The organism is Vibrio mexicanus (genome assembly GCF_001012815.1).
Classification (GTDB): domain Bacteria; phylum Pseudomonadota; class Gammaproteobacteria; order Enterobacterales; family Vibrionaceae; genus Vibrio; species Vibrio mexicanus.
Map to the genome: position 1 here is coordinate 1 of NZ_JYJP01000051.1, position 57,671 is coordinate 57,671.

46 protein-coding genes and 6 pseudogenes (1 of these 52 running past the window's edge) are annotated in these 57,671 nt (G+C 43.6%); 32 read left to right on the forward strand and 20 right to left on the reverse strand.

The features are described from left to right. Positions 1–84 precede the first annotated feature (84 nt). Together UA76_RS07370 and UA76_RS07375 are read right to left on the reverse strand one after the other, a co-directional pair. A complete protein-coding gene (locus UA76_RS07370) occupies positions 85–264 on the reverse strand; it encodes a hypothetical protein (RefSeq protein WP_047044479.1) in 180 nt (59 codons plus the stop codon). Positions 265–322: 58 nt separating this feature from the next. Further along, positions 323–2,680 carry a fatty acid cis/trans isomerase gene (locus UA76_RS07375; protein WP_047044481.1) on the reverse strand — a complete coding sequence of 786 codons (2,358 nt, stop codon included), beginning with the start codon at positions 2,678–2,680 and terminating at the stop codon, positions 323–325. 293 nt (positions 2,681–2,973) lie between these two features. On the opposite strand from UA76_RS07375, the gene UA76_RS07380 reads away from it, so the two are divergent. Continuing rightward, the gene (locus UA76_RS07380) at positions 2,974–3,630 is read left to right on the forward strand and encodes a M23 family metallopeptidase (protein WP_238322211.1); all 657 of its coding nucleotides are present in this window, start codon (positions 2,974–2,976) and stop codon (positions 3,628–3,630) included. Positions 3,631–3,659: 29 nt separating this feature from the next. On the opposite strand, the gene UA76_RS07385 is transcribed toward UA76_RS07380, so the two are convergent. Continuing rightward, entirely contained in the window at positions 3,660–5,282 is a 1,623-nt protein-coding gene (locus tag UA76_RS07385) for a VRR-NUC domain-containing protein (protein ID WP_047044487.1), read from the reverse strand. 80 nt (positions 5,283–5,362) lie between these two features. Beyond that, positions 5,363–6,595, reverse strand: a complete 1,233-nt coding sequence (locus UA76_RS07390) for an L-lactate MFS transporter (RefSeq protein ID WP_047044489.1) — start codon at positions 6,593–6,595, stop codon at positions 5,363–5,365. 489 nt (positions 6,596–7,084) lie between these two features. Here UA76_RS07390 and UA76_RS07395 point away from each other — a divergent pair, with 489 nt between their 5' ends. From UA76_RS07395 to UA76_RS07405, 4 genes are all read left to right on the forward strand, one after another. After that, positions 7,085–7,627, forward strand: coding sequence for a DUF3332 domain-containing protein (locus UA76_RS07395; protein WP_047044492.1), 543 nt, complete (start codon positions 7,085–7,087; stop codon positions 7,625–7,627). 190 nt (positions 7,628–7,817) lie between these two features. Continuing rightward, complete coding sequence (locus UA76_RS24515; RefSeq protein WP_157617596.1) at positions 7,818–8,471, forward strand: transporter substrate-binding domain-containing protein; 654 nt, start codon at positions 7,818–7,820, stop codon at positions 8,469–8,471. Positions 8,472–8,656: 185 nt separating this feature from the next. After that, positions 8,657–9,208: a GGDEF domain-containing protein gene (locus UA76_RS24520; RefSeq protein ID WP_238322216.1), complete on the forward strand. Its 552-nt coding sequence runs from the start codon at positions 8,657–8,659 to the stop codon at positions 9,206–9,208. A gap of 5 nt (positions 9,209–9,213) precedes the next feature. Then, positions 9,214–9,558 (forward strand): hypothetical protein, encoded by a 345-nt coding sequence (locus tag UA76_RS07405; RefSeq protein WP_162198943.1) that lies wholly within the window; start codon positions 9,214–9,216, stop codon positions 9,556–9,558. Between the two features lie 227 nt (positions 9,559–9,785). On the opposite strand, the gene UA76_RS07410 is transcribed toward UA76_RS07405, so the two are convergent. Then, positions 9,786–11,252 carry a peptide MFS transporter gene (locus UA76_RS07410; RefSeq protein ID WP_047044497.1) on the reverse strand — a complete coding sequence of 489 codons (1,467 nt, stop codon included), beginning with the start codon at positions 11,250–11,252 and terminating at the stop codon, positions 9,786–9,788. 523 nt (positions 11,253–11,775) lie between these two features. Between UA76_RS07410 and UA76_RS07415 the strand changes: the two genes are divergently transcribed. Beyond that, positions 11,776–13,107 (forward strand): DUF4397 domain-containing protein, encoded by a 1,332-nt coding sequence (locus UA76_RS07415; protein ID WP_047044500.1) that lies wholly within the window; start codon positions 11,776–11,778, stop codon positions 13,105–13,107. 622 nt (positions 13,108–13,729) lie between these two features. Then, positions 13,730–14,551, forward strand: a complete 822-nt coding sequence (locus UA76_RS07420; protein ID WP_047044503.1) for a hypothetical protein — start codon at positions 13,730–13,732, stop codon at positions 14,549–14,551. A 154-nt stretch (positions 14,552–14,705) separates the two neighbouring features. On the opposite strand, the pseudogene UA76_RS07425 reads toward UA76_RS07420, so the two are convergent. The 4 genes and pseudogenes from UA76_RS07425 to UA76_RS07440 form a co-directional block, all read right to left on the reverse strand. After that, positions 14,706–16,468: pseudogene (locus tag UA76_RS07425) on the reverse strand (methyl-accepting chemotaxis protein). Positions 16,469–16,823: 355 nt separating this feature from the next. Next, positions 16,824–17,233: pseudogene (gene arfB / locus UA76_RS07430) on the reverse strand (alternative ribosome rescue aminoacyl-tRNA hydrolase ArfB). A 149-nt stretch (positions 17,234–17,382) separates the two neighbouring features. Then, positions 17,383–17,859, reverse strand: coding sequence for a BamJ family beta-barrel-assembly machinery protein (locus UA76_RS07435; protein ID WP_047044506.1), 477 nt, complete (start codon positions 17,857–17,859; stop codon positions 17,383–17,385). Between the two features lie 15 nt (positions 17,860–17,874). Further along, positions 17,875–18,501, reverse strand: coding sequence for a thioredoxin domain-containing protein (locus UA76_RS07440; protein WP_047044509.1), 627 nt, complete (start codon positions 18,499–18,501; stop codon positions 17,875–17,877). Between the two features lie 234 nt (positions 18,502–18,735). On the opposite strand from UA76_RS07440, the gene UA76_RS07445 reads away from it, so the two are divergent. The 5 genes and pseudogenes from UA76_RS07445 to UA76_RS25165 all read left to right on the forward strand — a co-directional run bounded on the left by UA76_RS07445 (position 18,736) and on the right by UA76_RS25165 (position 25,233). Further along, positions 18,736–19,353 carry an OmpA family protein gene (locus UA76_RS07445; protein WP_047044512.1) on the forward strand — a complete coding sequence of 206 codons (618 nt, stop codon included), beginning with the start codon at positions 18,736–18,738 and terminating at the stop codon, positions 19,351–19,353. A 255-nt stretch (positions 19,354–19,608) separates the two neighbouring features. Continuing rightward, positions 19,609–21,429 (forward strand): extracellular solute-binding protein, encoded by a 1,821-nt coding sequence (locus UA76_RS07450; RefSeq protein WP_047044514.1) that lies wholly within the window; start codon positions 19,609–19,611, stop codon positions 21,427–21,429. Between the two features lie 12 nt (positions 21,430–21,441). After that, positions 21,442–22,530: a microcin C ABC transporter permease YejB gene (locus UA76_RS07455; protein ID WP_047044516.1), complete on the forward strand. Its 1,089-nt coding sequence runs from the start codon at positions 21,442–21,444 to the stop codon at positions 22,528–22,530. Between the two features lie 74 nt (positions 22,531–22,604). Continuing rightward, positions 22,605–23,636 (forward strand): ABC transporter permease, encoded by a 1,032-nt coding sequence (locus tag UA76_RS07460; RefSeq protein ID WP_047044742.1) that lies wholly within the window; start codon positions 22,605–22,607, stop codon positions 23,634–23,636. Positions 23,637–23,641: 5 nt separating this feature from the next. Next, positions 23,642–25,233: pseudogene (locus tag UA76_RS25165) on the forward strand (ABC transporter ATP-binding protein). A gap of 150 nt (positions 25,234–25,383) precedes the next feature. Here the strand turns inward: UA76_RS25165 and UA76_RS07470 are convergent. The 3 genes from UA76_RS07470 to UA76_RS07475 all read right to left on the reverse strand — a co-directional run bounded on the left by UA76_RS07470 (position 25,384) and on the right by UA76_RS07475 (position 27,693). Next, the gene (locus UA76_RS07470; protein ID WP_238322212.1) at positions 25,384–26,835 is read right to left on the reverse strand and encodes an EAL domain-containing protein; all 1,452 of its coding nucleotides are present in this window, start codon (positions 26,833–26,835) and stop codon (positions 25,384–25,386) included. Next, complete coding sequence (locus UA76_RS24535; RefSeq protein ID WP_238322213.1) at positions 26,832–27,053, reverse strand: hypothetical protein; 222 nt, start codon at positions 27,051–27,053, stop codon at positions 26,832–26,834. The genes UA76_RS07470 and UA76_RS24535 overlap by 4 nt, the downstream gene beginning before the upstream one ends. Before the next feature lie 229 nt (positions 27,054–27,282). Continuing rightward, entirely contained in the window at positions 27,283–27,693 is a 411-nt protein-coding gene (locus UA76_RS07475; RefSeq protein WP_047044519.1) for a PPC domain-containing DNA-binding protein, read from the reverse strand. A 252-nt stretch (positions 27,694–27,945) separates the two neighbouring features. Here UA76_RS07475 and UA76_RS07480 point away from each other — a divergent pair, with 252 nt between their 5' ends. The 3 genes from UA76_RS07480 (at position 27,946) to UA76_RS07490 (ending at position 30,945) form a co-directional block, all read left to right on the forward strand. Next, positions 27,946–29,586, forward strand: coding sequence for a response regulator (locus UA76_RS07480; RefSeq protein ID WP_047044522.1), 1,641 nt, complete (start codon positions 27,946–27,948; stop codon positions 29,584–29,586). Positions 29,587–29,667: 81 nt separating this feature from the next. Then, positions 29,668–30,153 carry an RNA-binding S4 domain-containing protein gene (locus UA76_RS07485; protein ID WP_202906918.1) on the forward strand — a complete coding sequence of 162 codons (486 nt, stop codon included), beginning with the start codon at positions 29,668–29,670 and terminating at the stop codon, positions 30,151–30,153. A gap of 96 nt (positions 30,154–30,249) precedes the next feature. Next, positions 30,250–30,945 carry an aspartate/glutamate racemase family protein gene (locus UA76_RS07490; RefSeq protein WP_047044524.1) on the forward strand — a complete coding sequence of 232 codons (696 nt, stop codon included), beginning with the start codon at positions 30,250–30,252 and terminating at the stop codon, positions 30,943–30,945. 97 nt (positions 30,946–31,042) lie between these two features. On the opposite strand, the gene UA76_RS25600 is transcribed toward UA76_RS07490, so the two are convergent. Beyond that, positions 31,043–31,759 (reverse strand): rhodanese-like domain-containing protein, encoded by a 717-nt coding sequence (locus tag UA76_RS25600; RefSeq protein WP_420340903.1) that lies wholly within the window; start codon positions 31,757–31,759, stop codon positions 31,043–31,045. A gap of 113 nt (positions 31,760–31,872) precedes the next feature. Then, a pseudogene (locus tag UA76_RS25605) lies at positions 31,873–32,694 on the reverse strand (NAD(P)/FAD-dependent oxidoreductase); the annotation flags it as partial. Positions 32,695–32,986: 292 nt separating this feature from the next. On the opposite strand from UA76_RS25605, the gene UA76_RS07500 reads away from it, so the two are divergent. The 3 genes from UA76_RS07500 to UA76_RS07510 are packed head-to-tail and all read left to right on the forward strand — an operon-like array spanning position 32,987 to position 34,241. Continuing rightward, entirely contained in the window at positions 32,987–33,304 is a 318-nt protein-coding gene (locus UA76_RS07500; protein WP_047044527.1) for an ArsR/SmtB family transcription factor, read from the forward strand. Between the two features lie 44 nt (positions 33,305–33,348). Continuing rightward, positions 33,349–33,783, forward strand: coding sequence for a YeeE/YedE family protein (locus tag UA76_RS07505; RefSeq protein WP_047044529.1), 435 nt, complete (start codon positions 33,349–33,351; stop codon positions 33,781–33,783). Then, complete coding sequence (locus UA76_RS07510) at positions 33,783–34,241, forward strand: YeeE/YedE family protein (protein ID WP_047044532.1); 459 nt, start codon at positions 33,783–33,785, stop codon at positions 34,239–34,241. The genes UA76_RS07505 and UA76_RS07510 overlap by 1 nt, the downstream gene beginning before the upstream one ends. A 116-nt stretch (positions 34,242–34,357) precedes the next feature. On the opposite strand, the gene UA76_RS07515 is transcribed toward UA76_RS07510, so the two are convergent. Beyond that, the gene (locus tag UA76_RS07515) at positions 34,358–35,248 is read right to left on the reverse strand and encodes an endonuclease/exonuclease/phosphatase family protein (protein WP_047044536.1); all 891 of its coding nucleotides are present in this window, start codon (positions 35,246–35,248) and stop codon (positions 34,358–34,360) included. Between the two features lie 294 nt (positions 35,249–35,542). Between UA76_RS07515 and nrdD the strand changes: the two genes are divergently transcribed. From nrdD to UA76_RS07535, 4 genes are all read left to right on the forward strand, one after another. Next, on the forward strand, positions 35,543–37,663 hold the full coding sequence (gene nrdD, locus UA76_RS07520; protein ID WP_047044540.1) for an anaerobic ribonucleoside-triphosphate reductase: 2,121 nt from the start codon (positions 35,543–35,545) through the stop codon (positions 37,661–37,663). A gap of 43 nt (positions 37,664–37,706) precedes the next feature. Then, on the forward strand, positions 37,707–38,183 hold the full coding sequence (gene nrdG / locus UA76_RS07525; RefSeq protein ID WP_047044543.1) for an anaerobic ribonucleoside-triphosphate reductase-activating protein: 477 nt from the start codon (positions 37,707–37,709) through the stop codon (positions 38,181–38,183). Between the two features lie 134 nt (positions 38,184–38,317). Further along, positions 38,318–39,499 carry an amino acid aminotransferase gene (locus UA76_RS07530; RefSeq protein WP_047044548.1) on the forward strand — a complete coding sequence of 394 codons (1,182 nt, stop codon included), beginning with the start codon at positions 38,318–38,320 and terminating at the stop codon, positions 39,497–39,499. A gap of 33 nt (positions 39,500–39,532) precedes the next feature. After that, the gene (locus UA76_RS07535; protein ID WP_047044549.1) at positions 39,533–40,204 is read left to right on the forward strand and encodes an ATP-dependent zinc protease family protein; all 672 of its coding nucleotides are present in this window, start codon (positions 39,533–39,535) and stop codon (positions 40,202–40,204) included. Positions 40,205–40,295: 91 nt separating this feature from the next. Here UA76_RS07535 and UA76_RS07540 read toward each other — a convergent pair whose 3' ends face one another. The 3 genes from UA76_RS07540 to UA76_RS07550 all read right to left on the reverse strand — a co-directional run bounded on the left by UA76_RS07540 (position 40,296) and on the right by UA76_RS07550 (position 45,688). After that, positions 40,296–41,600, reverse strand: coding sequence for an inosine/guanosine kinase (locus UA76_RS07540; RefSeq protein WP_047044551.1), 1,305 nt, complete (start codon positions 41,598–41,600; stop codon positions 40,296–40,298). 275 nt (positions 41,601–41,875) lie between these two features. Next, entirely contained in the window at positions 41,876–45,172 is a 3,297-nt protein-coding gene (locus UA76_RS07545; protein ID WP_047044554.1) for a response regulator, read from the reverse strand. 207 nt (positions 45,173–45,379) lie between these two features. Then, positions 45,380–45,688 carry a cysteine-rich CWC family protein gene (locus tag UA76_RS07550; protein WP_047044555.1) on the reverse strand — a complete coding sequence of 103 codons (309 nt, stop codon included), beginning with the start codon at positions 45,686–45,688 and terminating at the stop codon, positions 45,380–45,382. Positions 45,689–45,956: 268 nt separating this feature from the next. Between UA76_RS07550 and UA76_RS07555 the strand changes: the two genes are divergently transcribed. From UA76_RS07555 to UA76_RS07570, 4 genes are all read left to right on the forward strand, one after another. Further along, positions 45,957–46,439 (forward strand): phosphatase PAP2 family protein, encoded by a 483-nt coding sequence (locus tag UA76_RS07555; protein WP_047044558.1) that lies wholly within the window; start codon positions 45,957–45,959, stop codon positions 46,437–46,439. Between the two features lie 192 nt (positions 46,440–46,631). Beyond that, positions 46,632–48,224 carry a metallophosphoesterase gene (locus UA76_RS07560; protein WP_047044561.1) on the forward strand — a complete coding sequence of 531 codons (1,593 nt, stop codon included), beginning with the start codon at positions 46,632–46,634 and terminating at the stop codon, positions 48,222–48,224. Positions 48,225–48,299: 75 nt separating this feature from the next. Further along, a complete protein-coding gene (locus UA76_RS07565) occupies positions 48,300–48,665 on the forward strand; it encodes a RidA family protein (RefSeq protein ID WP_047044563.1) in 366 nt (121 codons plus the stop codon). A gap of 64 nt (positions 48,666–48,729) precedes the next feature. After that, entirely contained in the window at positions 48,730–49,356 is a 627-nt protein-coding gene (locus tag UA76_RS07570; RefSeq protein ID WP_047044567.1) for a hypothetical protein, read from the forward strand. Between the two features lie 154 nt (positions 49,357–49,510). Here UA76_RS07570 and UA76_RS07575 read toward each other — a convergent pair whose 3' ends face one another. Further along, the gene (locus UA76_RS07575) at positions 49,511–50,737 is read right to left on the reverse strand and encodes an aromatic amino acid transport family protein (RefSeq protein WP_047044569.1); all 1,227 of its coding nucleotides are present in this window, start codon (positions 50,735–50,737) and stop codon (positions 49,511–49,513) included. Between the two features lie 197 nt (positions 50,738–50,934). On the opposite strand from UA76_RS07575, the gene UA76_RS07580 reads away from it, so the two are divergent. The 6 genes and pseudogenes from UA76_RS07580 (at position 50,935) to phaC (ending at position 57,601) form a co-directional block, all read left to right on the forward strand. Next, positions 50,935–51,516 carry an acyl carrier protein phosphodiesterase gene (locus UA76_RS07580; RefSeq protein WP_047044572.1) on the forward strand — a complete coding sequence of 194 codons (582 nt, stop codon included), beginning with the start codon at positions 50,935–50,937 and terminating at the stop codon, positions 51,514–51,516. A gap of 36 nt (positions 51,517–51,552) precedes the next feature. Further along, complete coding sequence (locus tag UA76_RS07585; RefSeq protein ID WP_047044574.1) at positions 51,553–52,818, forward strand: DEAD/DEAH box helicase; 1,266 nt, start codon at positions 51,553–51,555, stop codon at positions 52,816–52,818. A 575-nt stretch (positions 52,819–53,393) separates the two neighbouring features. Beyond that, positions 53,394–54,134, forward strand: coding sequence for an SDR family oxidoreductase (locus tag UA76_RS07590; protein ID WP_047044577.1), 741 nt, complete (start codon positions 53,394–53,396; stop codon positions 54,132–54,134). 11 nt (positions 54,135–54,145) lie between these two features. After that, positions 54,146–55,353, forward strand: a pseudogene (locus UA76_RS07595) (acetyl-CoA C-acetyltransferase). Between the two features lie 41 nt (positions 55,354–55,394). Then, positions 55,395–55,742, forward strand: a complete 348-nt coding sequence (locus tag UA76_RS07600) for a phasin family protein (RefSeq protein ID WP_047044579.1) — start codon at positions 55,395–55,397, stop codon at positions 55,740–55,742. Between the two features lie 57 nt (positions 55,743–55,799). Next, a pseudogene (phaC, locus tag UA76_RS07605) lies at positions 55,800–57,601 on the forward strand (class I poly(R)-hydroxyalkanoic acid synthase). A 41-nt stretch (positions 57,602–57,642) separates the two neighbouring features. On the opposite strand, the gene cueR reads toward phaC, so the two are convergent. Further along, positions 57,643–57,671, reverse strand: partial view of a Cu(I)-responsive transcriptional regulator gene (gene cueR / locus UA76_RS07610; protein ID WP_047044581.1) — the final stretch only. It continues 361 nt past the right edge of the window; the window shows 29 of its 390 coding nt (coding positions 362–390); its start codon lies off the right edge, out of view; it ends in the stop codon at positions 57,643–57,645.

A 57,671-nucleotide genomic window follows, 5' to 3' on the forward strand; every position in this document is an offset into this window, starting at 1 on the left:
CATGGACTGTGCTGATAAAACTGAATCCAAAAAAATGGCATTCACTAAGTTGTGAAATGCCACTTAAGGTTGGGTTCTGTTCAGTTAAGGTTCCGTTTTACTGGTGGCTGGCAGATCATTTTGGTCTTCTTCAAAAGGGTGGTCGACCTTGTAGCGTAAACTCTCAAGTTGATGTTCCAACATATACACGGTGTCGTAGTCGCCCTCTGAACTTGCGATATAGATCTGTTGCTCTAGCGCCTCAATGCTATCTTTGATTGCCATATCCGCCTCCTTTAATTGATGTCACTTCATGCTTCTACGGGAAGCGACATCATTTGGTTCACCTATTCTCAAATCGATTATAGTCAAGTAAACCATATTCGATGGGATAATTTACTTGATACCAGTGGTGAATTTTGTCGCTAAATTCCCAGAATTTCGGAGAACTGCGACGGATAGCAAAGCGATCCAACAACTTAACGTAATCCTCTTCAGTTTCTATGCTTTCGAAAAGTCGCACGAAGTCTTCTATTTGCGACTCTTGCAAAGCGTAGAACGTGGCTGGGTAGCTACCGAGCGTTCCTTTCACTAGTGTTAACGTGTCGTTGGCGATATCTCGATTGCTTTCTTCGTCAAACAAGCTGGATATATTGGTGTGTGCATTGTTGCGCAATAGCGTAAACAGCTCTTGTTGGCCAGAATCCGCCTCAATCATAATCATCGAGATTTGTGGGAACGGTATGAGGGACTCACCACGAATCTGATTGATGCGTTTAAGCTTATTCTCGCTATCACGACTAAGATGAGTTTGCTCAATCTCGTAGCGTGACCCGAGCACAGGTGCTAATTGAGTTTTTAAAATGTCGAACAGTTCGGCTTTTGGGTCATCCGTTTGGTACGGCACCTTACTTGGCTGATCGAATGGCTCGATATTACGCTGCAAAAACTCGCTGAGTTGCGGGCTTTGGTCTTTGTACCAGCTAGCGTGCTCTTCGTGGCGCATGTCTTGGGGAAGTAACGAGATAAAGTTGGTTTCACCTTCAAGCCTTAAGAAGTCCATGAACATACGCGTCATCAATTGGTGGCCAAAGTTACCGTATACATCGAACCCGGCCACAAGTAGGTAATGGATACGCTCAAGTAGGGCGTAATCGATAATCCATGCCGTTTTCGGTTGTTGACCAACCAAACCTTGAACTACTGAAGCACTGTCGAAGTGTCTAAATACCGTTAGAGCAGCATTCGGGTTGGTGCCATCACCGGTCCATACGATATCAGTCGTGACATGTTCACCACTTTTGAACCACTCATTAGAGAACTCCGATTTTGCTTCTAGATAACGCGCTTGCTGGCGAGAAAAGCGAACCCAATTTGAAACAGGAAGTGTGTTACTTTCTAACTCGCCTGGAAGCCTTAAGTTGTCCGCTTGCGAGCGATAGAACTCATTAATTTCTGGCAAATCTGATTTTTCTGGGTCGACAAAGAACACCCAGAAATGGTCGTTAATGACATTCAAAGCCAATTGGCCGCGACAAACAGGCCCTTTGATAAAGGCGTTGATTGTGTTCTGTGCGTTACTAAGTAAGAAACGGAAGCGGGCTTTAACAGGCAAATCAATGAAGGCTGTCATAGGGTTTGCTGCGACTTCAACGTCGTAACTTGGTAGTTGACTTACGGTGTACTCTTTATCGATGAACCATGCTTGCCAATTAGCTAACACTTCTCCGTTAAGTGCGTACGGCATGTGCGTCTTATCCACCGTCACATTCTGGTTTGGGATAATACGGTAATAAACCCGTTCAACCATTGGATTGTCATAAGGCCTACGCGTAGTAATGCGTTCTACAGGCTCACCCGGCGGTGTTTTAGAGCGTACCATTTGGAAGAAGCGCGGGCGCTCTTCGCCTAAGTCAGAGAAATACAAGTTGAACAAGTACAGATGTTCATACAGGTAGCGAGCCGTGAGTTGGTGCTTTCGAGAAGCGCGGTTCAGCATCTTCTCAAATACTCCTACTTGGGACTGTTGGCCTTCGGTTAACGGCAGTGGGGCGTTCATCGCTGCGCCATCTTGCAGCCACTTCATTAAGGTCGTGTATTCTGCAGAGCTCAGGTTTGGCATACCGTAAGGCATTCCCCATGTTGGGTAATCTTGCTCGTAAGCGTCCAGTTCTTCTATGGTTGGACAAACTTGGGTTCTGTCTATGGAGAAATCGAACCCTTCTAGCTGATCTTGCTGTGGCAATGGGTGACGCTCTTTTTGGGTAATCATGCGCGCAATTAAACCAGCATCGACGTTACCAGAGAAAGTTTGATCCCGTTCATTAAGCACGGGGTGAAAGCCAAGATCACGCCATTCCTGTGTGGTTTGCGCATCTTCGAACAGTCGGGTAGGGGTCACAGCGGTTAAACGAGCACCTTGGTAGACGAGATCTTTACTTGCCCCTCGGTCGATACCTTCGACCGAACTCATTTTGAGCTGGCATGGCGCATCGTAACAAGCGTGGCAAACAACACAGCGATTATTGATGATAGGCTTAACTTGAGTAAGAAAGTACTCGGCTTCGTAACTGTCAATTGGGTTTGTGCGCTCCCGAACCTGTGCTTGCCCAAAGAGTTCATCGTAGTTCAAGCCCGCGTAGGTTGCACAACCGGCGAACACGGTGACCACTGCTAATACAAATATCCTGTGTAACTTCATTGCTGCCTTGGCTCTATTTCTTGTTTAGTGTTGATTGCAGCAGAAAGCGTCTGATTAAGCAAATGCAACTCGCCTTATTATTCAAATAATTTATAGGTTTATCAGCAGCGGGATTGTTCTTTGCGGCATGGTGTTGTGTGGCATGGTGTTCTGGTGAGAATAGCAAAAGTGAGAAAACTGATGTTCAAATAAGACTCTGCCGCAAAATCCTTTCTATTTCATTGACCTAACCTGAAAGGCTGTGAAAACTGGACTGGTTGTTGGTGTTCGAAGGTAATGAGTGGGTGCGAAGAGTGGCAAATCGGAAGTTCGCGATAGGGTTTACATTGATGTTAATTGTCACCATGGCGGGCGTAAAGTGGCATCAAAACGAGCAGCAGAATAGAATTGCTGAGCACGAAAGTGAGCAGAGCGTCTATGTTGAAGCGGCGATCGCGAATACCAATCAGGCGTTCGGACTGCCCATGAAGAAAGCAGGCTCAATTCAAGACTATGCAAAGTTTGGCAAAGTCGCCCGATTTGCCAACTTGTTTCATTCGGCGGTTGACTACTTCGCTAAGCCCGGGACAGAAGTGTTTGCAGTGGCTGATGGTGAAGTCTATTTTTCTGGCGCGGAAAGTGGGTACGGTGCGTTAGTTGTCATTACTCATGATCGTCCGGGTATTTACTCACTGTATGGGCATGTATCGGCAAAACGTTGGTTGGTTGCGAAAGGCGTACAGGTGAAAAAAGGCCAGCTGATAGGGTACATCGCCGATACTAATGAAGGCTACGGTATCGGCGCGGTTCCTCATCTTCACTTCTCGATTCGTTTAGGTAATCCAGAAGACTACCCTAACAGTGGACGAGACAACTGGATGACGGGATACACGCAAAAACATCCTACCTTTTACAACTTTGTTGATCCTGAACAATTTATCCAACAAACGAAAATGGCTAACCGAGAGTAATTGTTTTGGTTAGTCAGATAGCTTGCTAGTTAATGAGAGAACTGGGCCACGTAACACACCGAAAATGGCACATCGAGTTCGTTGAAACGTTTGATCCAACGCCATTGATTGTCCTGCAGTTTGTCGCCAGGGCCTTTCACCTCTATCCATCGATACTCGCCGTCTTTAAACGCAATTAAATCTGGCATGCCATTGCGATACAGCTTTAAATCGCGCAGTTGAACTTCAAAGAGTTCAATCAGCGTGTCTGGACTGACGTGTTTTAAAGCGAGTTTTATCAACTCTTCATTTAATCCACCCCAAAACACAAAAGGATTGTTGATCCCATTTTTTTGGTGGAGGCGATCAATGATGACATCGTGGCGCTGGCTACGAATGATCGAAAACCCCTCTTCTAGCAATACTGAACGTTTATCCTTGAAGTCATGGTGGTACAGGTCTAACGGCTTGTACTGGTATTGATTGATAAAAGCGCCTTCAATAGGTGCGAAGATCGCTTCCCAAAAAGTTAGCCCGAATAGGGCGTTCAGTAACACATTCTCGCTGTAATACACTTCCCAGCCTAAAGACTCGAAATAGTCCTTAGTAGCAAGCTCAACTCGCTGCTGCGATAGATCCAATTCGATATGGTATTCGTGACAACGAGGTTTGGCGGAACGTGGTACTTTTTGCCCCTGTTTTCGCCTTAAACGCTGCTCTAGCTTTACCGCGACTTCGTATTCTGACTCATCCAGCGGGTTCCCAAGCATTTCTGCAACCAGACGTTCAAAGTCTTCAATGCGATCGAGCTTGTCAAAGATGCGGGCTTGGCGCTCTCTTGATGGTGCAAGCGCAGACTGCTGGAACCATTTCAATGCCACATCAAATGCTGCAAGTCGTTCGAAATCACGAGCAAGATCGTTGATAAGGTGCTGTCGCCTTCGCTCAACATACGGATGACTAATAGGTGAGGGAAAGCTTTGAGCAACGGAGTCGAGGTGCTCAATACTCTTACGGTCACCCTGTTGATACGCTTTCGCTACCGCGCTTAAAGATAACAACGTATCGACTTGTTCACGTGAGTGAAAAAAACGACGCTCTTTGCTGAGCTGGTATTTCTCGTATTGATGGAGCCCCAGATCATCTAGCACGAACTGAGTTAAGTCTTGATGAGTGTTGGCAAAAAAGAGAGCGAGCAACAAATCAATCATTTCGCCTGCGTTGAGGTAGACGACATCAAAATTCAATGACGAGTATTTTTGAAATCCGTCATCGGATAGCGAAGCGATAAGCTCTAGCTTAGACAAGCGCTTATTCAGATCTGGGAATAGCGCTAGCGTTTCAGGCTTAGTCAGTAGGTTGTGCGCAAGGGATTGGTTAGATACCTCTGGGTTGATTGAGATAAAGCCCAGCTTGTCGAGTTCAAATAGTGTTGCAGGGATATCTTTGATCTCTTCATAGTCAAGCTTATCGCTGCGAAACCACAGACCTTTTCGGCTAAACAGCCTGACCAGTAAACACTGTTGCCCACGTGTCAGGTCGTTAAAGCGTGAAACCCATTCGCTTTCTTCTGCGTTGAGTAAATCTTGATACCATTTCAACGCATGGTTAATTAGTCGTTGAAAGTTGTCGAGATAGTAATCGGGTGCAAGTTCGGGCGTTGGTGTTGTCATTAATATTTACTGGATACAAAAAAGGCTTACCCCTTAGGGTAAGCCTTTCTCATAGGAATTTAAATCAAGGATTCAAATGATTAAGCGTGCTTAAGTTCTGCCACTTTTGCTTCTGTGATTGGTTTCGTCACGAATGCAAGAACCACACACACTGCCATCATTGCTGCTGAGATTGTGTAAGCAAGGCCGTAACCGCCGCCGTTACCCATAGAGTAACCAACAACCGCAACACCGATTGCACCGCCGATACCCCATGCTGTGTATAGAACGCCGTAGTTCGTACCGTAGTTCTTCAGTCCGTAGTATTCAGCTGTGATAGATGGGAATACTGCCAGAAGTGTACCGTAACCAACTGCCGCAACTGCTGTACCGATGATTAGAGTGAACTCAGATTGGAACGTTGCGAACAGAACCATGTTTACGCCTTGCAGAATGAACGCAAGAAGAAGAGTACGTACACAGCCAATCTTGTCAGATAGGATACCCGCTGCAATACGGCCGCCTGAGTTAAACACAGCAAGGATAGACGCTAGGTAAACTGCGTTTGGCAGGTTTGCTTGAACACTTGCGATGTTAGTGATGTTACCAATGATCATTAGGCCCACAGATGCAGCAAACGCGTACATTACCCAAAGAGAGTAGAACTGAGGCGTTTTTAGCATCGCTTTCCAGCTGATGTCATTCGCTTGTTTAACCGCTTTAGGTGCTTGACCTGCTTTTACTTTAGGCTCTGCAGGAACATAATCAGCCGGTGGGTTGTTGATTGTGCACGCAAGTGGAACTGCAATGATCATTACGCCAACACCAAGAATCATGAACGCAGTGTTGATGCCAAGTTGAGAGATCAGCATAGACGTTAATGGCGCTAGGTAGATTGCAGCCAAACCAAAGCCCGCAGCGATGAGGCCGTTAACCAGGCCTTTCTTGCTTGGGTGGAACCATTTCATCGCCGATGGAGAAAGACACGCGTAACCGAAACCGATACCTGCACCTGTAATTACGCCGAAAGTGATGTTCAGCATTAGTACAGAAGATGCGAAGCCAGATGCAATCATGCCTGCACCTGTTAGGAAAGTACCTAGGATAAGGATCTTACGTGGGCCCATGCGGTCTTGCAGGATACCTGCAACCAGTAGACACACAGAGAAAGTGATAGTAGCGATAGCGTAAGGTGATGAAGCGTCAGCTGCGCTCCAGCCAAAGTCAGTCACAAGTGCTTTGTTGAATACACTCCAGGCATACAGAATGCCCAGACACAGGTTGATACAAAATCCTGCTAAAAGAATGCGCATCGCTTTGTCTAACTTGCTCATTGTTGTTCTCGGTTTGGCTCTTTACCTAGGCAAAGAGGAGTGGATGAAAAGGGTTATCAAATTTTGTTTGCGTTTATCAAAATAAGCCGCAATGGGCGCGAATTATAAACAAAAGAACTGTGATTGGAATCTCTTTTTTGCTTTATTAGGAAATTAATTTTGCGTTGTTAAATAAATGTTTTTTTTAGCATATCTTGTGTGTCTAGTGGCATATTGTTCACCATATTGGGTGAGTCGACGATTATGTTTGAGCGGTAGTCTGATTTTGAGTTTTGCAGGATATTTTATGCTTAATTTCGATGTTTTGAGATTAAACACTGCACTCATCAGTAATAGTGAATTCGAAATTACCAATGGTGAGTTTTCGTGATATTCGAATGTGTTGGAATTTTGACACAGTCATTTTTGTGCAAATCAAAGCAAAAACATGTTTCAAAGTGTATTTTTGATCATTACAATCTCGCCGTTTTTTTAATAGCGGTGAAAATCATGAAACTTAAATCACTAAAAGTTGCTGTTGTAGTTGCTCTTGGTGCAAGTGCATTAACAGGTTGTATGGGGCAAATGGCAACGACAGGTATGGTAAGCAAGTTCAACTTAGAAGCAGTCGATAACCGAAATGCTCGTGCTGGACTGTTTATGCTTCTATCGCCTGTTTACGGTATTGCGGGTGCGGCAGACTTATTCATTGTGAATGCGATTGAATTCTGGACTGGTGAAAACCCAATCAGCAAAGGCCCTGCAGTGGTTGATACACCCACTAAGAACTACATCAAAGTGAATGACAGCTTAGATCCAGCTCTTAAAGATGTTCCTCTAAACCTTTCGAACAACTCAGACATTGAACAAGCGACAATGACTCAGCTAGACGAAAATACACTTCAGATGGAAATCTCATACATTGATGGAACAGAGCAGATCCTTCGCGGTGAGAAAGGTAAAGATAGCGTTGCATTTTACGTGGATGACCAGTTTGTCACATCGGTATCAAACGATGAGTTAAACGAGTATGTCGCCACGACTCATATCTAATTGGTATTGAGCTTGAAGCCTTCTCAAATGAGAAGGCTTTTTTGTGAATGTAATAATAATCCAAGTGCTTATCAAAAAGGGGTAAATAGATCGGATTGAGAGCCCTGTTTTTGCAATCTCCTAAATCTGGGCGACACTTCTAAAGTAGTACTAAAGTGTGATGCTGATTCAATTTCATTGAAATGGGGGAGTGAATGGCGTTAATGCGAAGGCTAGCCTATTAATCCTACCTTTGATTCCTCTCATGGCAGCACACGCCACGAATGACGATACCCTTTCGAACACCCGAATTTTGACTGTGACCAACTCTAAAGCATGGAAGCCATTCTCCTACATTTCTGAAACAGGCGAACCCAGTGGGATTTTGGTTGATTTCTGGAATGCTTACAGCCGAAATAACAACGTACAAATAGAGTTCTTGCTATTAGATTGGAATGAATCGATCAATGCAGTGAAAGATGGGCGGGCGGATGTCCATGGTGGTTTACTGTTTTCATCCCCTAGGGACGAGTTCTTAGATTTCGGTAATGACATCATAGTTATCGATACGCAGCTCTATATAAGCCAGCGCCTGATTGGTACCGATGTAAATTTCTTCTTAACCGGCGTGGGCAATCGTGGTGTTGGTGTCGTGACGGGGGGTATGAACAATATTTTGCACAAAACAATTTCCCCCAGTTGCCGCTGGTTGAGTTTAGTAATAACGAGGAACTTATGCAGGCGGCTGCACAAGAAACGATTGATGGTTTCATTTCAGATCTCCAAGTTGCAAACTTCTATATGTCAGTATTTGAAGCAAGCGCTGAGTATGTCCCAATACTTCACTTGTATTCAGGTGCATTAAAACCCGCTGTCAGTGAAAACAATGTCTCTTTACTGACGACCATTGATCAAGGCTTTAATCGAGTACCTCGAATAGAGAAAGAGCAGATTCTCAATCGGTGGTTTCACGTCGAAACTGTGTATCCCAAGCATTTCATCACAAGCGTTATCTTGATCGTTTTCCTAATGGCGTCTGGCTACATTTACATGTTGAAGCGAACCGTCAAAGAACGTACGAGAGAGCTTGAAGCGCTAAACGCTAAGTTGCTTGTGCAGTCTCAGGAAGATGCATTAACGGGGATTAGCAATCGCCGCCATTTCGTCGAACAGTGGAAAAATTTTGAATTAGGGACGCCTGACGTTGTGATAGTGCTTTTTGATATTGATGATTTCAAATCGATCAACGATACGTATGGCCATGGCGTGGGCGATGAAGTGATTCATAGTGTTGCGACTACGGTAAAACCTCTTATCCCAGCTAACGCTTTGTTTGCTCGGGTAGGGGGAGAAGAATTTTCAATTATTGCCAGTGACATGGAGTTGGACAACGCAGAGTTTCTAACCAGTAAAATCTGCCAATCTGTTGCTGAAATTACAATCGAATCTGCACCACGAGCCTCAGTCAGTGTGAGCGTTGGCGCTGTTCACTATAGCCAGTTGCTTAATCCAATTACTATGACCGAAGCAGATAAACTCATGTATAAAGCCAAATCAAAAGGTAAAAATCGCGTAGAGCTTGTTACCCATATACACAATTGACAGTATTGTCCTATGGATTATTGGATTACTTGTCCCTTCCTTATGTGTTTCCTTCGTGTCAAAAAGGTGGAAATTTTCCTTTTTGTTCGCCAAGTATATGGCAAGAACTAAAACAAACTCAGGCTGGCGTTGGCGGTGAAATCCAGTTAACCGATGCCATTGAAAGCTTGATGACAACCGAAGTGGTGAACGCGTTCCACATGGTTGGAGTCTCATACGACTGTGGAGACAAACTAGGATACATGAAAGCATGTGTTGAGTTTGGCCTAAGACATGCAGAGCTTAAAGCGGCGTTTAATGAGTATCTGGCACTAAGAACGCTGCAAGATACAAGCTCCATCGCGGCTTGATTGGTATGACGTTAACAACGCGAACTGAAAACTATTCGGACTAGTGTGTTTGCCCTTGCACCAATAAGTTCATCGAACGTATAAATACTAAAATGCCCGGTGGCTACTTGAGTTGAGATAAGTTAAGTAGTAACCGGGCATTAGTTAATAGCTAGATAAAAGCTTTGTTGTAAGAGAACTCTTTCACAAAGTTAAACCAAAACCTCAGGAGTAGTTCAGCAAGAACATTAAACGTTTATCTCTTGTACTTCGTGCTGCTCTGCGGCGTTAAGCATCATTTGAATCACTTTCGAGCAGACCAGAGCCACACCCACCATAACCACGGCGAGAATCGTAAGTAGCTGGAAGTAGTCCCCGTATACGTTTTGGACAATCTCTTGTGTGATAGCTTGGCCTTTCTCTAGTGCGATAGACGTAGAGAACACTGCTCCTATGATGCCCGACAATGCGAGTGCAACTGAAAACAGGCTAACAGAGAAGTTCTCGATATGCTTCGGTGCTACAGACAAGATAAATGCAACGACCATTGAGCCAACAATCACTTCTGCAATCGCTTGGAAGAAGTGGATTGCTAGGAAGATTTCAGGGCGAATTATCGCATCTTCACCAACAGTGGTAACTGCAAACGTCAAGATACCGAATGCAATTGCCGTTAGTACAAATGAGAAAGCAACTTTAGTCGCCGTTGAAAGAAAGATCTTTCTTTTCTCTAGCATGCTAAATGTTGCTGCGACGATTGGGCCACCCACCATACACCACAGAGGGTTCATCGCCATTGCCGCTTCTGGCTCAAGCGGAATAAAGCCAAACAAAGAACCTTTCAGCGTGTTCATCGCTACCATGTTCATCGATGTCATCATTTGGCCATAGTAAACAAAGAAGCAGGTGGTTAAGAAAGTAATGATTAGGATAGTACCCATTTTCAGCGCTTCGGGTTTGCTTACTTTGAACATAAGCGAAACGAAGTACAAAATCGCAGCTAGGCCGATGGCATAAACAATGTTTTGGCCAACATCCATGTTTGAGAACATGAAGAAAACAAGGCCAATCATCGCAGCAGAAAGCGTAAAGAATAGGATCCAGTTTTTAGTTGAAACAGATTGTTTGTCGATTTCAGCGGAAACACCCACAAGCCCCTTACGGAAAATTACCATCATGGTAAACGCAGCGGCTGCGAGTACAGCTGAGATAGTAAAGCCACCGTGGAAACCAATGATAAGAACTAACATTGGGAACAGGTATTGGCCCAAGAACGCACCAACGTTATTAACTGAGTAGTTAATTGGATAGCCCTTCTCAAAATCTTCTTGGGACGTGAACGTGCGCTTGTAAAGGCTTGGGTAAGAAGGGGACATTAAGCCGCGACCATAACTGGCCAAAGCAATACCAGACATAGATAGTGGTACGTTAGTCATAGAGGCGCCAATGACAAGCAAAACATAGCCAGAGGCGAAAGCAAAGAAACTGAAGGTCAGTGAGCGATAAGCGCCCAAGAATTTGTCGGCTATAAAGCCACCAGCAATAGCAAACAGCGGTCCAATCGCCGAGAATGCGCCGACGATCATCATGGTATCGGCTTCGTTGTAGTTGAGATCTTCTAAAAAGAAACGAGTAAGACTCACTAGAACGCCATAGAAAGATAAGCCAAACATCATTTGGCAGAACATCATGGACTTGTTCAGTCTATTCCACATTGTAATTACTCACTTAGTGATGAATCAGCAGCTAGGCCATGCTGGGCTTAGTCCGAAACACTTTGAAACATAGATTTAATCAGGGAGTAGAAGTTACACCAATACAAGGTTGGGATGGAAGTTGTTTGTGGTGTTATTGTCTTAAATCAAAGAGTAAATTGGCATAAGATTTTTTAAGCAAGCGATTGCGTGAAATATAGTGTCAATTAGGGGATCGTAAATGGCGTAGAAAAGTGGAGTAACTGACTAATTAATAGAGAGTTATAAGGGAAAGAGGGCGAAATTGGTTTTGATAATCATTTTTGTTAAATATTTGATCTGTTTATTTTTGAAATTCGTAAGCATTGTTGGAAGTATGGTAACCAGTATCGGTGATACAAAGCGTGGTATCTGTAGGGGCAGAGTTTGTAAGACTACCGGCGGGCTATTTCATACTAACTTTCACTGGACGAACCCGACTCTCTTATAGCGCGTTTATAAGTGCGGCCTCGTTTTGTCTGAAAAACAGGTAAGGAACAACGCAATGTTTAGTAAGAATATAATCCCTGCAACTCTCATCGCTGTCGCGCTTGTCGGTTGCAACAGTAGTGACGACAACGGAACCAGCTCATTACAAGCTGCGCACGCTTCGAAAGATGCTCCCTTAGCCAATGTTTGGTTAAATGGTAGCCCTCAATGGACGAATGTTGATTTCGGCGCGGCGTCAGGTTTTAGTAGCGTTACAGCGGGCAGCAACACCGTTCGTGTTGATGTTCAGCTTCCAGGCGGAGCTACGACAACAGTAATTTCCGACACTACCCTAAATTTAAGTGAACTCAACAAATACACAGTCGTGGTGGTGGGTGAAGCTGACGCAGCCAGCAGCAACGCCGTTGATGCTTTAGTACTTTCCCGTCCGGTAGCGGGTAACCAAAGTAGTACCACATTAGATGTCCAAGTGGCGCATGCTGCTGCTGGTGTGCCTGACGTTGATTTATACGTTACTGCTCCAGGTGCTGATTTGTCTACATCGACAGCACAAGCGACGCTCTCATACCAAAACGATACAGGTGTACTTAATATCCCTGGTGGTGACTATCAAATACGTTTAGCGCTTGCAGGCACACAAACTGTTGCTTTTGATTCGGGCACAGTGGCTTTAGCCAACAATACTGAGCTAACGATCGCTGCAGTTCCAAACCAAGATAGTGATGGATCATCGCCAGTTAAGCTTTTAGTGATGGATGGTTCCTCATCTTCAATTATTTACAATGCGACAGAAAGTGCAGAGATTCAAGTGGGTCACTTGGTCGATGATGCGCCAAGAGTGGATGTGTCACTGAACGGCACTGAAGCTGTGTCTGACCTAGACTTCGAACAGGTTCGCGACTACACCGCTGTAACAGCTGGCAGTTATGATATCGATGTTTATGTTGATGATACACCTGCAACCGTTGTTATTGATGTTAACGGTCAAACCCTTGATAAAGGTATGGATTATGGAATCTTCGCTGTCAACGAGCTGGCTTCGATAGAGGGTTTGATTGTTAAAACTGACCGCAGACCCGTGGCAACAAGTGCAAAATTAAACGTTATCCATGCAGCGCCCAGCGCATCAACCGTAGACGTTTATCTAACTGAAACAAGCGATATTACCTCTGCTAGCCCTGCAATTTCCGGCTTTGATTTTAAAGAAGATGAACAAGGTATTTATGTAGCAGCAGGGACGTACTTCGTAACTGTAACGCCTACGGGTACCAAAACAGCGGCGATAGGCCCAGCTTCAGTGACAGTCGAAAATGATAAGGTTTATCAAGCCATTGCAATCGATGATACGGCTACCTTTGACCTGATAGTGAGTGACATTACGGACTAAAGAAGTCATTGTAACTAACGCCCGAATATGGCTCACGGTCCATTTCATTTGAAGTAAGGGCGATAACTCTTATGTCGAAAGACAATCGGAAACCTGTTATTGGTTTCCGATTTTTTATGTTTTTTAAAACTACTTTGCCGAATTCTTGAGAATAGTCTTCGAGGTAGACCAACTCTCCCTTTTCTTAGTGCATACCTCGTGATGAGTGAAGCGACAATACTTTATGATCAAACCATTATCTGTTGAGGTCGCGTGAAGATGTATATATAAATGGCTAAAGCCCAAACACTGATCTGATCAGGGCAGCAAAGGTACCAAACGTCACACATCCTATTAACTGCAAAGTAGCTTTGGATTAGTAGCCATGTTTCTAAGTAATGGATGTGTGTTTATAGAAACAAAATGAAACAAACACTTTGCATCTCTTTACATACTTACTTTGAATGCAATGGGGCGTTAACTGACTGTTTTAATTGATTAATAACCACTATTTAAGTCGGACATTCCACATTGGGCATTTAGTTACTAATGGGTGCTCTTTATATTTTTCGTGTCAGATGGATTTTTGACTAATTAATTGCCTAAAAGGATTTCCTAAATTTCATTTGCTTGGGAAATTTCCATGAAAAAAACAATTTTATCGGCTTCATTAGTAGCTGCATTTCCTCTTGTTGCTTCAGCACATCAAAACATCTATGTTGAGCATAACTTCGACTCTCACATTTCAGAAGTCGGCGGTACTTTTTCAGTTAATGAAAAAGGAACATCTGTCTATCTTGGTGGTGATGATGCAGGCTGGTACGCTGCAGGCGTGTGCCAAACACTGGACCTGACTGATAAGTTTTCACTAACAGGTTACTATGAATATGGCCGTTGGTCTGACCGTAACCACCATCACTTTGCTGATTACGACCGCAAGCTAGGTTTACCATTTAATCGTATAAGTGATGAATTAACGCATGATAGCGTTGCAGGATATGAGAACCTCTTTGAAATAACGTTAGCATATAGCGCAGATTGGTATGGTGTGTTTACTGGTATTGGATACATTGATGGGTCTCAAAAGAGCGCAACTAGTGCAATCCGTTATGGGCATATGGCACCGAGCTCAGATACATCATTTAATTCTCAAAGTGATTTAGACTTTACGGCGAACAAGTTTTTTCTTGGTGGTCATGTCGAATATTCTGGTTTTAACTTTGCCTACACTTGGACACATGAAAACTATGATTTTGATGGGAACTATATTGAAGTAATGAACACCGGATCGGGTTCAAGTTACGCCATATTCCATATTGACGACGATTTTCGAACGAACGAGCATGAGTTCATTGTGTCTTACGCGATAGATGACTTCACCCCGTATGTGAAGTACACGCACTTTGTTGTGGATCGAGATTTAACTACTGATGAAATCACTATAGGCATGTCGTACAGCTTCTAAGATAAATCTCGAAGTGTTTTCATACCGCTGTGAACGGTAGTTTTAATCACTAAGCGAATGGTGTTGAATTACTCCCTAAATAACTCCGATCATCGACGTCGTGACCGGAGTTAATGAGGGTAAGCTTGCGAAGCTTCACAGCCAAATCCACTATTTACTTACTGGTACGAAACTCGGCAACAGCAGCGTCCATTTGTTTTGCTTGTGAAGAAACCATATCGACTTCTGATAAACATTGTTGAGCAGATTGCATGTTGTTATCTGAGATTGAGTTAAGCTCGGTGATGGATTCACTGACTTGATTCATCACGATGCCTTGTTCTTCAATGGCAGATGCAATGCGTTCTGAGTTGGCCTGAATCGTATCCATATCCGTAATGATTTGGCTTAGGCTTGCATCCAATGTTTGAGAGGCACCAAGTGTTTCTTGGCCTTGTTCGTTACATTGATCAATGTTTGAAACAACCGTAGACATTTGACTTTGAATCGCAGAAACCACTTTGGTGATCTCTTCTGTTGATTGATGAGTGCGACTCGCCAAAGCACGAACTTCGTCTGCAACCACGGCAAAGCCACGGCCTTGTTCACCAGCACGAGCAGCTCGATGGCGGCATTGAGTGCAAGCAGGTTAGTCTGTTCTGCAATACCTTGGATGATGGTTACTGCGCCACCAATTTGATCGACATGCTCGTTTAACGATGAAATCGATTGTTGACTGTCATGCAGGGTAGAGGAGAGCTGGCTAATGTTACTCACCGTAGACTCAACCACTTTACGTCCATCTTGAGCATTGTTTGCCGCTTGTTGAACACCTTCAACTGCAACCGCCGTGCTTTCTGAAATCTCGTTGATGGTCGCAACCATTTCTTGAACCGACGTTGCCATAGTAGTGGTGTGATCAGCCTGAACATGGAATTGCTCAATAACATCTTGTAGCGCATTGTGCATGTTGCCTGTACTTGCCGCTAAGCTTGAGGATTTTGCTTGCGACCCAGAAATAAGAGCTTCCAATTTGTCTAGAAGACGGTTGAAGTATTCGCCTATGGAAACCAGTTCATTCTTACCTTTCAGCTCAGAGCGACGACCCACATCATTCGTTTCAGAAATCTCTTGGATGACCTTCAATAGCTGAGCAACTTGAAGATTGATTGAGCGAGAAATTTGATAAACCAAAGCAATGATGACAATGATGATGAGCAGAGTCACCAGCTGTTTTATCAAGTCTAAACGTTCTTCAGAGGAAAGCAGCTCTTCGTCTAAGGCTGCTGAGAAGCTTTTGAATTGCTCTTCAACGGTATGTGATAAGCCACGAGTATTACCCAATAGCCCTTCATTGTATTTAAGACCAATCACGACCTTCTGCTCTACCAATGCTTTAGCTGCTGTGACCAAATCATTGGAGAAGTTCGAGCCTAAACTCGCATCAAGTTCGCCTTCCATAACTTTTGAATTAAAGGAATAGAGCTTGATAAGTTTCTCACTAGAGGAATTTGTTTGTGTCTCCTTCATCTTTGAGTAATACGAACCGAGCAGACCCACCTCTTTGTTCAGGCCGTGCGTTTCGAAAGCCCGTACAAGTTGTGTAAATCCATCTTTGTAATGATTGATATCGGTTCTCAGTTGAGCACTAGACGGGAGGTTGTTGTCGGCAAGTATTGTGGACAGTTGGGATTCATAAGATAAGAACGTTTCCATGTTTTTGTTAAATTTATCTAAGTACTTCATGTCCTTACGAAGTAAAAAGTCTTTTTCGTTTCTCCTTAGGTTAAGGAGTCTGATTTCTAGTTGGGCGACAAGATAGCTTGCTTTGTTTAACTCTTCCGTAGTGTTGGCGAATTTCGTAGAGGTAGCTAAAAGGGTCACAACGCCAAGAATGGCAATAAAGCCCAATGAATACAGTTTCTGCTTGATATTCATGAGATTACCTAATTAATAGTTGAATCAATTGTACTTGTTATTTTTAAAGAGTAGTTATAACTATGTATGATATCAATAGTAGATAGCGAAACATTTGGCAGGGATAAACAATAGACCTTTAGGTTGAGATGTGGGTCGAATGCTTAGGGCAAAACTCACAATAAGAACCCCGTTGCGTATCTTATGTCTCGAACATACTTCTTTCTTCGCATTGAAAATCAAATATTCACCTGAATATGACAGTTTTGTTACGGGATATAAAATCCTAACTCTCTGAATGATAGTCGGTTATTAGATTGGGTTAAGAGTGAATAGTTTTAGCGGTCGATTTATGATAAAAGGAACCAAAAGAGGTTTATCTGATCTTGCCTCTTAATGACTTGGTTTGACTTTTACGCTTTTTGGCATCGACTCGTCTAACTTGAGAAGCTTTGGTGGGTTTTGTGGGCCTGCGTATCTTTTGGATAACAATGGCGGCAAGAATGATTTCTTTAAGCTTAGTAGGGCATCTTCACGATTTTGTTCTTGAGTTCGATATTGCTGGGCCTTAATAATGATGACACCGTCTTTCGTAATACGGGAGTCGGTAACCGCTAAAAGCCTCTCTTTGTAGAATTGGGGAAGCGTAGAACGTTTGATATCGAAGCGTAAATGTATGGCGCTACTGGTTTTGTTAACTTTCTGGCCACCAGATCCCATTGCTCTAATCGCCGTCAGCTCAATTTCCCATTCAGCCAACTCAACCGTGTTAGAAATCTTCAACATTAAACGTTTTCCTTTGTTTCTAAAGTGGCCGATGAATTGTCGCTTGTAGTCAAGCGATAAGCCCCCTATGGTACTAAAAATGCCGGGTGAATATAAACAAAAGCCCCAAACCATCCGGCATGGGGCATTATACTCACAACGTTTTCTTGTTAGTCTTGAATTTCAAGCAGTTCAACATCGAAAATTAGCACTGAACCTGCTGGAATAGAGCCAACTCCACGGTTACCGTAAGCTAAATCACTTGGTATAAACAGACGAACTTTTTGCCCAACAACCATGGTTTGTAGGCCTTCGGTCCAACCTTTAATCACTTGATTTAGGCCGAATACGATTGGCTCACCACGGTCAACAGAGCTGTCGAATACCGTGCCATCCGTCAAAGTGCCATGATAATGTACTTTCACTTTGCTTTTCGCTGTTGGATTTACTGTACCTGTGCCTTCCTGAAGTGAAAGAATTTGCAGGCCAGACGGGCGTGTTACGATGCCTTCTGTTTTCGCATTTTCTGCTAAAAATGCTTGACCCAACTCGGCGTTCGCATCTGCGGCTTTGTTATTGCTCCAACTGCGGTACATCAGGAAAAGTGAGACCGCAAGGATGATAATAGCGATGGTCATTTTACTCATTGCAATGTTCCTGTCTTAAATGTTTTTAATTAGGTAGTTAATGGTGCGGGCGATGTCTTCAACGCTTTCATGAGCCGAAGTATTGATTAAGTATCTGCCGTCAATGATGAAACTAGGGACAGCGTTGATGCGGCCATCGACAGAAACGCCTTCTGCAACAACCATATGTTCGAATAGCGTTGATTGGTGAGATTCATTCAGCTCGTACGGTGTGTAGAGGTCACGTGAAATGAAAGCCTGTTCAATGGCTTTTTGTCTGTCTTGAAGGCTAGCACCGTCACCAAGCTGAACTGCCGCGAAAAGCTCATCCATCATCTCACCGTCTGGCACACCATCAAGCTGCATTACCGCTGTGTAGTAAATCATCGCACCAATCTTAGCGCCTTCATTGAAAGTCACATGAACCTTACCAAAGCTTTGACCTGTCTGCTTTTCTAGTTCAGGAATTACATGCTCCATTTGGCGACAGTGGCCACATTGAAGTGAGAAGACCTCAGTCACAGGATCTAATTTGTACTTGGACAAATCAGAGGGAAGAACAGAAAAATGCTTGCCTTCTTGCGGTAGAAGGTTTTCCCCACATCCCACGAGTAGAAACACACTGGCCACAAGTGCAAACAGTGTAGAAGTGAACTTTTTCATAAAATAATCACATAATTAAGTATTAAGGTTCAATTTTAGCGGGAAGTACGGACTAGGAAAACATAAATAGCGCTAATTGAACAAATCTTTACGATTTGTTTGAGGTCGCGGAATTGTACTTCTAACTTTGGTCACATTTTCATTGTTGGGATGAATTTATGTTGATTTTCACTTAAAGATTTTTACGCGGCGCCGATATAGAGTTTGTCATTAGGAAATATCAGCGGTGTTTACATGAAGTACATACTTTTAGCGTTAGCCTCTCTACTCGTTGGCTGTGGCACATTGCCACCAGATAGCATGCTTCTCGGTGGAGACATGTTAGATACGGCACCAAAAAGTAGCCAAGAACTGCGTCACCCTGAGTGGGGCAATGCGACCACGCCTGCCAGAGCAAGTGTGAAAGGTTCGATGGGCCAAAGTCGTACCAATAGTTACCATTCATTACAGAGTTTTTTGGTTAAAAATGGTGTGGACTATGAGGTACTGCCAGGTAATCATGTGATGGTGAAACTGAAAGACACGATTAAGTTCAATACTGGCTCGGCAAATGTCGCTCCTGAATCGAGCTACTGGTTAGATATGATGGGTCGCTACCTTGCTAGCGAACCGGGAATCGACATCGTTATTGATGGGCATACCGATAACACGGGCGGCCAAAAACTGAATGACAATTTATCAATCAAACGAGCGCAGGCCGTAAAACAAACGCTCGTAAGTAACAACGTCTCAATGAATGCCATTTTTACCAGAGGATATGGCGAGTATGTCCCTGCATGTACCAATAAAACGACAGCGGGTAAGGCATGCAATCGCAGAGTCGAAGTGCTATTTATTGTATCGAACAACTAATAGTTATCGCTGCACAACTGATACATTCCTAGATCTATGATCCAAGAGGCGCAACCAGCGCCTCTTTTTGTTTCTGGCTGAAACACAAAGAAGCACAATATTGACAAACTTAGCATTGCACCTTTTAAAACTTTTTTCCTATACTTATCCAAGTGTCTGAATTATTAATATTTATTATTTGTTATTTATCTAACTAAAATCAGAATAAGAACGGCATGGACGTTGATTCCGAACGTTTCTAAAGGGAGATCATAAATGAGGAAGATTCGCTGGGCAGCCTTAGGTGCTAGCCTATGTATGCTAGGCTCCGCTGCATCCTACGCGGCTGTTATAGAGACTCAATCACTGGTGGGGTTCGGAACTGCGAAATACCCTGAAAATTTTACTCATTTTGATTATGTAAACCCAGACGCACCAAAGTACGGCAAAGTCACTTATGGCCAGATGGGTACCTTTGATAACTTTAACCGCTATGCATCTCGTGGTGTGGCCGCTGCAGCTACTGGGCAGCTTTACGATACTTTGATGTACTCACCAAGCGATGAAATCGACAGTTACTATCCACTTATTGCAAGTAACGTTCGCTACTCAGATGACTACATGTGGTTAGAGTTAGATATTAACCCCAATGCCCGTTTCCATGATGGCAAGCCGATTACCGCCCATGACGTTGAGTTTACGTTCGATAAGTTTATGACAGAGGGTGTACCTCAATACCGTTCTTACTACAAATCCATTAAGTCTGTGAAAGCCAAGTCAGATTTGGTTGTACGCATTGAAATGGCAGAGCCGGATCGCGAGAAACTGTTTAGCTTTGCTCAATCTACACGCGTACTGCCTAAACACTTTTGGAAGGATCGCGTATTCAGTGAGCCACTCAATGAGCCACCAGTAGGCAGCAGCGCCTACAAAATTGTCGATTATAAGGCGGGCCAAAGCGTTACTTACGGCTTAGTCAAAGATTATTGGGCAAAAGATCTCCCTGTTAATATTGGTAGGAACAACTTTACGACGGTTCAGTATGACTATTATCGCGATGACACAGTCATGTTAGAAGCCTTCAAAGCGGGGGAGTTTGATATTCGTATCGAGAGTGAGCCGAAGTTTTGGGAAAACTCTTACACGGGTACTAACTTTGATAAGGGATTTATTAAAAAAGAAGAAATCCCGCATCAGCAGCCACAAGCTGCTAATGGATTTGTGTTCAATATCCAACGCCCTGTATTTAACGATCCTAAGGTGCGTGAGGCAATCGCCTATGCGATGGATTTTGAATGGATGAATGCTAACCTTTTCTACAATCAAAATGCTCGAACTCGAAGCTACTTCCAAAATACCGAATATGCAGCTTTCGGGTTACCCTCGGATGCAGAAAAGGCAGTATTAGAACCGATAAAAGACAAAATTCCACCGCGCGTATTCACAGAAGAGTATCAACCGCCTAAAACGGATGGTTCAGGCCGTATTCGTAGCCAGATGCGCACTGCTTTCCAGTTATTTAAAGAAGCGGGTTGGGAGCTTAAAAATAAAGCGATGACCAATGTGGAAACAGGCGAAGTGATGAGCTTTGAACTGTTGATTTACAATCCAAACGTTGAGACGTATGCGATCCCATTCCAACGAAACCTAAAGCGTATGGGGATTGATATGAAGCTTCGTTCAGTTGACCGAACTCAATATATCAAACGGTTGAGAGATCGCGATTTTGATATGGTTTCGTCTCGCTATTTTGCAAACTCATACCCTAACTCAAGTTTGATGATTGTTTGGAATTCTAACTTCATCGATTCAACCTACAATACCGCCGGTGTTATGGACCCTGCCGTTGATTACCTGACTCAAGCGATTGCCGATAACCAAGAGAATCCTGAGCAATTGCTTGCGCTAGGTCGCGCACTTGACCGCGTATTGCAGTGGAACTTCTATATGGTTCCGCAATGGCATTACAGTAAATATCGAGTGGCGACTTGGGACAAGTTTGAGCGACCAGAGATTCGCCCTGATTACGATCTCGGTGTCGATACTTGGTGGGTTTCTAAAGAGAAAGCTGCCAAGTTACCAGAGAAAAGACGCTAGTAGGGGAGTCAGATGGCGGCGTATCTTTTTCGACGATTATTGCTCGTAATACCTACGTTATGGGCAATCATCACTATTAATTTTTTTATCATTCAAGTTGCTCCGGGTGGTCCTGTAGAGCAAGCCATTGCTCAAATGGAAGGGTTAGAAGCGGGTCTTTTAAATCGCATCACTGGTGGCGGTAATGCCGCTGAAACCGCGGTAATAGAAGAAGCCTCGAATACGGGCTATAAAGGCTCTAGAGGTTTAGACCCAGAAGTGGTTGAAGAGATAAAGAAGCAGTTTGGTTTTGATAAGCCGATTCATGTTCGTTATTTCGAAATGCTTAAGAACTACGTCACTTTTAACTTTGGTGAAAGCTTGTTTAAAGGTGGTAATGTGATTGATCTTATCGTCGAGCGTTTGCCTGTCTCCATATCCTTAGGGTTATGGAGCACTCTAATCATCTATCTTATTTCTATACCTTTGGGAATCATGAAGGCCATTCATCACGGCTCGCGTTTTGATGTCTGGTCTAGTGCGGTGGTGATCATCGGGTATGCCATTCCGGGCTTCTTGTTCGCCATTATTCTGATCATTCTGTTCGCCAGCGGAAACTATTTTAGCTGGTTCCCACTTCGAGGATTAGTGTCGAGCAACTTCGACCAACTGCCTTGGTATGAACAAATCATCGATTATTTCTGGCACCTAGCTCTGCCTATTTTTGCCATGGTGATTGGTGGGTTTGCCACACTTAGTATGCTGACTAAAAACTCCTTCTTGGATGAAATCAATAAGCAGTATGTCGTAACTGCGAGAGCGAAAGGTCTCGATGAAGGCAGCATTCTCTACAAACATGTGTTTCGAAACGCGATGTTAATTATTATTGCGGGATTCCCAGCTGCGTTTATCAGTATTTTCTTTACAGGGTCCATGCTGATTGAGGTGATGTTTTCTCTAGAAGGCATCGGTTTATTGGGTTTTGAATCTACGATCCAACGTGACTATCCCGTTGTATTCAGTTCGCTCTACATCATGACACTGCTTGGCTTACTGTTAAGTATCGTCTCGGATCTAACCTATATGTGGGTCGATCCACGTATTGATTTTGAGGCGCGCTAAACATGAAAGGTAGAGAGCAAGCTATTGAAAAACCACAAAATCAAAACAGTACAAGTCGCCATAAAGCAGTGAAAATGAAAAAACAGATGAATCCAGTGAATCAAGCTCGTTGGTTACGTTTTAAAGCCAACAAACGCGGCTTGTGGTCGCTTTGGTTTTTCTCAATCTTATTTCTTTTTAGTCTGTTTGCTGAACTGATTGCCAATGATAAACCTTTGCTGGTGGAGTACGATCAGCAATGGTACTACCCAGTATTCAACCAGTACGCTGAAACTCAATTTGGCGGTGAGTTTGAATCAGAAGCAGACTATACCGATCCATATGTCGTTGAGCTAATAGAAGAAAAGGGCTTTATAATTTGGCCGATTATCCGATTTAGCTACGATACGATTAATTACGATATTGTTGGATCTGTGCCTTCAGCGCCAGATTCTGTCAACTGGTTGGGGACAGATGACAAAGGCCGAGATGTTTTAGCTCGGATTATTTATGGCTTTAGAATATCGGTGCTATTTGGTTTTGTACTCACCATTGTATCCAGCATCATCGGCGTGTTCGTTGGCGCAACTCAGGGTTACTACGGCGGCTGGCTTGATCTGTTTGGTCAGCGCTTTATTGAGATATGGTCTGGCATGCCGACACTGTTCTTACTAATTATTTTGTCGAGTTTTGTTGAGCCCAACTTTTGGTGGCTGCTTGGTATTATGGTGCTCTTTAGTTGGATGGGGCTTGTTGGCGTTGTGAGAGCCGAGTTCTTACGTTGCCGTAACTTCGATTATGTTCGGGCAGCCCAAGCCATGGGTGTGAGCGATAAACGTATTATGTTGCGCCACATGCTACCCAATGCGATGGTAGCATCGTTAACAATGATGCCGTTTATTCTGTCAGGTTCTGTTACCACTTTGACCTCTCTCGATTTCCTAGGCTTTGGTTTACCAGCAGGATCGCCATCGCTTGGTGAGCTTCTCGCGCAAGGTAAAGCGAACTTGCAAGCGCCTTGGCTCGGTATTTCTGCTTTCGTCGTCTTATCCATGATGCTGACACTGTTAGTGTTTATCGGAGAAGCCGTGCGTGACGCTTTCGACCCACATCAGCAAGGCAGGTAATCACTATGACGAATCGAGTATTAACCATAGAAAATCTGTCTATCGGCTTTGGTCGCCGCGACGAAGTGGAAGCGGTGACTGAAAATGTATCTTTATCGATCGACAAAGGCGAAACACTGGCATTAGTGGGCGAAAGTGGTTCTGGCAAATCGGTGACGGCTAACGCGATATTAAAGCTTCTTCCCCAAGGCTCAGCCCATTACCTGAATGGCTCGATTGTGTTTGATGACACCGATATGTTGAGCTGTAGCGAACGAAAGTTACGCGGTATTCGTGGCGGTAGAATTGGAATGATATTCCAAGAGCTATGGTATCGCTCAATCCTCTTCATAAGATAGGTAAGCAGTTAGTTGAAACGTTAGCGGTGCATCGTGGTATGCGCCAAAGCAAAGCGGAGCAATACGCGGTTAGTTGGCTTGAGAAAGTGGGCATTCGTAACCCAGAGCAAAAAATCTCGGCGTACCCACATGAACTTTCAGGAGGCGAGCGCCAACGTGTGATGATAGCAATGGCGTTAATCAATGAACCTGAACTGTTGATTGCGGATGAACCAACCACGGCGCTTGATGTGTCAGTCCAAGCGCAAATATTGGACTTGTTAAAAGATCTCCAAAAAGAGCTAGGTATGGCAATGCTGTTTATCACACATGATTTGAGTATTGTGAGAAGAATTGCTGACCGTGTCGCGGTGATGCAAAACGGACAGTTGGTTGAAGTGGGTGAATGTTTACGAGTATTTAACTCTCCGGAACATGCTTACACTAAAAAACTTATCGAATCCGATCCGCGTGGCTTACCAGTCGATGTCGATGAATCAGCGCCTGCACTTTTGACGGTAGATAAACTCAAAGTATGGTTCCCAATAACTGGCGGTATTTTCAAACGAGTTGTATCCCACGTAAAAGCGGTGACGGACATGAGTTTTTCACTTAAGCAAGGGCATTCTATAGGTCTTGTGGGTGAGAGTGGCTCAGGTAAGTCCACCACTGGTATGGCTATCTTGAAGTTGGTTTCTTCTGAGGGCGATATTCGTTATCGGGAACACGCAATTGACGCTTTGGATCGGAAAGCGATGTTGCCATTTCGCAGCAAGATGCAAGTGGTGTTTCAAGACCCGTTCTCGGCACTCAATCCAAGAATGTCAGTGGCGCAGGTTATCGGAGAAGGATTACGAGTTCATACCGATCATGACGAAGTTACATTAGATCAGATGATTTGTGATGTAATGCGGGAAGTGGATTTAGACCCTGAGTCTCGCCATCGTTACCCCAATGAGTTTTCTGGTGGTCAAAGGCAGCGTATAGCGATTGCGCGAGCGTTGATTCTTCAGCCAGAATTTATACTGCTTGATGAGCCGACCTCTTCATTAGACCGGACCGTCCAGGCGCAAGTTCTTGACCTTCTCAAGTCGTTACAAGAGAAGCATGGATTAACCTACTTGTTTATCAGTCATGATTTGAACGTTGTGAAATCACTTTGCCATTACACCATAGTGATGAAATCTGGCGAGATTATTGAACAGGGGGAAACCCAGCAAATGTTTGCTACACCTAAGCAGCCATACACGCAGGAACTGGTCGCACTTTCTAGTTTCTGAATTGAATCAATTTGCTAATTAAGTAAAGCTTTCTGATTAGCGGAAATGAACAAAGGCGAGCCTATTGGGTCGCCTTTGTTATTTAAGGGATAGAAGCAATAGCTTAATTGAGCGTGAAGTGACTGGCACTCGCCAATGACAGTGGCTTGGCTACCCAATAGCCTTGAAGGTACGAGGCGCCCATTTCAGCAAATTTGTGTTGCATGAAGCATTCTCAACGCCCTCTATAACAATATCTACGTTGTTTGCCCGGCATAATTGAATCACAAATTGAAGGTACTCTCCTGATGCGTGGTTTTCTAATGAACGCCACGCCATCGACTTATCAATCTTGATCTGATCAAGCGGTAGGTCGAAGAAACTGTTTAAAGAGCTATAGCCCGCGCCGAAATCATCCAGAGATAACTTGAAGCCATAATTACTAAGACGCTCTAACTGCTTTTTGGCGTTGTGGTTACCATCGAGTATGAAGGTTTCGGTCAGTTCTAAAACAATGTGGTGTGTAGGCACCCCGTATTGTTGGGCTACCTGATAAACCGTGTCTGGAAACTCAACGTTAAGTAACTGAAGAACCGATACATTAACGTTTACACGTATCTTATTGTGGTTGTGAAAGTGGCGATATTTCTGTATAAAACGACACGCTTTTTCAAACACTAGATTGCCGAGCTCTACAATAAACCCTTTTTGTTCCGCGACAGGAATAAACTCGTCAGGGTAAATCTCGCCGTGATTCTTGGTACGCCAACGAACCAAAGTTTCAAAACTCGCGACTTCTTGTGTTTTAGCACAAACAATCGGCTGGAATTTCACAGAGAGCGTATCGCTGAGAATCGCTTGTTCTAGGCCTTGTTCTATATAGAAATGTCTTTCGACTTGTTTCTTCGTTCCGCCCTCGTAAATGGATAGACGGTTCTCTTTCTTAACCTGACTAAAGTGACAAGTACGAGACGCAATTTTAACTATCTCATCCGGCGGCAACTGAGAACTGAAATTCGGAACAACACCGAGACAAATATCTTTGTTGTATAAATTGCTTTGCTGCGACAATGAATGCTTGTATTGCTTCATGATGCGTTCACACAGGCGTGTTAACTCTTCTGAACCGTATTTGCCTTTGACTAAGATGGCAAAATCATCAGGGCTGATGTGGTAATAATCGGTAAATCGGTCGGAGAGTTCTTGTAGCGCGCTAATGAGGTTATCGAGCAGCTGTTGAAGTATGTCAGAGCCGTACTGGTTAACGTAAGACTTGATGCCTTCGACTTGCAGATAAATAAGCGAGTAATTGTTCGCAACATCAATTTGCGCTTTCTCGATATCGAGTAACAGTTGGCTTCGGTTAGGAAGGCCAGATGTACCGTCACGGAAAGCGGCTTGTTGGATATAAGATTCCATCAATTTTTGATGAGACACATCGCGATGCGACCCAATCATAATGACTTTGCCATCACGTTTCTTGGTAATGGCGGTTCCCTCAATCCAAATATACTGGCCGTTTAATTTTCTAACACGATACTGGGAGGTGATTTTCTGGTTGTCGTTAAGAAGGTGGTGGTCAACTTTACGTGCGAAAGCAGGCTGGTCTTGCGGGTGGATCAAGCTTGCCACTCACTGAAATGAATAGTGCCTGACATGATGCCAAACTGTTCGTAGAAACTTGGGTTATAGAAGAAGACTTCGCCATCTGGCGCTAAGTAAAACACGCCTTCACTAAACACATCAAACATATGGATAAAGTTGTTATCCATAAGCTGATCAAAATCAGCACCGCAAAGTGGCCCTTGTTGAATGAGGTCCATATGAGCGAGATTACCCATATTAGAAGCTCAATCCTTTGCTATGAGTAACTGATGATTGTTCGGTAAAGTTTTTTAATCGCATGTCCATCGCTTAGTAACCGCTAGCGGTTGTTGAAAACCATTCTCATTAAATGAGTTTGCCACATCTCTAACCTTTTTACAGCAAACTATGGGTCAGAGCCACTCAATCGCTGATGTTATAGCCAGGTATGTTTATAAATTTTGATATGGCTCTAAGACGGTGCGATCATTTGACGGCTTTTTCACGTATTGTGAGCTCGCTATAACCAGTAGAGGGATCGTACTCACGTTCAAAATTTAGACACCGATAGTGATGTAGAACGAGTTCTGCCGTCGTATCGACGATGTTTCCTTCTAGTAGATGACCGCCCCATACCGCCCCTTTTTCATCAGCAGCGGCAATATGTATATGAAGATGATTGGGAGTGAGAGTGCCAACAAGGGACACAATTTCAAATGGAGCTGAAACATTGAGTGTCTCTTTTGCGCCTGCCAAGCGCACTGAAAGTTGAGATAAACACCCAACACAAGAAGCAATGCTTCCCGCTTTTATTTGATGTTTCTTGACGAGATCAGCTAGCGCCTTTTTAAGGTCTTGCCCCTTGGTTAGCCTAATCGCAATAGGTGAAATTTGCATCGTTGTCTCGAGTCCTGTTTAAGCGTTGTTGTTAACTAATATGCTAATAAATATCTATGTTTAGAGTGCTTTTGTTTGGGAAAATTAATTGGATGTAACAGTCTGTTTATTTGCATTTTAAGGTGTTGTAACGCCTATGATTTTTGGCTGTGATTCTGACAGAAAATTGATAAACACGCCATGTAACTAGGGTAGCCGATTCGGTAGTCTAGCTGCTAAATAAAACCGCCTACCTATTGAGAGGTTACGTCGTTGGCGCATAGTTCGAAAATTAGTCAGTCTTCGGTACTTGTCGCAGAGAGTTCGCCCATCGTTATAGCGAATATTAAAATTCTGCTTCGGGAAATAGGATTTAGTGACCGACTGATACACATTGCCAAGGATGTTCGTTCGATTGTCTCTTTAGCTAAGAAAACTCGTATTGATACGATTATCTGCGACTATCACTTTGATGAACGCCGAAATGGCAAGCAGATCATTGAAGAGCTCAGAGAGAACAACTTTATTCAAATGTCTTGCTCTATCGTGATGCTTACTGCTGACACAAGCGGTGGTGTTGTGAAATCTATCCTAGATCTCGATCCAGACGAGTATCTAGTTAAGCCATATTCTTTGTTTGAGCTCAAGCGTCGTGTCGCTCGGACGTACAAACGTAAGCAAGAGATGTCTCATCTTTATCAGCTAAGTAAGAATGCGACGGTTAAAGAGATCCAGCAAGCTTTTGACTCTGCATTGGACTTGATGCCGGACTATACGGGTCATATCCATCGTCTTAAAGGTTATACGTTGGTTAAACGCGGTGACTATGCTGCTGCAGCTCGCCATTACCACCAATGTTTGCGTAAGCAACCGAGACATTGGGCGATTTGTGGGTTGGCTGAGTCCTTAATTGCTTTGAATGAGCTAGACCAAGCAGAGTCTATGATCCAATCTTGGTTATCATCTGGAAAGACCAAAACGCCGAAGATATATGAATTATTAGCAATGATTTCGGCTCGAAAAGGCGATTTAGCGGGTGTTCACGAGCAGCTTACTCAAGCCGTAGATCTCACTAAGGGAGCACATGAAACGCTTTTAGCGCGAGCTGTCGTTAACGAAATGCTACTGATGCCTGAGAAAGCGATAAAAGACTATCAATCTTATATGCACCAATCGGTGACCACGTTTAAAGATGGATTGTTACTACCAATCACAATGCTGCGCCTTAAGTTGATGGTCGTTGAGTCAAATCGTAAAGCAAACTTAGAGAAGATCCGCAACGAAGCGCTGAGTCTCGCAAAAACGGAGTTTAGGGAAGAGGAGCGTCTCGCCTTAATGCTGGTTCAACTACATATTGATGTGCTTGAAGAGGACCACAAAGGCATAAGAAGTAAGTTAACACAGTTGATAAAAAACTATCAGACGCTTGGAGCAGCTTACACTGGGTATTTGATGTATCTATTGCATCTGACTCACAACTACCAACTTTTTGACAAATTGTACAAACGTTATGAGAAAGGGGTGAAAAAGCATCACGACTTACTTTCTATTTGTACTCATCGTTGGATCGAGCAATTGAACGATCGCAGGAAAGAACGTTATGCGAGTCTGAAACGGGTTGAAAAGTATATATCTCGACAAAAAAACACGAATCAAAGCTCAACTATCGGCATTGCGTTAGAGCTCGCTAGGTCAAGACAGTTGTGCCAGCGTTCTGCGTCTACCTTCATTAATTTGGCTGATGAGATTGGTTGCGGTGATGCTTCTTTGGCGGAACTCAGAAATGTCATTACGAGCGGTGAAAAAGTGATGGTTTATGGAATGGAATTGACGGCGTTGGAGCGAAAAGAAGCGCTTCACTCGTTGAAGCGCATTAAAGTGATGTTTAATCAGCGCGTGGCGGCCTGTGCTTAATCTTTAATGCCATTTAACCAAAGCTGTCCTTCGTTTCAGATTGAAGGTAAACTGCCGTTTTCGACTGTAACTGGAAAGATGATGAACCACGACGACACCCAATTTGAGCCCGAACTAGATGGTGAAGATATTGAAATTGAAGCGATTGGAATAGAGGTTTCGAGTCACCCAATTGAGCTCTATAAAGTGTTCAAGATTGCTAATCTTGTTGACGGTGGTGGTGAAGCAAAATACCTAATCTCTGAAGGTTACGTTGCGGTGAATGGCGAGCTAGAGACACGAAAGCGTCGTAAGATGTACGACGGTGACTTCTTTGAGTTCAACCAAGAATATTATGTTGTTGTGTGTGACCAGCCTGTCTCAGAACCTCAAGAACGTAAGCAGGATAGTTCACCATCTGAGACAGCGAAACCCTCGAAAAATAAGGCATCGAAAGGCAAATCGAAGAGTAAACAATCAAGCGCGGCTAAAAAATCCAATAAGCCCGCTAAGAAATCAAAAGACGACTCTAAGTCTGCGCCTCAGAGAGACAAAAACAGCGGGCGAAACTCAATAGACTTCTTCTAGTTCATAAAATCCCAGCATTACGCTGGGATTTTTTTTCACATATCCTGAAATGGGATATATGCTTGTTAACTGAATCAATTTGCATGAGGACCAAGGATGAAAACTATTGGCTTGATCGGCGGAATGAGCTGGGAATCAACCGTTGTTTACTACAAAGCGTTAAACACCTTTACCAAAGAGAAGTTAGGCGGCTTACACTCTGCAAAAGTTCTCATCAATAGTATCGATTTCGCTGAACTAGAAGTCTTACAGCGAACCGGAGAGTGGGATAAAAGTGCGGACATGCTGTTGGACTGTGCGCAGAGCCTTCAAAAAGCCGGAGCAGATTTCATTTTAATTGGTACCAATACCATGCATAAAGTGGCGCCCCAAGTCGCGTCAGATATTTCCATTCCTCTATTGCACATCGCCGATGCCACTGCGCAAAGATTGATTAAGGATGGCGTAACCAAGGTTGGACTGCTGGGGACAGCATACACAATGGAACAAGATTTTTATAAAGGGCGACTAAAAGAAGAATTTGGCCTAGAGGTAATTGTGCCAAACGGTGTGCAACGTAAACTGGCTCATGATGTCATCTACAACGAACTTTGTTTAGGTAAAATAAATCAGCGGTCCAAACAAGATTACGTCGAAATAATTAACGATTTGCAAGAGCAGGGCGCTGAAGCGGTCATCTTAGGCTGCACTGAAATCACGCTATTGGTGTCCAATGAGGACACACGCGTACCACTTTATGACACGACAGCCATTCACGCGGAAGCCGCAGTTGAGCTCGCGCTTGCGGATTAATTTTTCTTTTTTTGTTGGCAGATAGTTTGGATTAGCGATAAGGGAAGCACAGTGGCTTCCCTTACTATTATCAAGACGTTCTCACTAATAAAAGCAACTAGGCTTGAGCAAACTTATAGGTGCGATAGCCGCCTATCAGGTTGCGAGCTTTGTAACCGTTGTTGACTAACTGACGGTAGGCTACGTTACCGCGTAACCCAACTTGGCAGTAAATAACGATTTCCTTGTCTTTTGGGAGCTCATCCATGCGATGTCTCAACTGGTCGACAGGAATGTTAATCGCACCTTCTATGAATCCAACGTTAGTGAGTTCACCTGGGTTTCTGACATCAAGCAGCACTTGGTTGTCAGAGAGATTATCGATTTCATCATAATGAATAGGCGTTGCGTCACCTTTCACGATATTGTTTGCAACAAATGCCGCTTGGTTAATCACATCTTTAGCACTACCGTAGGGCGGCGCATAAGTCAGTTCAAGATGCTGAAGCTGTTCGACCGTCATACCCGCTCGTTGAGCGACGGCCATAATGTCGATGCGTTTATCGACGCCGTCTTTACCCGCGGCTTGGGCACCAAGGATCTTGCCTGTTTCTGGGTCAAACAACATTTTGAAAGACACCGTTTCTGCACCAGGGTAGTAGCTTGCGTGACTGGCTGTATGAACATAGACCTTCTCATAGTGAACGCCCTCGCGCTTAAGCTGCTTCTCGTTCTTACCAGTTGAAGCAATAGCAAGGTCGAAAATTTTACAAATCGCAGTACCTTGAGTGCCTTGATAGGATTCATTTCTTCCAAGCATGTTGTCAGCAGCCATACGGCCCTGGCGGTTAGCAGGCCCCGCGAGTGTACTAGTGTTTGTTTGCCTGTTACAAAGTCAATTTCTTCTACGGCGTCACCGACGGCATAGATCGAAGGGTCACTTGTTTGCATTTGCTCATTGACCCAAATCCCACCAAGCTCCCCGATTTGTAGCCCGGCTTGCTGTGCGAGTTTAGTCTCGGGCTTAACACCAATCGCCATGATAAGAATGCCAGTTTCAAGCTGCTCTCCATTGTTCAGAGTAAGCTTAAGAGTGTTTGACTCAGTAAGATGTTCTACGGACTCTAGTGCGATATTTAGCCTGAGGTCGATACCTTTATCTTTGATTTCTGCATGGGCAAAGCCCGCCATTTCCCTATCAACGGGCGTCATAACTTGATCGGCCATTTCAATTAGGCTGGTTTGGATTCCTAACTGGTGGAAGGCTTCCATCATCTCTAAGCCGATAAATCCACCGCCCACTACTGTTGCGTGCGTTGGCTGACGATTCTTAAGTGTGGCTAGGATACGATCCATGTCTGGAATATTGCGAAGCGAATGGGTCAGTGGATTATCGATACCTGAAATAGGGGGAACGATAGGCGCAGCACCCGGGCTCAACAGCAAGAAGTCGTAGGATTCACTGTATTGTGTGTTATCTAATAGATTTTTAACTGTCACCTTTTTGTTATGGCGGTCAATGTCTACCACTTCGTTCATCACACGGACATCGACATTGAAACGGGCAAGGAAGCTTTCAGGGGTTTGAAGTAGCAACTTGCTGCGCTCTTGGATGTCGCCACCAATGTGATACGGCAGGCCGCAGTTGGCAAACGACACAAATTGGCCACGTTCAAACATGATGATTTCAGCATCTTCACTCAAACGTCGTGCTCTTGCCGCTGCTGAAGCGCCACCTGCAACACCGCCGATGATTACTATTTTAGTCATTAGATTCTCCTAACACCTGTCAAGCTATCCACTCTTAATGCATGAAGCCTGTATGTAGAGTGGGTGTAGATATTCTTCTTAACGAAGTACTTTGATTAATTTGAGTTACTTCAATTTGGCTGCTTTGAAAGCCAAAGTAATAACATTTACAAATACAATACAACTCTAAATTAGCTTTGTCTAATGTTAATTGGACTAATTTGTAAAATACTAAATTAGCATTGACTTATGTATGATAATTAGTATTCTCTAATTTAGTAAGTGTTAACAATGTTTGGTATAGGCAGGCGAAATGAACGATAGCCAGCAAATGAATGAAATGTACGAACGAGTTGAAGAAGCCGCTGACCTGCTTCGTGTGATGGCCCACCCAGAAAGGCTATTGGTGCTTTGTCAGCTCACAACTGGTGAGGTAGGTGCGGGTGTACTTCAACAACGTTCCTCATTAAGCCAATCGGCATTCTCACAGCATTTAACTGTGTTGAGAAAACATGGCTTGGTGCAAGTTCGTAAAGAAGCTCAACAGGTCTTTTACTCATTAAAAGACGAAAGAGCCGCTGCGTTGATTACTAGTATGCATAGCATTTTTTGTGCTCAAGAATTGGCTTGATGTACGACGGTTTGAAGATTGAAATAATTATTGAGGTGTAATAGATGTATAGCATCCCTTGGGAGTCTTTGTTTGGTGGCATGCTGCTGGGTTTTTCTGCGGTTTTTCTGATGATTGCGACAGGTAAAATCGCGGGTATCAGCGGCATTGTCGGTGCACTTGTTAGCTTGAAAGATAAGAACTCGAAGCCTAATGATTTAGGTTGGCGCTTGGCATTTGTCTTAGGCATGGTCACAAGTGCGTTGATTGTTGCCCCATTTGGTTTTGATCTTCCAGATGTATCAAACATGAGCCTTAGCTTAGTAGCAATTGCCGGTTTGCTGGTTGGATTTGGTACTCGCCTAGCGAATGGGTGTACAAGTGGACATGGCATCATTGGGCTAGGGCGTTTGTCTAAACGTTCTATTGTTGCCACTGCGACCTTTATGACCACAGCAGTATTGGTTGTTCTTGTTAAACGCTTGATGGGGTGGATGTAATGAACAGAACAAAAGTCATTCAGTTAGCTTCTGCGTTAGTTTCTGGCCTACTTTTTGGAGCCGGAATGGTTGTATCGGGCATGGCAGACCCACACAAAGTTCTAGCTTTTCTTGATATTACCGGGCAATGGGATCCTAGCTTGATGTTTGTTATGGGCGGCGCATTGCTGATATTTGCACCCTTTTATCATTTGGTCATTAAAAAGCGCGGGCACGCATTAAACGGCGATGACATCAACCTTCCAGCAACCAATAAGGTGGAAAGCACACTAGTAACGGGTTCTATGATTTTTGGTTTAGGTTGGGGGATTGCGGGCATTTGTCCGGGGCCCGCGGTGAGTAGCTTATCTGGTGGTAGCTCAACGATTGTCATTTTTTTGGTCAGCATGCTGCTAGGTATTGCGCTAGCTAAGCGCTATTTAGCTAAAGGAGAAGTTGCAAAAACGGTTTGCTCCTAACTGAATAATCAGAGATAAGAATTTCTTAACTCCGGTCGCTCAAAATCTGGAAGCCCCAAATCAGTCATTGCGTTACAGTCGAAAGGACTGTCGCACTCTGATCTGGGGCTTGCTTTTTATCGCTGTTTTACCGTAGAAAGAATCGGGCAATGATCGCTTAACTGATAGTTGAGTACGTCCTGCTCTGAGAACAAGATTTGTTGATTGCCTGAGGCTTCTAAATTTTCACTCACCACAATATGGTCGATGATGCTTCTATATTGGTATGTTTGCCCCTTATTCCGATTTGAACGGACAATACAATCCGGTTGAGTAGACTGAGTGGCAAGCTGTGACTGATTGTCTTGGCCAATGATCTTCCATAACCAAGACTTAGGGTGGCTTAAAGTATGATTAAAGTCGCCTAAAACAATGTAGGATTGCTCGTTGTTTTCCCGTTCAACTATCCAGCGATTTAGAGTTTGGCCTTGTTCTTTTAACGTACGGCAGTGTCGATTGTTTTTATAGGCGCTCTGGCAACGAGCCTTAAGGTGAACTGACAGTATGTGGATAGGGTCTTTATCCTGAGGGCGAACGACAATGTAGCTAGCAAAGCGTAACCGACTGTTATTGCTACCGTCGAGAATCACATCACTCTTGTTACTAACATTTAGCGAATCACGAACTGCGAACCCTGTGAACTGGTTAATATCGTCAAACTGCCTATGCTGGTTTTGCGGCTTTGCTCTATCCGAAAGGTAAATCGTGTAACCTTTCCCCACCACTTCTTGAATCGCGTCTACGCTATCCACTTCTTGAAAAGCGAGTATGTCACTGTCTGTATCTATGAAATAGGCTCTGAGTCTTTCGAAATCATCAGCACCGCGATCAGATTGAGTAATTTTGGGAACCGAGTTATGAGAGAGCCATTCAATATTCCATGTTGTTATATTCAGTGACTCTATCGGAGTCGCGAACGCTATTTGAGAGAGTGTGAGAAGAAAGAGTGTGGATAGGTGCTTTTTCATGCGATTCTTAACGTTGAATTATTGACATCCTTTATTCTACAAGAGCTCGTAAAAAAGCAAGTGAAAACCTCTCCATTTTTGCAAATTTCATGCTTTTCTTAGTAACTGAGATCAATCGCAATAAGATCGTGTTGATCTTGTTCTTGTGCCCATTTTTGTTGATCCAAATCAATACTTTTAAGTGGTGCATCTCGTTAAATACGCCACAATATATAGTGCCAATCGAATAATAAATCACCCTATATAGTGTGTTTGTGGATAACTCTGTGAGTATGCTAAGGGTAAGGAGAAACAGTGAAACCAATCGTAATCAAGCGTGACGGCTCGAGAGCTCCGTTTAGCAGGGATCGTATTCAAGCAGCAGTGGAAGCAGCATCGGATAACGTAGACAAAGAAGTTGCAATCTACGCTCTTAACGTTGCATTAGCCGTAGAGTTAAAGCTGGCTGATTACGATGAAGTGCATATCGCTGAAATCCAAACCTTAGTCGAAAATGAGTTAATGCAGGGCCCTTTTAAGGCACTTGCACGCTCTTACATCGAATACCGTCACGATCGCGATATCGCACGCGAGAAGCAAAGTGCACTGACTCGCGAGATTGAGGGTCTTATCGAAGAGAGCAATGTTGACCTTATCAATGAAAATGCCAACAAAGACGGTAAAGTGATTCCAACTCAGCGTGATCTGTTGGCAGGTATTGTGGCGAAGCACTACGCGAAAACGCATATTTTGCCGCGTGATGTGGTTCAAGCGCACGATGAAGGTGACATTCATTACCACGATTTAGACTACGCACCGTTCTTCCCAATGTTTAACTGTATGCTCATCGACTTGAAAGGCATGCTGACACATGGCTTCAAAATGGGAAATGCGGAGATTGATACTCCTAAATCAATCTCAACTGCAACCGCGGTTACGGCGCAGATCATCGCTCAGGTGGCGAGCCACATCTACGGTGGCACAACCATCAACCGTATTGATGAAGTGCTAGAACCTTACGTTATGGCGAGCTATGATAAACACCTTGAGATTGCGAAAGAGTGGGACATCCCTGATCCACAAGCATTTGCATCAGCACGTACTGAGAAAGAGTGTTACGACGCATTCCAATCATTGGAGTACGAAGTAAACACACTACACACAGCAAATGGTCAAACTCCTTTTGTTACGTTTGGCTTTGGTCTTGGCACAAGCTGGGCATCGAAGTTGATCCAACAATCAATTTTAAAGAACCGTATTGCTGGCTTGGGTAAAAACCGAAAAACAGCGGTGTTCCCTAAGCTTGTGTTTGCGATTAAAGATGGCTTGAATCACAAGCAAGACGATCCAAATTACGACATTAAGAAGCTAGCTCTAGAGTGTGCGTCTAAGCGTATGTACCCAGACATTCTTAACTACGACAAAGTGGTTGAAGTAACCGGTTCATTCAAAACGCCTATGGGCTGCCGTAGCTTCTTAAATACCTATGAAGAAAACGGCGAAATGGTTCACGAGGGGCGTAATAACCTTGGTGTTGTAAGTTTGAACTTGCCGCGTATTGCACTTAAGGCTCAAGGTGATGAGAAAGCATTCTATGAACTGCTGGATGAGAAGCTGTTGGTTGCACGTCGTGCATTGGAAACTCGTATTAGCCGTCTTGAAAATGTGAAAGCACGTGTTGCCCCAATCCTTTACATGGAAGGGGCTTGCGGCGTTCGATTGAAAGCCGATGACTCTATTGCAGACATCTTTAAAAATGGCCGAGCTTCGATTTCGCTAGGTTACATCGGTATTCACGAAACCATCACGGCGCTATTTGGTAATGACGAGCACGTTTACGACAACGAAGAGTTACGTAATAAAGCACTAGACATCATCAAGTACTTAAAAGAAAACGTGAATCAGTGGGCTGAGGAGACTGGTTACGCGTTTAGCTTGTACGGCACGCCAAGTGAGAACTTATGTAGCCGATTCTGCCGCATCGATACCAAAGAGTTTGGTGTGATTGAAGGTGTAACGGATCGCGGATACTACACGAACAGTTTCCACCTTGATGTTCAGAAGAAGGTAAACCCTTACGACAAGATCGATTTTGAAATGCCTTACCCACATATCTCAAGCGGTGGTTTCATCTGTTACGGAGAGTTCCCGAACATGCAGAAGAACATTGAAGCGCTTGAAAACGTTTGGGATTACAGTTATTCACGTGTTCCTTACTACGGAACGAACACGCCGATCGATGAGTGTTATGAATGTGGTTATAACGGTGAGTTTGACTGTACTAGCAAAGGTTTCACTTGTCCTAAATGTGGTAACCATGACTCAACAAAAGTATCGGTAACACGTCGTGTATGTGGTTACTTGGGTAGCCCTGATGCTCGTCCGTTTAACTTCGGTAAGCAAGAAGAAGTTAAACGTCGCGTGAAGCACCTTTAACGACGATCAATAGTCGAAACGGAATAAACGAGAAGCGCTTAAGATGAACTATCACCAGTATCACCCAATTGATGTCGTGAACGGGCCAGGTACACGCTGTACCTTGTTCGTATCAGGCTGCGTACATCAATGTCGTGGTTGCTACAATCAATCGACACAAAGGCTCGATTCTGGTCATCTGTTCACTCAAGAGCTTGAAGATCACATCATCGCTGATCTTAACGATACTCGTATAAAACGCAGAGGGTTGTCGCTGTCTGGTGGCGACCCGATGCATCCGGCGAATGTCTCTGCGGTTTTGAAGCTAGTTAAGCGAGTTAAAGCTGAATGTGAAAATAAGGATATTTGGCTTTGGACTGGCTACACACTTGAAGAACTTTCCGAAGAACAAAAAGCGTTATTGCCCTACATTGATACTTTGATTGATGGAAAGTTCGAGCAAGACAAAGCGGATCCAAGTCTTGATTGGCGGGGCTCTAGCAACCAGATTATCCATCGGTTTACTGAATTTTCCGGTTAGCCTTTCATCAATTTTTAGTGTTAAGTATTCGTTACATCAATTTATGGTGTTGTGAATCAGTTTTCGCTTCGAATTTCCCACAACAAATGTTAACTTGAACGCCATTACTTGAATTTCAAAGGGTTGTGACTTTCATGTTCTCACACTTACCAACACCGGCACTAGATCCGATTCTTTCTCTTTCTGTTGCTTATCGCAACGATCAACGCGAAAACAAAGTTGACTTGGGTATTGGCGTTTATAAAGACAGCCAAGGCCAAACGCCTGTTATGAAGGCTATTTCTCAAGCTCAAGATATTGTTGTTGAAACACAAAAAACCAAAGCTTACGTAGGCTTAGCAGGCTGTGAAGAGTTCAACCAAAGCATGGTTGATCTGTTACTTACTGGCACTTCAGCGATGGACCGTGTCTCTGCGATTCAAACGCCAGGCGCGAGTGGCGCTCTGCGTATGTTAGGCGACTTAATGAAAGTCGCTCAACCAGATACGGTGGTTTGGATCTCAAACCCGAGCTACGTGAACCACAAACCAGTGATGGAAGCGGCAGGTCTTAAAGTTAAGTTCTATCGCTACTTTAGCCCTGAAACCAAGCAGGTTGATGTTGCTGCGATGCTAGACGACTTGTCTACAGCAGGTAAAAACGATGTGGTTTTACTTCACGGTTGTTGTCATAACCCAACTGGCGCAGACATCGATTTTGCTGCGTGGGAAGAAATCACGCGTCTGTCTCAGAAGAACGGCTTCACACCGTTTGTTGATATCGCTTACCAAGGTTTTGGTGATGGCCTAGAAGAAGACGCGAAAGGTCTTCGCTTCATGGCAGACAACGTTGAAGAAATGTTGATCACAACCTCTTGTTCAAAGAACTTTGGCTTGTACCGTGAGCGCACAGGTGCGGCTATCGTAGTGGGTAAAAACCAAAAAGACGTAGGCAATGCGAAGGGCAAACTGCTTACGCTTGCGCGTTCTACTTACACAATGCCACCTGATCACGGTGCGGCTCTAGTGAAAACTATTCTAGGTAGTGACACCTTAACTCAAGTTTGGAAACAAGAACTGAGTGAGATGCAGCAACGTTTGGTTAGTCTGCGTCACACCTTATGTAACGAATTGAGAAATAACCACAATACATCACAGTTCGACTTTATCGAAAGTCATAAAGGTATGTTTACTGTGCTAGGCTTTAGCCAAGAACAAATGACACGTCTACGCGAAGAATTTGGTATTTATGGAGTAGGTGACGGCCGTATCAATATTGCAGGCTTAACTGAAAACCACATTCCATATGTAGCAGAAGCAATTGTAAAAGTGTCTTAATCAAAGCGATATTGATATCAGTTAGGTGACTACATGAATAAAGCGTTGAAATTAGTTTTAGCCTTAATGTTAACTGGTGGTTTGGCCGCGTGTACCACGACTCAAGCTCCAGTAGAGCCAGAAACACCAGCAGTGGAACAGCCAGAGCCGGAAGTGGAACAACCAGAAGTTGAACCTCAAACAGAACCGGAAGTGACTGAGCCCGAAAAACCGGTCGAACCTGAACCTAAGCCAGAGCCAAAACCAGAGCCTGAACCGGAAAAAGTTCAAAAGACGGCAGATGGTAAGTTGATTTTGGGTCAGAACGAGTGGGTTTACTTTCCGGGCCTAGAAGACAGTTTCAAAGCTCGCGTAGACTCAGGTGCGACAACCTCATCAGTGAGTGCGGTGGATATCGTTCCATTCGAACGTGATGGCAATGATTGGGTGAAGTTTAAGATCCAACACGATGGAATTAACAGCGATAAGATCGCGCTTCCAGTTCAGCGATGGGCAAAGATCAAACAGTCCAATAACGAAGAGGGCGAAAAGCGTGCTGTTGTTGTTGCTTGGATCCAAGTCGGTGATGTAAAAGAGAAAACGGAGTTTACTCTAACGGACCGAACTCACCTTGAGTATCCAATCTTGTTAGGTCGTAGCTTCTTCAAAGACATCGCTATTGTTGATGTCAGTCAGAAGTATGTTCAAGACAAGTTTAAGAAATAGGGGTTGTAAGGCTCTAACTTAGAACCTGCACTGAAGTACTCAAAAGCCCGCGTTAAAGCGGGCTTTTTTATGTCTTACGAATATGCGAACTTTATCGGTCCCAGTATGCTTCTTCTAAGCTGTCTTCACGCTCTGGGAGTGCGCGGCCAAGACGCGGAGAGTGTTGGGTCAATACTTCATAGCTCACGCGGTTTGCGTACTTACAAATTTGAGAGAGTGATGAGTAAGTTAGATATGGCTGATCGTGCTTAGATGAGTTAGGCACATTGATGACGTGGTAGCTGTTTGCTGCCATATCGTGAAGTAGGGCAGATAGCGCCGCATCGCCTGCACCATTAGTGTTCTTAATCTCAAGTGGACCACCAAGATAAGGACCGATATGCGAATAGACTTTAAGCGGATTTGTACAATCCGATTTACGCATAGCGCGGCTAAACTCGTACTTGTTGAACTCTGGTATATTACCTGGCAACAAAGGTAGCTCAGTTTGGCGTTTTGCCAAATCCTCAGTGTACCCTGCCATGTAAAGACCGATTGGGCCCGCAGTGCATAACACTAGGTCTACCCATTCTAGCGCTTTATCTGCTGCAAGAAGTGGATCTTTTTCACCGGTGAGGGCTTCACCTTCTTCCTCATTCATCGCGACAACAGTAATGTTCTCTTTAATGTACTCTTGCCACCAAGCTTCATTACCTTCGATTACGTATTTGGTACCAAGCGTGAGAACAACAGGAACATTTTTCGATTTAGCGACCTCAATGGCACGTGCCACAGCTTTAGGCATTGGATCTTCTGGTTTTCCTCGCATTAGGTAAGAAGACACAATCAATGCTGATGCTTTATCGAAGACATCTTCAGGTACGCTTTCTGGCATTAACTGGTTCATGTCGCCTTCGTTAATGGCAAATGTGCGCTCACCATTCTCAGAAATCAGCGTGTAACAACGGCCAATTGGTCCATCGACGGTTTGGAGGTGGTTTAGGTTCATGCGTGAAGAGGTACGGCAAAGGTAACGGTACGCGTAAGAACCGACTTCAATGTTTTTAGACATCACACCAAGAAGTACTGATTTACTGTCTGCTAGGACTGAGTAGTTATGCAGGGTATTGCCAATGGTATCACCTGGATATTGGTGAGTGATTAGTCCGCGCTCAACCAGTTCGTCATAAAGTGCATCTGCCTTACTTTCCTCAAGAACAAGTGAATGTCCTTTACTTAGCTCGTGACGTTCAAGAAAGTCGTCGTCAACACGAGCCTCGATATCAACAATGGTTTGTCCAACACCAACAATGATTGGTCGATGGAGCTTTGGCGTTTGTTGAATTTGGTTTACTAAAGGATCACGAGCGTGAGTTGGAAAGTAGTGCTTTGATTTGCGCTGGCCAGGAAACTTCATGAGTAATGATTTATTAGAGAATTTTCATGAAGTATATCACATGTTTTTAATTTGGCTTTCATTAATATTTCATAATGGCTGGATCTAAATTCGATATGAGCGGACTTAGAATGTTGCTTAACCTTCACTTACACGCGATGATAAAAACACTGGTCGTTGGTTCGTCGAGAGTCGATTTTGTCCCAGCATATACAATAATAAACAAGGTATGTAGCGTAGTAACGTTTGAGCAAATGAGAACATAAGCACATTCTGCCCCTGAGGTTTTTCTAGAGCTATGCTGTTAAAGTCTCTATTTCATGTATGAGCGAGTCTTTATTGACGGGCTTGGGTACATATCCATCCATGCCAGATGAGAAGCAGCGCTTGATGTCCTCATCAATGACACTCGCGGTGAGGGCGATGATGGGCGTTTTAGTTAGGCCACTCGATTGCTCATATTGGCGAATTTCTTTAGTAGCTGTATAGCCATCTTTCACAGGCATCATACAATCCATCAATATGATGTCGAACGAGTTGTCTTTGGTATACATATCCACGGCAATCTGGCCGTTTTCAGCGACTTCCAGCAAATAGCCAGCTTTCTTCAACATCGTTGAGGCGACCATTTGATTAACGCGATTATCTTCAACTAACAGCACTTTTTCTGCCTTGCCTTGTGTATTAGTAACATTGTTAAAACTGGTGTCGCTAGTTGGTTGATGTGCCACACTTTCGTTTTGGCTCGTTGCTTTTTTTACAGATGGTAGTCCCTTTCGTTTTGCTGTGCTTGATTCAACGCTGCTTGGTACAACGTTGTTCGGTTCATGGGAACTAGGTTCGACAATGTCTGGACGTGGAATCATTTCTTGTTGTGAGCTTGAAGTAACTGAATCATTTTGTTCTATGTCATGAACGACGTCATTCGAAGGATCTTGGTTAATGGCGTGTTGGATTTTCTCTTTGAGAACGGAGAACTTGAATGGCTTAGGTATATAGTCATTCATCCCTTTATCAAAACACTTCTGAATGTCATCATCAACAACACTTGCCGTTAACGCGATGATAGGTATACGTCGTGCCATGCCGTTGGATTGTTCGTATTCGCGAATTTTTTCAGTGGCGGTGAAGCCGTCCATGACTGGCATCATGCAATCCATCATGATGACGAGATAATCTGGATTGCTGATAAACATGTCGAGCCCTTCGCGTCCGTTGTGGGCAAACTCATACTCGTAACCCGCTTTTCCGATATGCAATCCGGCAATCTTCTGGTTCACTTGATTGTCTTCTACGATCAGAATTTTTCTTTTGGGCTTTGAATTGAGGTTGACGACTAAGTCACCATCAAGGCTAGACTCATGAAGTTCACAAGCATCGATTGCTTTGATTAAGCGACTGCCGAGCAAAGGGAGTGAAACTTGTGCGCTAATGATTCTTTCGAGCTCGGTATACTGTCCATGGAAAGAGCGCACGAGACATATATTGGCACCTTGCAGTTTAATCATGGACAATTGTTGAAAGTCACGGGGCAAAAGATCGTTCGGCTCTACAAACAAAACGGTTGCGGTTGTGATGGAAAAAGGAACAGCATTAACTTCGTTAAGCTTGGAAATATCTTTAAAGCGACTAGCGACTTCAATACCATAGAAATTAAGCTCATCATTGATTCGTTTTGCTAGCCCTTCAGCGCGACAGACAAGAATAATGGGGGATTCGACCGGATGAGGTTTGGCCCTGTCTTCTTCAATATCCAGTGTTAAATCAAAATAGAAACAGCTACCAATGCCTTTTTGAGAGTCTAGCTGAATACGTCCTCCCATGAGTTCAACGAGCTGTGTACTAATTGCCAACCCCAAGCCAGTTCCACCAAACTGGCGTGTGGTCGATTCATCTTCCTGAGCGAATGGCTCAAAGATGGTTTTCTGCTGTTTTTCATCGATACCAATCCCTGAGTCTTGGACAGAGAACCGTACTGTGATTTTGCCAATGTCTCGACTCAGTGTTTGAGCCGACAGTGTCACGCTACCCTGAGAGGTGAATTTTACAGCGTTCGACATAAAGTTCATGATCACTTGCCTTACACGATGGTCATCGGCCAACAAGCGGCTTGGAATGTCTGGGCTTATTTCTACATTGAGCCCTATTTTCTTTTCTTTCGCCCGTGGAATGGTGATCGCGGCGATGTCATATATAGATTCACGGATATTGGTGGAATGCTCACTGATTAACAGCATACCGGATTCAATCTTAGAGAAGTCGAGAATATCGTTAATTAGGCTTAATAGAAGCTGGGACGAAGTTTCAATGGTGTCGACATATTCGCGTTGTGTTGGGTTTAACTCAGTATCAGATAGAATTTCCGAGATCCCAATGACACCATTTAGCGGTGTGCGAATTTCATGTGACATGTTGGCTAAGAAACTACTTTTTGCTTTGCTCGCTTCTATCGCTTGGTCTTTCGCAATTTCGGCATCTTCTTTAGCTAACGTCAAGCGTTCGCTGGCGAGTTCTCTATCTAATGTGAGCGATTCGACTTCCTTGGCGAATCGGCTGATCTCATCGTTGCCAGCCGTTAAGCCATCAAGTTTAGGCCTGTCTTGGTTTTTGTCCAATTTCAAAAATGCCAATATTAAGTTCAGGTTTTTACTGAGTTTTCGTGCCATTGTTGTACTCGCCAAAATTACGAACAGCATCATAAGCGCAACGGCAGAGATTGATAAGAAACGCGCTCCTTGCACGGTATTAATAGAACTACTGACCTCATTTGAAAGACTTTCTTGGATCGTACTTGCGACGTTTTGCAGTAAACTGAAGCGCGTGCTCAACGCCTTTAATCCGTCTTGCACTTGAAATGGGGTGAGTGTTTGTAACTTTTCGGGTTGCATCAGAATGTCTCGAAACTCATTACTTCGAGCAAACGATTGATTACTCAGTGTATTCGCCATAAAAGGGGTAAGTTCACCACCAACATTGAGTGAAATGAATCGATCAGCAAACAGAGACTGTCGGTAACTTAAACTGCGGATCGTATTAGCTAAGTCTACCGAATAGGGTTCTTCTTGATTCTCTAATTTAAGGAGCTGGGTACTTAAGATGTACTCTTCGTTATACCAATACATTAACCACTCGATTGCAATTAGAGCTTGTAACTGCTGTTGAACGATTGTATTAGCGTGACTAAAAGGAATGTTTTCGAGTTCGTAGAGCAGGGCCTCATATTGCTTTGCTTGTTGACTGATGAGATCAAGTTTCTGATAGATGTCATCAGATTGGTGAAATGCCTGGCTAGTCTCAATGTACTGTGAGACCAAGTTGTTAGAAACCGATGAGCGGACATTGAAGAGGTTAGCGGAGATTTTAGATAGGTTCTCGCTTGCGGTGGTAATTTGCTCAGGTGTCAGGTTATTGGTTTGTTGGTTACGATATACGTATGAAAGGGCTCTTATATAACTCGACAGTTGCTTTACTTTATCGTATTCGTTTAGCTGCGAGTTGAGATGTACAATTAGGTATCCTGCAAAAAACAACAGCAGGAAAAGTGGAAAGATCGCTAACCCTAGAAGCTTGACGTTTAAGGTCAACCGCCTCATTAATTTTCCGTTTGTTCGAACGTTTGAGGGTACTTTATCGGAGAACATAAGCTTTTTGCGTTGTTACCTATATGAATAATGTAGAATATCAGCGTTAATTAATGAAGCACCGAAAAACAAAAATACCCACAAAGAGTTAGGATTAACATTTTTGAAGTAACCAATCAGTTCTTGATGTTTCAAAGTTAACCCAATATTCACTGTAGTTTAACGAGTAGGCAGCTCCGACAGGCAGGTACGACAATAACATGTCGATTCTTTGGGCTCAGAAGACGTGTCACGGCGTTCGATTTCAAAGCACCAACAAGATGATTTACCAGCGCTAATATCGCAATGAGCTGGTTCTCCACATTTTGGGCAAGAGTGGGTGTTAACCTTTTGAGAGAGCTTATTCATGATATGTTCGCGTTCTTCGTCGGTCATATGTCGCCAGTTTTGAATCTCGGCAATGGTACGATGACAACCAGAGCAGATGCCTTCGTTGTTTTTACAAGCAGCGATACAAGGTGTTTTCATGGACAGGTGACTCGGTTTTTATGATGACTATGGAAGAGTGATGAAATATAGCGAACTTGGGGTAGGATTTCAGTCTGAATTTACCAAAAGACTCAATACAAATATCGAGAACCCTACTGAGGCCTGCTGTTGACACATAGGATAGATGAATGATTGTGTTAGGTGACGAGAGCTATCTATATGACGACAATGTTTCGTTACAATCGAGATTCGATTCAAAGCCATCATTTTGCCACAATGGCATCGGTTTTGATTCGATGAACTGAGTATGCTGACCTATCTATCTGCTCTACCGCCTGTCATTTTGATTTCTGCACTTTGGATCTATTTCTGTTTTCAGTTCGTGAGCTCAATGAACTGGCAGTTGTGGAGTGACATAGGTGTGTATGGTTTGGTCTCAACCGCGATCGTTTTTCCCATGTTTCATGGCGATTGGGCTCAGTTCAAGCAAGCGGCGACCATCGTCGCAATCGCTTCCACTATTGGTTTAGTAGGTAAAGCATTAATCGATGCGAAACGGCCCGATTTAAGTGGTAACGACAGTTTTCCGTCCAATCATACTGCTAATGCTTTCGCAGCTTCAACAGCTCTCATGATGTGGAATGGGTGGCTTATTGGTCTCATGTCCTATGGTTTAGCGACTTTGGTAGGTTTGGGTAGAGTTCGAGCGCTTAAACACCATTGGCGAGATGTAATTAGTGGCTTAGGGGTAGGAATTATCGCCTCTGTGCTGGCATTCCACTTCTTCTAATTAACTTCAAAATATTCCTATTGTTTATATCGATTATTCCATCAGGAATAATCGATATTACCATTCTTGGTATATCACAGGGTTATGATATCGGCAGAAATCTCCTTGTCGCAGCAGTACGAGTATCGAGCGTTAAGACTTGTCGTACTGCGAGAAGGCGGCGGGCGTAATTGTCTATCATCAAAGTGACTCATGAAAATTAACTATATTCATACCAAACACCTGCAGTTTCTTTTTGCTCAGCTTACAAAAGATGCCCCGAAATCTATCCAACCGATACTTGCGAGTATACAAGCGGAACAAAGTGGGCGGGATAACACGTATAACGCTAGTGAATTAACAATTTCAATAATTGAACGACTAAGGCAACTCAGTTCAGTGGAGTCAGGGACCTGTGCCTGCTCTCCTGAGTCGATAGAAGCGCTTAGCCGCGAAATTTTGATTCGTACTTTTGAGTTGGAAAAAGGATTAGCGTTTAAAGCGACTCACAACATTCAGAATCTACTATTTGTGGGAGATGTGCATGGGCAGAGCAGTAAGTTATTCGAGCTTATGCAAAGCCAAGACTGCATTGAAGATCAATACGAGACAGCGTTTATAAACTCTCATCTTGTATTCGTTGGCGATTTAGTCAACATGCCAACAAACATCCAAGGCGATGATCTTGCGGTATTGAGAAGAGTAAGAAGTTTAACAGAGACCAATAGAGCATTTTGTTTGATGGGGAATCATGAGCTTAATGCGATCAAAGCTCAATTAGGTTTCACAACAGAGTGCGACTCAGGTAGCTTTGTTGACAAGGTTCAGAAAAGAGAAGATGCGGCGCTTTATTGGGTTGAGTGGTTTAAAACCTTACCGGTTTATCTCGACTTTGGAGAAATCCGAGCGGTACATGCGTGTTGGCACCAAGGGACGATCGATCGACTAAAGCCGTATCTAACTGAAACGAATGCAATCAAACCAGAATGCTGGGCTTTTATCTTGGATACTGAACATGAGCTTTCTAAGTTACTTTGCGTTTTATTGGAAGGCCCTAAAGCTATGCTTCCAAAAGGGCATTACTATCTGAATAAAAATGGTTGTACTTCGGCAGCGGCTCGTATCGCTTGGTGGAAAAACCGCTATGGAATTGCTTCAATTAGTGACCTAACGGTTAATACCGAGGTTCACTTATCACCAGATATCGAGCAGCACGTCAGTGCTACAGAGCTAAGTTGGGTTGAACCGCCCATTTATCCAACCATCATTGGCCACTATGGGCTGGAGCCAACGCAATACCCTTCGAAACTCAGCGATCGTGTTGTGTGTGTCGACTATCAGGCTATCATGCCAGGTGCGGATCTGGTGGGATATTGGGTGTATTTGTCTGAATGGGAATCAGTTGATGAGTTGACTGATAATCGTCACTTTGTCGTCAAGCAACAGCCTTGCGACGGTGCTTTGGTTTCTAACGGAGTAAGGCAACTGATCATTCAAGGCCTTAACCGAACCCCGCAGGCAATGGTGGATGAAGAGACGTTAGCGCGCGTATCAAAGATTCTTTATCAGGAATGGACGCCATACAGCGAATTCGACCAAACGATACGCGAGGCGTACTACCCTGTGGTGAATGATACTCGCTACAATTTCGAGTTGTCGGCGCTTTCTGTAGCGGCCGTAGGCAATATCGAACAGCTTGCAGGTTATCTTCTACTTACTGAGCAATACGCCATTGGTATCAATCGACCAGAAGCAGAGCGCGAATGTAGCAGTGTGGCGGAGAAAGTATTCAAATTTGCACCGTGATAAAGCCATAACAATGTGCCATTGTTGGGTTAACTGCAGTACACTGCCGTTTTGAATAAAAGAAGCAGGAAAACCATGACAATTCATAGAATTAACCCATGTAAACGTTGGTCTGATGTCACTGTATACAATGGTATTGCGCACTTTGTGGAAGTGGCCGAAGAAGACACAAAAGCGGATATGAAAGGGCAAGTCCAGCAAATATTCGCTCAAGCAGAACAGATGTTGGCGAGCGTAGACAGTGATCGTTCACGAATTCTTTCAGTCACAATTTATGTTACTGATTTTGCGAACTTTGATGCCCTAAATGAAGAGTGGGATGCATGGTTTCCAGAGGGTACTGCGCCTAGTCGCGCCTGTGTGAAAGTAGAACTTGCTGATCCTGAGTTGCTTGTTGAAATGGCCTTTGTCGCGGCAGCTGGAGAGAAATACCGCGACTAAGTAACAAATATGAATCGAACTCTGTGTTATTTTATTAATAACATGAATGTTAAAGGAAAGTAATATGGAGTTTGATTGGGTTGAATGGTTCGGTTATCTAGCATCGCTGGTGGTCTTGGTGTCACTCACCATGACCTCCATTGTAAAGCTTAGGGTAATTAACTTCATCGGTTGTTTGCTGTTTGCGGCGTTTGCCTACTTTATTGATTCCTACCCAACCATGTTTATGAATCTGGGTATCGCGGGGATCAATGTCTACTACTTGTATCACCTTTATCACTATAAAGAGAAGTTTAAGCTCATTTCTGCTTCAACGGCTTCAGAATACTTCCAACACTTCACATCGACCAACAAAGTAGAGATTGATGACCAAATCCCAGTTAATGAATTGAGAAGCTTTAACACCGCATTTTATATGCTGCGAAACAACACTGTGGCGGGTGTCTTGGTGGGCAACATTGATGAAAGTGGTGAGTTAGAAGTTGCTCTAGATTTTGTCACGCCTGAGTATAGAGACATGAAAGTCGCTAGATTCTTCTATTCGAAACATCCGGAACATTTGGTAGAGCGTGGAGTGAAGGAAATTGTAGCTGTCGCACCGTCTGAAGTCCATGCAGAGTATCTAGAGCAAGTAGGGTTTACTAAAGAATCGGGTGACGAACAAAAGTATCGAATGAGTCTTGTGGCTTAAGGTTCTAAGTCTTTACGTTTTTAAGCTGTAAGGTTCTTGGGTTGTAAAATTTTTAGGTCACCAGCTTAGGTTTTCAAAACTATACGCTTCACAAAATCAAAGCCCCTGAAAACAGGGGCTTTGTTATGTAGATTCGATTTACCATCTGAGACTATTAACCAAGTGCTGGCAGTGCACCTACAGTAACGAGAAGCTGCGCAGAGATAATCATAATGCCCGTTGCCATTGCAACAAACAGCGCAGCGCTACCACCTATAACTTGATACATGTTGTCTTGGCACTGCGTACGTCTTACCTTGTGCACCATGATAACAGGCAAAAAGATCGCCAAAATAACCAAAGCGATTGCAGCGTAACCTAGTGCTGTAATAAATCCTTCAGGGTAAAACAGCGCAAATCCAAGCGGCGGTGTAAAAGTAACAAGGCTTGCTTTTATGCGATTGGTTTTAGATTGATTTGCAGATGAGCTTTCAGATTTAGAGCTCATTACATCATTCAAAAACTCGAACAAGCCAAGGCTTACACCTAAGAATGAGGTAAGCAAGGCGAGATCAGCAAACACACTCACGATACTTGCCAATTTTTCACTGTTGACTGTAGCCGATAGCGTTGAGATTAATGCTGTTAGTCCAGAGTTTTCAATCAGAAGATTCTGCTCAATTACACCCAAAGTCACTGTTTGCCAGAAGATGTAAATGACTAGGGGAAGAGAAGAACCTATAAGCATAACCTTACGCAGGCTTTTGGTATCACCATCTAAATAGCGAACGATAGAAGGGATACTGCCATGGAAACCAAATGAAGTGAACACGACAGGGAGCGCCGCAAATATTAGGCCTTGCTCGACAGGCATACTCATCAAGTACCCCCTCGTAACGTTGGGCGCTAGGAAGCTTAACACCATTGCCATCGTTATGATTTTTACAATGAATAACACGCGATTCACCTTATCTACGGTGCTGGTGCCGATCGTAATAATTGTTGCGACAATTAAGGTAAAAACTACCGTGACGCTAGAAGGTGACAGGTCAAGAGAGGTCCAGTCATTGAGTCTGCTGTTAAACTGAGCACCACCTCCGGCAATGTAGGCTGCGCAAAGCGCATAAAACAGAAATAGCATAGCAAACGCGCCAACAAACTTTCCTTTATTTCCAAGGATCTGTGTCGCTAAGGTATGCAATGTCGCGTCGTGGTCGGCATACTGGTGAAGCTCTACCATAAGAAGGGCGGTAAATGCCATGAGGGCCCAAAGGGCAATCATAGTAAAAATCGATGCGGTAAAACCAATGCCTGCAGAGGCAATAGGAAGGGCAAGCATGCCTGCACCGATAGTTGTACCTGCTATGATCAGAGTACTACCAATAGTTTTAGATTTTGTCATGTGTAAAATTCTTTATACAGCCATTTAAAGAAGATAAACAATTAACCAACGTGAAATTAATGGCAATTGGTTTGGTGTTGCGCGGATTATGCAGTGATAAAATCTATAGATCAATGGGTGTAATGAAATAATTCCTATGGTGTAAAATTATTTTTACGATAGACTGGTAACTCACAAAATACGGAAACAAACATAGAATGAATTTTTTGGCGCATTTGCACATTGCCAATCACTGTGATTCGGACTTGCAAGGGAACCTGCTAGGTGATTTTGTAAAGGGCGATCCATCAAAACAGTATGAAGAACGTTTAGTAAAAGGGATAAAACTGCATAGATTTGTTGATTCCTATACTGATACGCACGCAGTCATGAAAGAAACAAAATCACTTTTTCCTAAGGGAGTGAGAAGGTTTTCGCCAATAGCCATGGATATGTTTTGGGATCACTGTTTGGCTGCCAATTGGGAGCGATATCATGATGAATCCTTGCGCAGTTTTTGTGACTTCGCTGAGGCGCAAGCGAGGCAACATTCAGAGTTTCCACTGCCAAGCAGATACCTCAATCTTATGAGCATTATGTGGGATCAGCGTTGGCTCGAATCGTACCAGCACCTTGATAATATAGAATATGCTTTAATAAGAATGTCGAGCCGTTCTCCTCGAATGAGCGAGCTTAAAAACTGTTTTGAGCATATCGAAAACAACTATCACCAGCTACTGGAACGATTTGAACTGCTTTATCCAGACGTATTAGCAGCAGCAAAGGCACAGAGCTTTTGATAGAATGCGCCGCAAGTTCGATTATCGGTTATAACTATGTCACAACAATTCCAAAATCTTGGCCTCTCAGAGCAATTATCAGTGGTACTGGATAAATTAGGTTTCTCATCGCCAACGGAGATTCAGTCAAAAGCGATAGCGCCGGTGCTAAATGGGGATGACGTGTTGGCAGGTGCCCAAACTGGCACAGGTAAAACGGCGGCCTTCGGTTTACCTATCATTCAAAAGTTTGTCGATTCTCCTATTGAAAGAGAACCAAACAGTACCAGTGCCCGCGCGTTGGTTCTAGTTCCTACGAGAGAACTGGCTCAACAAGTATTTGATAACTTGACTCAATATGCTGGTGGCACAGATCTAAAAATAGTCACCGCGTATGGAGGAACCAGTATGTCTGTACAAACCAATAACTTAAAGGGTGGTTCTGACATCTTGGTTGCCACACCGGGTCGTTTGCTTGATCACATGCATTGTCGAAATGTCTCTCTGACTGATACAGAAACTTTGGTTTTGGATGAAGCTGATCGTATGCTCGATATGGGATTCATGCCTGATATTCAAAGAATCTTAAGACGCATGAACAGTGAAAGGCAAACCCTGTTCTTTTCCGCAACGTTTAACAAACGCATAAAGAACATTGCTTATAAGATGATGTCTGAACCGACAGAGATTCAAGTCGCGGCCGAAAACAGCACTGCAGAACGAGTAAAGCAGATAGTTTATCCCGTTGATAAGAAGCGTAAAAGTGAGCTTCTAGCATACTTAATTGGTTCTCGTAATTGGCAACAGGTGCTTGTTTTTACAAAAACGAAGCAGGGTACTGATGCTTTGGTAAAAGAGCTCAAGCTAGACGGAATTAAGGCTGCTTCAATCAATGGTGACAAAAGCCAGGGTGCCCGCCAAAAAGCGTTAGATGATTTCAAAGACAATAAGGTGCGTGTATTGGTGGCTACGGATGTTGCCGCGCGTGGTATCGACATTGTTCAGTTGGAGCAAGTTATCAACTATGACATGCCATACAAGGCAGAAGATTATGTGCACCGAATTGGACGTACAGGACGTGCAGGACAAGAAGGGTTGGCGGTATCTTTGATGAGCCGTGACGAAGAATATTTGCTTGAAGCGATTGAGCGACTGCTAGATACGCGACTCCCTCAAGAGTGGTTAACAGGCTTTGAACCAAGTTTAATAGAAGAGGTGGTAAACGACGACCGCCAACCACGTAAGCGTGGACGAAACTCTGATAAGAAGAAGATGAAAGCGAAATTAAAAATTCACGCGAACCGAGGTAAAAATAGGCGTTAAACTGAAATTTAAGTTGCACTATATTGGTGCGGGTGATCTGACTCGCTCTTTTTATTCTGTATTCAATATCCTATTGAATATTTTGTTATTATATCTTTCGTTGACTGATTAATTGATAATTAGGTCATATTTAGTGTTGTTACTTTAATGCTAATTCTGTAATTTAATTTATTTTTGGTAATAAAATAAATTGCACATATTCCCCTCGGTTATTTCAGATTTATTACACCTCTTTGTTTTTCATTATTGTGTTTCATGAGATGTTATTTCCCTTAACAAACAACAACTTATTGCTATTGATAAAAGACGTATTTTCACAAATTTCTCACAAAATCAATAAGTTATACTGATTAACAAGCCCATAACATTTCATAACTGTTGGGATCGTGCTCAACATTTATTAATGTTAATTGATTTTTTATTTGAATTGTAACAATTAAGGCGTAACTTAATTTGTATTAAGTGTCTTAAATCTAATAACAAATAAGACCAAAGAAAAATTATACGTTAGTTGGTGCCGTTTTTAATGGCACCAGTATTTGCTTGAAAACTGCTGTTAAGAATGGAGTCTCTTAATGAAGAAGGTCGCTTTGATCACGGGATCAAAAGGCGGAATAGGTTCTGCTATTTCAAAACAACTCGTCGAAGACGGGTATCGTGTAATTGCAACGTATTTTACTGGTAATTATCAGTGTGCGTTGGATTGGTTTAACGAGCAACAATTTAACGAAGACCAAGTTCGTTTATTGGAGCTAGACGTAACCGATACAAGCGAGTGTGCTGAAAAGCTAAGTGTTCTGCTTGAGGAAGAAGGAACGGTTGACGTAATCGTAAACAATGCGGGTATTACTCGCGATGGCCTCTTCAAGAAAATGAGCGCAGATGCTTGGTTTGATGTTATCAATACCAACCTCAACTGTGTTTTCAATGTAACTCAACCATTGTTCGCGGCTATGTGTGAAAAAGGCAATGGTCGTGTTATCAACATCTCTTCTGTAAATGGTCTAAAAGGTCAATTTGGTCAAGCTAACTACTCGGCAGCAAAAGCTGGGATGATTGGCTTTTCCAAAGCGCTTGCTATGGAAGGTGCTCGTGCGGGTGTAACGGTAAACGTCGTTGCGCCAGGTTACACAGCAACACCTATGGTTGAGCAAATGAAACCTGAAGTATTGGACGCCATCACAGGTCAAATTCCAATGAAACGCCTTGCTAAGCCGGAAGAAATTGCACAAGCCGTTAGCTATCTCGCTAGCGACGCGGGTGCTTATATTACAGGCGAAACACTGTCTGTGAACGGCGGCTTATACATGCATTAAGGAGTTTTGAAATGGAAAAAGTATTTGTAGTTGCCGCTAAGCGTACTCCACTAGGGTCGTTTGGGGGAAGTCTAAAAGGCGTATCAGCAGGCCAACTAGCTGCGAAAGCGATTAAGGGCGCACTTGAAAGCGGAAAAGTAAACGTTGATAACATCGATGAAGTTATTGTTGGCAACGTAGTAAGCGCTGGTCAAGGAATGGGTGTTGGACGTCAGGCGGCGATCTTCGCTGATATTCCAGAAACAGTCCCTGCATACAGCTTAAACATGGTTTGTGGTAGCGGCATGAAAACCGTTATGGACGCAGTGTCTCACATCCGAGCAGGTGATGCGCAAATTGTCGTAGCAGCGGGTGTTGAGGTTATGTCTCAAATCCCTTTTGCAGCCCCTGCATCAATTCGTGATGGCAACAAAATGGGCAATATGTCTCTAACAGACTTGTTGGTTGCAGACGGCCTAACTGATGTTTACAACCAATACCATATGGGTGTGACGGCTGAAAACATCGCTAAGCAATACGATATTAGTCGTGAAGAGCAAGACGAATTTGCCTTATCTAGTCAAATGAAAGCTGCCGCAGCGATTGAGTCTGGCAACTTCAAGGATGAAATTGTCCCTGTCGATGTGAAAAAGCGCCGCGAGACAATCTGTTTTGACACTGATGAATATCCAAAGTTAGATGCTACTCTTGCTGGCTTACAAAAGCTTCGCCCAGCCTTTGATCGTGAAGGCTCAGTGACTGCTGGCAATGCATCAGGAATTAATGATGGTGCGAGTGCGATTATCCTAGCGTCTGAAAGTGCAGTGAAAGCGTATAACCTTGAGCCAATCGTTGAGATTGCGGGTTACGCGCAAACAGGACTTGATCCTAAGGTGATGGGTCTTGGCCCAGTACAAGCGGTGACTCAAGCTCTTGATAAAGCGGATCTGACAATCGCAGATGTTGACCTTTTTGAACTTAACGAAGCTTTCGCTGCACAGGCGTTAGGTGTGATTAAAGGGCTAGCACAAGAGCATTCTGTCACTGAAGAATCGATTAAAGAAAAGTCTAACCCTAATGGCGGCGCAATAGCACTTGGCCATCCACTTGGGGCATCAGGAAACCGAATTTTGGTGACGTTGATACACGAGTTGAAACGTCGCAAAAGCCAGTATGGCGTAGCCTCGCTTTGCGTGGGGGCGGTATGGGAACCGCAGTGATCGTAAAAGCAATTAGTTAGTTTAACGGAAATTAAAACATCTCAATTAGGAGCTAGTTATTATGTACACTGATTTTTTCAAAACATTCACAGATCAAACGGAACAAAACCTTCAGCCATACCTTAAATTCAACAAGCTTGTAACTAAAAATGTTGAAGTATTGACTGAGCTACAACTTAACGCAATTCGCACATACAGCGAAATGGGTTTGACTCAAATGAAAGCGGCAAGTGAAATCAAAGACGTAACGTCTCTTACTGCTTTCAACAGCCAGCAGCTTTCGGTTCTGACTAAACTTTCTCAGCAAATGACAGAAGACAGCGCAAAGCTTCAAAACATTGCTAAAGAGTTTAAAGACGACGTTGATGCTCTTACAACGGAAAACATGAAGACAGTAGCACCAGCATAACTTGTCTTTCCTGCCGCTCCTCTTGGGGCGGCTTTTTCCGAATATAGGAGTAAAATCATGTTTCAAAACTTCTTTTCGGACTACCTTGTTAAGCTCCAAGAAAGCAATCAAAAATGGTGGCAAGATCTCGAACTGAGCAAGGCAGCCGTTAATTCCCCTTTTAATAAAGCAATGCAAGAAGTCAATTTTGACGACACTGCAAAGCTATTTGAAAAAGCCGCGAATCAACCTTCAACCCTTCTTTCTCTGCAAACTCAATGGTGGGAACAGCAACTGCAAATTTGGCAGAACGTTGCTCTCGCCGGCAATGCAGCCAATGTAGTGGAGCCTGAACGTGGAGACAAACGATTTGCTGACGATGCTTGGCAATCTGAGGCTTTCTACAACTTCATCAAACAGTCTTACTTACTGTTTAGTAAAACTTACCTTGACACGATTAACAGTATTGAAGGGATTGATGAGCAAACCAAAGAACGTCTTTCGTTCTTCTCCCGTCAAGCGATTAATGCGCTATCGCCAAGTAATTTTATCGCAACAAACCCTGAACTTCTTAAACTTACTTTAGAGCAGAATGGTGAGAATCTTCTCGCTGGCCTTGAAGTACTTAAAGAAGATCTGGAGTCGAGTGCGGATATTCTGAAAATTCGTATGACGAACAACAATGCTTTTCGTATTGGTGAAGACGTTGCGAATACTCAGGGCGATGTGGTGTTTAAAAACGACTTGTTTGAACTGATCCAGTACAAGCCATTGACTGAGAAAGTGAATGGTACGCCGCTTCTTATCGTTCCACCTTTCATTAATAAGTACTACATCCTGGATCTTCGCGAGAAGAACTCCATGGTGCGTTGGCTATTAGAACAAGGCCACTCGGTGTTTATGATGTCTTGGGTGAATCCAGGTGAGCAGCACGCTAACGTTGAGTTTGGTGATTATGTAACGGATGGTGTTGTCAAAGCAGTGTCTGCAATTGAAGACATCACTGGTCAAGAGCAAATCAACGCGGCGGGTTACTGTATTGGTGGAACTGTATTGGCTTCGACAGTGGCTTATTACGCAGCGAAACGTATGAAGAAACGCATCAAGTCGGCGTCATTCTTTACAACGCTGCTTGATTTCGGTCAACCCGGAGAAGTTGGTGCGTATATCAATGATACGATTGTTAGCGCGATTGAAATGCAGAACAACGCGAAGGGTTACATGGATGGCCGTTCACTTAGCGTGACATTTAGTATGCTGCGCGAAAACAGCTTGTACTGGAACTATTACGTTGATAACTACCTAAAAGGCCGAAGCCCAGTTGATTTCGATCTTCTTTATTGGAACAGCGACAGCACAAACGTGGCAGCGAAATGTCATAACTTCATGCTTCGTGAGCTCTACTTAGAAAATAGGTTGGTTCAAGATAAGGGCGTGAAAGTGGGCGGCGTTTGGATCGATCTCAATAAGATCAAGATTCCAAGCTACTTCGTGTCGACAAAAGAAGACCACATCGCACTTTGGCAAGGCACTTACCGCGGCGCTCTTAAAACAGGCGGCAACAAAACGTTTGTATTGGGTGAGTCGGGCCATATTGCAGGGATCGTCAATCATCCAGCTAAAGGCAAATACGGTTACTGGCTGAATGATAATCTAGATGATTCTGCGGATGAGTGGATGGCTAATGCTGAACGCAAAGATGGGTCTTGGTGGGTTCATTGGCACGAATGGTTGATGGGATTCAACCTGATGATCAAGTAGAACCATTTAGTGTGGGTAATGAAAACTACCCAGTGCTTTGCGCCGCGCCTGGTAACTACGTCAAGCAAGTACTTCCTGTGAAAGTGGAAGAAACAACGGAAAGCGCTGAGCCCGCTTAACGTTCGCTTTACTTTCCAGTCAAAATAGAGCCCTTGCGGCTCTATTTTTTTGTGAGGTCATCAATGATTG

What these genes read in the sequence shown, in the direction of transcription:
- UA76_RS07370 (WP_047044479.1), bottom strand. Translation starts at nt 264, where the DNA reads ATGGCAATCAAAGATAGCATTGAGGCGCTAGAGCAACAGATCTATATC.
- UA76_RS07375 (WP_047044481.1), bottom strand. Translation starts at nt 2,680, where the DNA reads ATGAAGTTACACAGGATATTTGTATTAGCAGTGGTCACCGTGTTCGCC.
- UA76_RS07385 (WP_047044487.1), bottom strand. Translation starts at nt 5,282, where the DNA reads ATGACAACACCAACGCCCGAACTTGCACCCGATTACTATCTCGACAAC.
- UA76_RS07390 (WP_047044489.1), bottom strand. Translation starts at nt 6,595, where the DNA reads ATGAGCAAGTTAGACAAAGCGATGCGCATTCTTTTAGCAGGATTTTGT.
- UA76_RS07395 (WP_047044492.1), top strand. Translation starts at nt 7,085, where the DNA reads ATGAAACTTAAATCACTAAAAGTTGCTGTTGTAGTTGCTCTTGGTGCA.
- UA76_RS24520 (WP_238322216.1), top strand. Translation starts at nt 8,657, where the DNA reads ATGTTGAAGCGAACCGTCAAAGAACGTACGAGAGAGCTTGAAGCGCTA.
- UA76_RS07410 (WP_047044497.1), bottom strand. Translation starts at nt 11,252, where the DNA reads ATGTGGAATAGACTGAACAAGTCCATGATGTTCTGCCAAATGATGTTT.
- UA76_RS07415 (WP_047044500.1), top strand. Translation starts at nt 11,776, where the DNA reads ATGTTTAGTAAGAATATAATCCCTGCAACTCTCATCGCTGTCGCGCTT.
- UA76_RS07420 (WP_047044503.1), top strand. Translation starts at nt 13,730, where the DNA reads ATGAAAAAAACAATTTTATCGGCTTCATTAGTAGCTGCATTTCCTCTT.
- UA76_RS07435 (WP_047044506.1), bottom strand. Translation starts at nt 17,859, where the DNA reads ATGAGTAAAATGACCATCGCTATTATCATCCTTGCGGTCTCACTTTTC.
- UA76_RS07440 (WP_047044509.1), bottom strand. Translation starts at nt 18,501, where the DNA reads ATGAAAAAGTTCACTTCTACACTGTTTGCACTTGTGGCCAGTGTGTTT.
- UA76_RS07445 (WP_047044512.1), top strand. Translation starts at nt 18,736, where the DNA reads ATGAAGTACATACTTTTAGCGTTAGCCTCTCTACTCGTTGGCTGTGGC.
- UA76_RS07450 (WP_047044514.1), top strand. Translation starts at nt 19,609, where the DNA reads ATGAGGAAGATTCGCTGGGCAGCCTTAGGTGCTAGCCTATGTATGCTA.
- UA76_RS07455 (WP_047044516.1), top strand. Translation starts at nt 21,442, where the DNA reads ATGGCGGCGTATCTTTTTCGACGATTATTGCTCGTAATACCTACGTTA.
- UA76_RS07460 (WP_047044742.1), top strand. Translation starts at nt 22,605, where the DNA reads ATGAAAAAACAGATGAATCCAGTGAATCAAGCTCGTTGGTTACGTTTT.
- UA76_RS24535 (WP_238322213.1), bottom strand. Translation starts at nt 27,053, where the DNA reads ATGGGTAATCTCGCTCATATGGACCTCATTCAACAAGGGCCACTTTGC.
- UA76_RS07475 (WP_047044519.1), bottom strand. Translation starts at nt 27,693, where the DNA reads ATGCAAATTTCACCTATTGCGATTAGGCTAACCAAGGGGCAAGACCTT.
- UA76_RS07485 (WP_202906918.1), top strand. Translation starts at nt 29,668, where the DNA reads ATGAACCACGACGACACCCAATTTGAGCCCGAACTAGATGGTGAAGAT.
- UA76_RS07490 (WP_047044524.1), top strand. Translation starts at nt 30,250, where the DNA reads ATGAAAACTATTGGCTTGATCGGCGGAATGAGCTGGGAATCAACCGTT.
- UA76_RS25600 (WP_420340903.1), bottom strand. Translation starts at nt 31,759, where the DNA reads ATGGCTGCTGACAACATGCTTGGAAGAAATGAATCCTATCAAGGCACT.
- UA76_RS07500 (WP_047044527.1), top strand. Translation starts at nt 32,987, where the DNA reads ATGAACGATAGCCAGCAAATGAATGAAATGTACGAACGAGTTGAAGAA.
- UA76_RS07505 (WP_047044529.1), top strand. Translation starts at nt 33,349, where the DNA reads ATGTATAGCATCCCTTGGGAGTCTTTGTTTGGTGGCATGCTGCTGGGT.
- UA76_RS07510 (WP_047044532.1), top strand. Translation starts at nt 33,783, where the DNA reads ATGAACAGAACAAAAGTCATTCAGTTAGCTTCTGCGTTAGTTTCTGGC.
- UA76_RS07515 (WP_047044536.1), bottom strand. Translation starts at nt 35,248, where the DNA reads ATGAAAAAGCACCTATCCACACTCTTTCTTCTCACACTCTCTCAAATA.
- nrdG (WP_047044543.1), top strand. Translation starts at nt 37,707, where the DNA reads ATGAACTATCACCAGTATCACCCAATTGATGTCGTGAACGGGCCAGGT.
- UA76_RS07530 (WP_047044548.1), top strand. Translation starts at nt 38,318, where the DNA reads ATGTTCTCACACTTACCAACACCGGCACTAGATCCGATTCTTTCTCTT.
- UA76_RS07535 (WP_047044549.1), top strand. Translation starts at nt 39,533, where the DNA reads ATGAATAAAGCGTTGAAATTAGTTTTAGCCTTAATGTTAACTGGTGGT.
- UA76_RS07540 (WP_047044551.1), bottom strand. Translation starts at nt 41,600, where the DNA reads ATGAAGTTTCCTGGCCAGCGCAAATCAAAGCACTACTTTCCAACTCAC.
- UA76_RS07545 (WP_047044554.1), bottom strand. Translation starts at nt 45,172, where the DNA reads ATGAGGCGGTTGACCTTAAACGTCAAGCTTCTAGGGTTAGCGATCTTT.
- UA76_RS07550 (WP_047044555.1), bottom strand. Translation starts at nt 45,688, where the DNA reads ATGAAAACACCTTGTATCGCTGCTTGTAAAAACAACGAAGGCATCTGC.
- UA76_RS07555 (WP_047044558.1), top strand. Translation starts at nt 45,957, where the DNA reads ATGCTGACCTATCTATCTGCTCTACCGCCTGTCATTTTGATTTCTGCA.
- UA76_RS07560 (WP_047044561.1), top strand. Translation starts at nt 46,632, where the DNA reads ATGAAAATTAACTATATTCATACCAAACACCTGCAGTTTCTTTTTGCT.
- UA76_RS07565 (WP_047044563.1), top strand. Translation starts at nt 48,300, where the DNA reads ATGACAATTCATAGAATTAACCCATGTAAACGTTGGTCTGATGTCACT.
- UA76_RS07570 (WP_047044567.1), top strand. Translation starts at nt 48,730, where the DNA reads ATGGAGTTTGATTGGGTTGAATGGTTCGGTTATCTAGCATCGCTGGTG.
- UA76_RS07575 (WP_047044569.1), bottom strand. Translation starts at nt 50,737, where the DNA reads ATGACAAAATCTAAAACTATTGGTAGTACTCTGATCATAGCAGGTACA.
- UA76_RS07580 (WP_047044572.1), top strand. Translation starts at nt 50,935, where the DNA reads ATGAATTTTTTGGCGCATTTGCACATTGCCAATCACTGTGATTCGGAC.
- UA76_RS07585 (WP_047044574.1), top strand. Translation starts at nt 51,553, where the DNA reads ATGTCACAACAATTCCAAAATCTTGGCCTCTCAGAGCAATTATCAGTG.
- UA76_RS07590 (WP_047044577.1), top strand. Translation starts at nt 53,394, where the DNA reads ATGAAGAAGGTCGCTTTGATCACGGGATCAAAAGGCGGAATAGGTTCT.
- UA76_RS07600 (WP_047044579.1), top strand. Translation starts at nt 55,395, where the DNA reads ATGTACACTGATTTTTTCAAAACATTCACAGATCAAACGGAACAAAAC.